Source organism: Allobosea sp. UNC402CLCol, from assembly GCF_000745475.1.
Lineage (GTDB): Bacteria > Pseudomonadota > Alphaproteobacteria > Rhizobiales > Beijerinckiaceae > Allobosea > Allobosea spartocytisi.
Genome location: NZ_JQJJ01000008.1, coordinates 57,672 through 112,747, shown reverse-complemented (window position 1 = coordinate 112,747; position 55,076 = coordinate 57,672). Strand labels below are relative to the sequence as shown.

At 66.5% G+C, this 55,076-nt stretch carries 56 protein-coding genes, 2 tRNA genes and 1 riboswitch (2 of these 59 cut by a window edge); of the genes, 27 read left to right on the top strand and 31 right to left on the bottom strand.

Annotation, left to right across the window (positions count from 1 at the left end; translation table 11 throughout):
• Nucleotides 1-393 carry the 5' portion of a phosphatase PAP2 family protein gene (locus tag GY40_RS02500; RefSeq protein WP_038358425.1) on the bottom strand. It extends 339 nt beyond the left edge of the window, so only the first 393 of its 732 coding nucleotides appear in the window; the start codon lies at nt 391-393; the stop codon falls past the left edge of the window.
• 112 nt (nt 394-505) lie between these two features.
• Here GY40_RS02500 and yidD point away from each other — a divergent pair, with 112 nt between their 5' ends.
• From yidD to GY40_RS02470, 6 genes are all read left to right on the top strand, one after another.
• Nucleotides 506-841: a membrane protein insertion efficiency factor YidD gene (gene yidD / locus GY40_RS02495; RefSeq protein ID WP_112764638.1), complete on the top strand. Its 336-nt coding sequence runs from the start codon at nt 506-508 to the stop codon at nt 839-841.
• Nucleotides 842-906: 65 nt separating this feature from the next.
• A complete protein-coding gene (gene thrS / locus GY40_RS02490; protein ID WP_038358423.1) occupies nt 907-2,904 on the top strand; it encodes a threonine--tRNA ligase in 1,998 nt (665 codons plus the stop codon).
• 178 nt (nt 2,905-3,082) lie between these two features.
• Nucleotides 3,083-4,372 (top strand): DUF2157 domain-containing protein, encoded by a 1,290-nt coding sequence (locus GY40_RS02485; protein ID WP_038358422.1) that lies wholly within the window; start codon nt 3,083-3,085, stop codon nt 4,370-4,372.
• Nucleotides 4,372-4,983 carry a GDYXXLXY domain-containing protein gene (locus GY40_RS02480; protein ID WP_038358420.1) on the top strand — a complete coding sequence of 204 codons (612 nt, stop codon included), beginning with the start codon at nt 4,372-4,374 and terminating at the stop codon, nt 4,981-4,983. The genes GY40_RS02485 and GY40_RS02480 overlap by 1 nt, the downstream gene beginning before the upstream one ends.
• A gap of 441 nt (nt 4,984-5,424) precedes the next feature.
• Nucleotides 5,425-6,660 (top strand): OpgC family protein, encoded by a 1,236-nt coding sequence (locus GY40_RS02475; protein WP_197062692.1) that lies wholly within the window; start codon nt 5,425-5,427, stop codon nt 6,658-6,660.
• Nucleotides 6,661-6,728: 68 nt separating this feature from the next.
• Nucleotides 6,729-7,412: an SGNH/GDSL hydrolase family protein gene (locus GY40_RS02470; protein ID WP_038358416.1), complete on the top strand. Its 684-nt coding sequence runs from the start codon at nt 6,729-6,731 to the stop codon at nt 7,410-7,412.
• Nucleotides 7,413-7,469: 57 nt separating this feature from the next.
• On the opposite strand, the gene GY40_RS02465 is transcribed toward GY40_RS02470, so the two are convergent.
• Nucleotides 7,470-8,414, bottom strand: a complete 945-nt coding sequence (locus GY40_RS02465) for a hypothetical protein (RefSeq protein ID WP_051987445.1) — start codon at nt 8,412-8,414, stop codon at nt 7,470-7,472.
• Nucleotides 8,415-8,517: 103 nt separating this feature from the next.
• On the opposite strand from GY40_RS02465, the gene GY40_RS02460 reads away from it, so the two are divergent.
• Nucleotides 8,518-9,087, top strand: a complete 570-nt coding sequence (locus GY40_RS02460; protein WP_038358413.1) for a nitroreductase family protein — start codon at nt 8,518-8,520, stop codon at nt 9,085-9,087.
• Between the two features lie 4 nt (nt 9,088-9,091).
• Nucleotides 9,092-9,697: a flavin reductase family protein gene (locus tag GY40_RS02455; RefSeq protein ID WP_038358411.1), complete on the top strand. Its 606-nt coding sequence runs from the start codon at nt 9,092-9,094 to the stop codon at nt 9,695-9,697.
• 65 nt (nt 9,698-9,762) lie between these two features.
• On the opposite strand, the gene GY40_RS02450 is transcribed toward GY40_RS02455, so the two are convergent.
• From GY40_RS02450 to GY40_RS02440, 3 genes are read right to left on the bottom strand one after another with little or no spacing between them, the layout of a single operon-like run.
• Nucleotides 9,763-9,975 (bottom strand): heavy-metal-associated domain-containing protein, encoded by a 213-nt coding sequence (locus GY40_RS02450; protein WP_038358409.1) that lies wholly within the window; start codon nt 9,973-9,975, stop codon nt 9,763-9,765.
• Between the two features lie 19 nt (nt 9,976-9,994).
• Nucleotides 9,995-10,873 (bottom strand): HpcH/HpaI aldolase/citrate lyase family protein, encoded by an 879-nt coding sequence (locus GY40_RS02445; RefSeq protein ID WP_038358407.1) that lies wholly within the window; start codon nt 10,871-10,873, stop codon nt 9,995-9,997.
• 5 nt (nt 10,874-10,878) lie between these two features.
• On the bottom strand, nt 10,879-11,376 hold the full coding sequence (locus GY40_RS02440) for a MaoC family dehydratase (RefSeq protein ID WP_038358405.1): 498 nt from the start codon (nt 11,374-11,376) through the stop codon (nt 10,879-10,881).
• A gap of 191 nt (nt 11,377-11,567) precedes the next feature.
• Here GY40_RS02440 and GY40_RS02435 point away from each other — a divergent pair, with 191 nt between their 5' ends.
• Both GY40_RS02435 and GY40_RS02430 read left to right on the top strand, forming a co-directional pair.
• The gene (locus tag GY40_RS02435) at nt 11,568-12,638 is read left to right on the top strand and encodes a hypothetical protein (RefSeq protein WP_051987444.1); all 1,071 of its coding nucleotides are present in this window, start codon (nt 11,568-11,570) and stop codon (nt 12,636-12,638) included.
• Nucleotides 12,635-13,849, top strand: coding sequence for a DUF2336 domain-containing protein (locus tag GY40_RS02430; protein WP_038358404.1), 1,215 nt, complete (start codon nt 12,635-12,637; stop codon nt 13,847-13,849). The genes GY40_RS02435 and GY40_RS02430 overlap by 4 nt, the downstream gene beginning before the upstream one ends.
• Before the next feature lie 7 nt (nt 13,850-13,856).
• On the opposite strand, the gene GY40_RS02425 is transcribed toward GY40_RS02430, so the two are convergent.
• From GY40_RS02425 to GY40_RS02400, 6 genes are all read right to left on the bottom strand, one after another.
• On the bottom strand, nt 13,857-14,630 hold the full coding sequence (locus tag GY40_RS02425) for an NAD kinase (protein WP_038358403.1): 774 nt from the start codon (nt 14,628-14,630) through the stop codon (nt 13,857-13,859).
• 134 nt (nt 14,631-14,764) lie between these two features.
• Nucleotides 14,765-15,748, bottom strand: coding sequence for an MBL fold metallo-hydrolase (locus GY40_RS02420; protein WP_038358402.1), 984 nt, complete (start codon nt 15,746-15,748; stop codon nt 14,765-14,767).
• 110 nt (nt 15,749-15,858) lie between these two features.
• Nucleotides 15,859-16,269, bottom strand: coding sequence for a hypothetical protein (locus GY40_RS02415; protein ID WP_038358400.1), 411 nt, complete (start codon nt 16,267-16,269; stop codon nt 15,859-15,861).
• Between the two features lie 143 nt (nt 16,270-16,412).
• Nucleotides 16,413-16,922, bottom strand: coding sequence for a hypothetical protein (locus GY40_RS27435; RefSeq protein WP_051987443.1), 510 nt, complete (start codon nt 16,920-16,922; stop codon nt 16,413-16,415).
• A 77-nt stretch (nt 16,923-16,999) separates the two neighbouring features.
• The gene (locus tag GY40_RS02405; protein ID WP_038359879.1) at nt 17,000-17,287 is read right to left on the bottom strand and encodes a hypothetical protein; all 288 of its coding nucleotides are present in this window, start codon (nt 17,285-17,287) and stop codon (nt 17,000-17,002) included.
• 166 nt (nt 17,288-17,453) lie between these two features.
• Nucleotides 17,454-17,528: transfer RNA gene (locus GY40_RS02400), tRNA-Thr, on the bottom strand.
• Nucleotides 17,529-17,866: 338 nt separating this feature from the next.
• Between GY40_RS02400 and GY40_RS02395 the strand changes: the two genes are divergently transcribed.
• Nucleotides 17,867-18,538, top strand: a complete 672-nt coding sequence (locus GY40_RS02395; RefSeq protein WP_038358398.1) for a class I SAM-dependent methyltransferase — start codon at nt 17,867-17,869, stop codon at nt 18,536-18,538.
• Between the two features lie 115 nt (nt 18,539-18,653).
• Here GY40_RS02395 and GY40_RS02390 read toward each other — a convergent pair whose 3' ends face one another.
• Nucleotides 18,654-20,264, bottom strand: coding sequence for an MFS transporter (locus GY40_RS02390; protein ID WP_038358397.1), 1,611 nt, complete (start codon nt 20,262-20,264; stop codon nt 18,654-18,656).
• A gap of 366 nt (nt 20,265-20,630) precedes the next feature.
• Here GY40_RS02390 and GY40_RS02385 point away from each other — a divergent pair, with 366 nt between their 5' ends.
• Entirely contained in the window at nt 20,631-21,161 is a 531-nt protein-coding gene (locus GY40_RS02385; protein ID WP_038358396.1) for a hypothetical protein, read from the top strand.
• A 6-nt stretch (nt 21,162-21,167) separates the two neighbouring features.
• Here GY40_RS02385 and rlmB read toward each other — a convergent pair whose 3' ends face one another.
• Nucleotides 21,168-21,974 (bottom strand): 23S rRNA (guanosine(2251)-2'-O)-methyltransferase RlmB, encoded by an 807-nt coding sequence (gene rlmB / locus GY40_RS02380; RefSeq protein ID WP_038358395.1) that lies wholly within the window; start codon nt 21,972-21,974, stop codon nt 21,168-21,170.
• Nucleotides 21,975-22,076: 102 nt separating this feature from the next.
• Here rlmB and GY40_RS02375 point away from each other — a divergent pair, with 102 nt between their 5' ends.
• Nucleotides 22,077-22,631, top strand: coding sequence for an AAA family ATPase (locus GY40_RS02375; RefSeq protein ID WP_038358394.1), 555 nt, complete (start codon nt 22,077-22,079; stop codon nt 22,629-22,631).
• Nucleotides 22,632-22,788: 157 nt separating this feature from the next.
• Nucleotides 22,789-22,873: transfer RNA gene (locus GY40_RS02370), tRNA-Tyr, on the top strand.
• Between the two features lie 434 nt (nt 22,874-23,307).
• Here GY40_RS02370 and GY40_RS02365 read toward each other — a convergent pair.
• Nucleotides 23,308-24,030, bottom strand: a complete 723-nt coding sequence (locus GY40_RS02365) for a GntR family transcriptional regulator (RefSeq protein WP_051987442.1) — start codon at nt 24,028-24,030, stop codon at nt 23,308-23,310.
• An 8-nt stretch (nt 24,031-24,038) separates the two neighbouring features.
• Nucleotides 24,039-24,866: an isocitrate lyase/PEP mutase family protein gene (locus GY40_RS02360; protein WP_038358392.1), complete on the bottom strand. Its 828-nt coding sequence runs from the start codon at nt 24,864-24,866 to the stop codon at nt 24,039-24,041.
• A gap of 108 nt (nt 24,867-24,974) precedes the next feature.
• Between GY40_RS02360 and GY40_RS02355 the strand changes: the two genes are divergently transcribed.
• The 3 genes from GY40_RS02355 to GY40_RS02345 all read left to right on the top strand — a co-directional run bounded on the left by GY40_RS02355 (nt 24,975) and on the right by GY40_RS02345 (nt 29,404).
• Nucleotides 24,975-26,381: an FAD-binding oxidoreductase gene (locus GY40_RS02355; protein WP_156115841.1), complete on the top strand. Its 1,407-nt coding sequence runs from the start codon at nt 24,975-24,977 to the stop codon at nt 26,379-26,381.
• Between the two features lie 64 nt (nt 26,382-26,445).
• Nucleotides 26,446-27,462 carry a TRAP transporter substrate-binding protein gene (locus GY40_RS02350; protein ID WP_038358390.1) on the top strand — a complete coding sequence of 339 codons (1,017 nt, stop codon included), beginning with the start codon at nt 26,446-26,448 and terminating at the stop codon, nt 27,460-27,462.
• A 58-nt stretch (nt 27,463-27,520) separates the two neighbouring features.
• Nucleotides 27,521-29,404, top strand: coding sequence for a TRAP transporter large permease (locus GY40_RS02345; RefSeq protein WP_038358389.1), 1,884 nt, complete (start codon nt 27,521-27,523; stop codon nt 29,402-29,404).
• A gap of 203 nt (nt 29,405-29,607) precedes the next feature.
• On the opposite strand, the gene GY40_RS02340 is transcribed toward GY40_RS02345, so the two are convergent.
• From GY40_RS02340 to GY40_RS02325, 4 genes are all read right to left on the bottom strand, one after another.
• Complete coding sequence (locus tag GY40_RS02340) at nt 29,608-30,816, bottom strand: ABC transporter substrate-binding protein (RefSeq protein ID WP_038358387.1); 1,209 nt, start codon at nt 30,814-30,816, stop codon at nt 29,608-29,610.
• A gap of 70 nt (nt 30,817-30,886) precedes the next feature.
• Nucleotides 30,887-31,906, bottom strand: a complete 1,020-nt coding sequence (locus GY40_RS02335; RefSeq protein ID WP_038358385.1) for an SMP-30/gluconolactonase/LRE family protein — start codon at nt 31,904-31,906, stop codon at nt 30,887-30,889.
• Nucleotides 31,907-31,916: 10 nt separating this feature from the next.
• Nucleotides 31,917-32,843, bottom strand: a complete 927-nt coding sequence (locus GY40_RS02330; RefSeq protein WP_038358383.1) for a 3,5-dioxohexanoate:acetyl-CoA acetone transferase — start codon at nt 32,841-32,843, stop codon at nt 31,917-31,919.
• A 23-nt stretch (nt 32,844-32,866) separates the two neighbouring features.
• Complete coding sequence (locus GY40_RS02325; RefSeq protein WP_038358381.1) at nt 32,867-33,649, bottom strand: cyclase family protein; 783 nt, start codon at nt 33,647-33,649, stop codon at nt 32,867-32,869.
• 132 nt (nt 33,650-33,781) lie between these two features.
• Here GY40_RS02325 and GY40_RS02320 point away from each other — a divergent pair, with 132 nt between their 5' ends.
• The 4 genes from GY40_RS02320 to GY40_RS02310 all read left to right on the top strand — a co-directional run bounded on the left by GY40_RS02320 (nt 33,782) and on the right by GY40_RS02310 (nt 36,404).
• On the top strand, nt 33,782-34,423 hold the full coding sequence (locus GY40_RS02320) for a TetR/AcrR family transcriptional regulator (RefSeq protein WP_038358379.1): 642 nt from the start codon (nt 33,782-33,784) through the stop codon (nt 34,421-34,423).
• Between the two features lie 93 nt (nt 34,424-34,516).
• Nucleotides 34,517-34,710: riboswitch (cobalamin riboswitch) on the top strand.
• Nucleotides 34,694-35,245, top strand: a complete 552-nt coding sequence (locus GY40_RS02315; RefSeq protein ID WP_051987441.1) for a GNAT family N-acetyltransferase — start codon at nt 34,694-34,696, stop codon at nt 35,243-35,245. Its footprint overlaps the riboswitch before it by 17 nt.
• Before the next feature lie 188 nt (nt 35,246-35,433).
• On the top strand, nt 35,434-35,598 hold the full coding sequence (locus GY40_RS28155) for a GTP-binding protein (protein WP_248311078.1): 165 nt from the start codon (nt 35,434-35,436) through the stop codon (nt 35,596-35,598).
• Between the two features lie 182 nt (nt 35,599-35,780).
• A complete protein-coding gene (locus GY40_RS02310; protein ID WP_248311105.1) occupies nt 35,781-36,404 on the top strand; it encodes a ZinT family metal-binding protein in 624 nt (207 codons plus the stop codon).
• A 340-nt stretch (nt 36,405-36,744) separates the two neighbouring features.
• On the opposite strand, the gene GY40_RS02305 is transcribed toward GY40_RS02310, so the two are convergent.
• The 6 genes from GY40_RS02305 to GY40_RS02280 form a co-directional block, all read right to left on the bottom strand.
• Nucleotides 36,745-38,316 carry an amidohydrolase family protein gene (locus tag GY40_RS02305; RefSeq protein ID WP_051987439.1) on the bottom strand — a complete coding sequence of 524 codons (1,572 nt, stop codon included), beginning with the start codon at nt 38,314-38,316 and terminating at the stop codon, nt 36,745-36,747.
• A 120-nt stretch (nt 38,317-38,436) separates the two neighbouring features.
• Nucleotides 38,437-39,975: an amidohydrolase family protein gene (locus GY40_RS02300; protein ID WP_038358377.1), complete on the bottom strand. Its 1,539-nt coding sequence runs from the start codon at nt 39,973-39,975 to the stop codon at nt 38,437-38,439.
• A gap of 10 nt (nt 39,976-39,985) precedes the next feature.
• Nucleotides 39,986-40,828 carry a carbon-nitrogen hydrolase family protein gene (locus GY40_RS02295; protein WP_051987438.1) on the bottom strand — a complete coding sequence of 281 codons (843 nt, stop codon included), beginning with the start codon at nt 40,826-40,828 and terminating at the stop codon, nt 39,986-39,988.
• Between the two features lie 3 nt (nt 40,829-40,831).
• On the bottom strand, nt 40,832-41,620 hold the full coding sequence (locus GY40_RS02290; protein ID WP_038358375.1) for an ABC transporter ATP-binding protein: 789 nt from the start codon (nt 41,618-41,620) through the stop codon (nt 40,832-40,834).
• Entirely contained in the window at nt 41,617-42,522 is a 906-nt protein-coding gene (locus GY40_RS02285; RefSeq protein WP_038358373.1) for an ABC transporter permease, read from the bottom strand. Before GY40_RS02285 ends, GY40_RS02290 begins: the two co-directional genes overlap by 4 nt.
• Before the next feature lie 65 nt (nt 42,523-42,587).
• Nucleotides 42,588-43,643, bottom strand: coding sequence for an ABC transporter substrate-binding protein (locus GY40_RS02280; RefSeq protein ID WP_038358371.1), 1,056 nt, complete (start codon nt 43,641-43,643; stop codon nt 42,588-42,590).
• A 476-nt stretch (nt 43,644-44,119) separates the two neighbouring features.
• Between GY40_RS02280 and GY40_RS27430 the strand changes: the two genes are divergently transcribed.
• The gene (locus GY40_RS27430; RefSeq protein ID WP_156115840.1) at nt 44,120-44,281 is read left to right on the top strand and encodes a hypothetical protein; all 162 of its coding nucleotides are present in this window, start codon (nt 44,120-44,122) and stop codon (nt 44,279-44,281) included.
• Between the two features lie 99 nt (nt 44,282-44,380).
• Nucleotides 44,381-45,919 (top strand): amidohydrolase family protein, encoded by a 1,539-nt coding sequence (locus GY40_RS02275; RefSeq protein ID WP_038358369.1) that lies wholly within the window; start codon nt 44,381-44,383, stop codon nt 45,917-45,919.
• 24 nt (nt 45,920-45,943) lie between these two features.
• Here GY40_RS02275 and GY40_RS02270 read toward each other — a convergent pair whose 3' ends face one another.
• From GY40_RS02270 to GY40_RS02250, 5 genes are all read right to left on the bottom strand, one after another.
• Nucleotides 45,944-46,750, bottom strand: a complete 807-nt coding sequence (locus tag GY40_RS02270) for an ABC transporter permease (RefSeq protein ID WP_038358368.1) — start codon at nt 46,748-46,750, stop codon at nt 45,944-45,946.
• A complete protein-coding gene (locus GY40_RS02265) occupies nt 46,747-47,652 on the bottom strand; it encodes an ABC transporter permease (RefSeq protein ID WP_081925072.1) in 906 nt (301 codons plus the stop codon). The genes GY40_RS02270 and GY40_RS02265 overlap by 4 nt, the downstream gene beginning before the upstream one ends.
• Nucleotides 47,649-48,716 (bottom strand): ABC transporter ATP-binding protein, encoded by a 1,068-nt coding sequence (locus tag GY40_RS02260; protein WP_051987598.1) that lies wholly within the window; start codon nt 48,714-48,716, stop codon nt 47,649-47,651. Before GY40_RS02260 ends, GY40_RS02265 begins: the two co-directional genes overlap by 4 nt.
• Before the next feature lie 14 nt (nt 48,717-48,730).
• On the bottom strand, nt 48,731-49,777 hold the full coding sequence (locus tag GY40_RS02255; protein ID WP_038358364.1) for an ABC transporter substrate-binding protein: 1,047 nt from the start codon (nt 49,775-49,777) through the stop codon (nt 48,731-48,733).
• A gap of 136 nt (nt 49,778-49,913) precedes the next feature.
• Nucleotides 49,914-50,729, bottom strand: coding sequence for a DeoR/GlpR family DNA-binding transcription regulator (locus GY40_RS02250; RefSeq protein ID WP_051987437.1), 816 nt, complete (start codon nt 50,727-50,729; stop codon nt 49,914-49,916).
• A gap of 117 nt (nt 50,730-50,846) precedes the next feature.
• On the opposite strand from GY40_RS02250, the gene GY40_RS02245 reads away from it, so the two are divergent.
• The 4 genes from GY40_RS02245 to GY40_RS02230 are packed head-to-tail and all read left to right on the top strand — an operon-like array spanning nt 50,847 to nt 54,604.
• Complete coding sequence (locus tag GY40_RS02245; protein WP_038358360.1) at nt 50,847-51,980, top strand: SIS domain-containing protein; 1,134 nt, start codon at nt 50,847-50,849, stop codon at nt 51,978-51,980.
• The gene (locus GY40_RS02240) at nt 51,977-53,017 is read left to right on the top strand and encodes a carbohydrate kinase family protein (RefSeq protein WP_051987436.1); all 1,041 of its coding nucleotides are present in this window, start codon (nt 51,977-51,979) and stop codon (nt 53,015-53,017) included. The genes GY40_RS02245 and GY40_RS02240 overlap by 4 nt, the downstream gene beginning before the upstream one ends.
• A gap of 13 nt (nt 53,018-53,030) precedes the next feature.
• Complete coding sequence (locus tag GY40_RS02235; protein WP_197062690.1) at nt 53,031-53,822, top strand: BtpA/SgcQ family protein; 792 nt, start codon at nt 53,031-53,033, stop codon at nt 53,820-53,822.
• A gap of 38 nt (nt 53,823-53,860) precedes the next feature.
• Entirely contained in the window at nt 53,861-54,604 is a 744-nt protein-coding gene (locus GY40_RS02230; RefSeq protein ID WP_038358358.1) for an aspartate/glutamate racemase family protein, read from the top strand.
• Nucleotides 54,605-54,676: 72 nt separating this feature from the next.
• Here GY40_RS02230 and GY40_RS02225 read toward each other — a convergent pair whose 3' ends face one another.
• Nucleotides 54,677-55,076, bottom strand: partial view of an allantoinase PuuE gene (locus GY40_RS02225; protein WP_038358356.1) — the end only. It continues 527 nt past the right edge of the window; the window shows 400 of its 927 coding nt (coding positions 528-927); its start codon lies beyond the right edge, outside the window; it ends in the stop codon at nt 54,677-54,679.

Here is a 55,076-nt window from a genome sequence, read left to right as displayed (position 1 = left end):
GCTGGTCAGGCGATGGATGCTCTTCAGCAGGATCGAAAGCTCGATCTGCGCCTCGCGGAACAGCAGCCGGACCTCGCGATGGGTGTTGTCGACATAGCTGTTGTCGATGCCGTCGAGGAAGTTGACCAGCGCCTGGCGCTGGTCGGCGATGGCGGCCTTCTCGCGCTCGGGCGTGCGGGCCTGCGAGATCTCCAGCACATGCTCGAATTCGGCCTTCGCCTCAGGCGAGTTCTGGGCCGGCGGCAGGCCGGCGATCTTGGCGATGTCGATCTTGGCGCCGTCGAGCCAGAGCAGATAGGCGCGCTGCTGAGCATCGGCGGCCGTGGCGAGGCCAAGACCGAGAAGGAGGCCGCAACCGGCCAGGGCATGGCGAAAATGTTTGGCGCGCATCATGTTATGAAATCGATCAAGGAAAGCGGTTCTGGTGGCGGATCGGCAAAACGAAGCAGACGAGCTATTTCAGCGTCTTTTTGTTAAACAAAGATGTTCGCTGTTGCACAAGGTCATCTATTGGCCGCGTAAGGCTGCACATATCGCGATTCGCGGCTATCAGCTCAGCTTTTCGATGCTGGTCGGCCGCCATTGCCGGCATTGGCCGAGCTGCTCGGCCTATACCGACGAGGCGATCCAGCGTTTCGGCCTGTGGCGCGGCGGCTGGATCGGGTTCGCGCGCATCTGCCGCTGCAACCCTTACGGCACCAGCGGCATCGATATGGTCTGCGAGGAATTGCCGCCGCGCTCGTCCTGGTATAGGCCGTGGTCCTATGGCCGCTGGCGCGGGACGAACGTGCCGGCGGCTATCGATTCCGGCGCCGATCCGGCTGCGGGCGACGGAACGTAAATCTCACATTCGTAGCCGGTCTGACTTACGGGGTTCGTATCCCCGAGTGAGCAGGAGCGCGATCGATGACGATCTCCCTGACATTTCCCGACGGCGCCAAGCGCGAGTTCCCCTCCGGCATCACCGGGGTCGAGATCGCCAAGGGCATTTCCCCCTCCCTCCTGAAGCGCACCGTCGCCATGGCGCTCGACGGCACGGTCGTCGACCTCGCCGACCCGATCGAGCGCGACGCCAGGATCGAGTTCCTGAACCGGGAAGACCCGCGTTCGCTGGAGCTGATCCGGCACGATACCGCCCACGTCCTCGCCGAAGCCGTGCAGGAGCTCTTTCCCGGCACGCAGGTGACGATCGGCCCCGTGATCGAGAACGGGTTCTTCTACGACTTCGCCCGCAACGAGCCCTTCACGCCTGAGGACTTCCCGGCGATCGAGAAGAAGATGCGCGAGATCATCGCGCGCGACAAACCCTTCACCAAGGAAGTCTGGAGCCGCGACAAGGCCAAGGATTTCTTCGCCAACAAGGGCGAGGCCTACAAGGTCGAGCTGGTCGATGCGATCCCCGCCGACCAGACGCTCAAGATGTACGCGCAGGGCGACTGGATCGATCTCTGCCGCGGCCCGCACATGACCTCGGTCGGCAAGGTCGGCAATGCCTTCAAGCTGATGAAGGTGGCCGGCGCCTATTGGCGCGGCGACTCGAACAACGCGATGCTGACGCGCATCTACGGCACCGCCTTCGCCAAGCAGGAGGAGCTCGACGCCTATCTCAAGCAGCTCGAGGAGGCGGAGAAGCGCGACCACCGCAAGCTCGGCCGGGAGATGGACCTGTTCCATTTCCAGGAGGAGGGGCCGGGCGTCGTGTTCTGGCACTCCAAGGGCTGGCGGATGTTCCAGGAGATCATCGCCTATATGCGCCGGCGCCTCGCCGCCGACTATGAAGAGGTGAATGCGCCGCAGATCCTCGACAAGTCGCTCTGGGAGACCTCGGGCCATTGGGGCTGGTACCAGGACAACATGTTCGCGGTGAAATCGGCCTCGGCCTTCGAGAATCCGGACGACAAGGAGCGCGACCACAAGGTCTTCGCGCTGAAGCCGATGAACTGCCCCGGCCATGTCCAGATCTTCAAGCATGGGCTGAAGAGCTATCGCGACCTGCCGATCCGGCTGGCCGAGTTCGGGGCGGTGCATCGCTACGAGCCGTCGGGCGCGCTGCACGGGCTGATGCGCGTGCGCGGCTTCACGCAGGACGATGCGCATATCTTCTGCACGGAGGATCAGCTCGCCGCCGAATGCCTGAAGATCAACGACCTGATCCTCTCGGTCTATGAGGATTTCGGTTTCACCGACGATCTCGTCATCAAGCTCTCGACGCGGCCCGAGAAGCGCGTCGGCTCCGATGCGGTCTGGGACCATGCCGAAGAGGTGATGGGCAAGGTGCTCGAACGGATCGCGGAGCAGTCCGGCAACCGGATCAAGACCGAGATCAATCCGGGCGAGGGCGCCTTCTACGGGCCGAAATTCGAGTATGTGCTGCGCGACGCCATCGGCCGCGACTGGCAATGCGGCACGACGCAGGTCGACTTCAACCTGCCGGAGCGGTTCGGCGCCTTCTATATCGGTGCCGATGGCGAGAAGAAGCAGCCGGTGATGGTCCACCGCGCCATTTGCGGCTCGCTGGAGCGCTTCACCGGCATCCTGATCGAGCACCATGCCGGGCATTTCCCGCTCTGGCTGGCGCCCGAACAGGTTATCGTCGCGCCGATCACCTCGGATGCCGACGGTTATGCCGAGGAGGTGACGATGGCCTTGCTGGGCGAGGGCCTGCGCGCCCGCGCCGACCTGCGCAACGAGAAGATCTCGTACAAGGTGCGCGAGCATTCGCTCGCCAAGGTCCCGGTCATCATCGCCGTGGGCAAGCGCGAGGCGGAGGAGAAGACCGTGACGCTCCGCCGCCTCGGCAGCCAGGCGCAGACGGTGATGCCATTGTCGGAGGCGATCGCCGTCTTGACGCAGGAAGCGCTGGCGCCGGATCTGGTGCGCAGGCAAAAAGCGCGGGCGGCCTGAGGCATTCTCGTCATGCTCGGGCTTGACCCGGGCATCTCGGGGCGGAAGGGCGTCTCATCCTGCACGGGATTCTCGGGTCGAAGCTTTGCTTCGCCCGAGAATGACGATCCCGGAGAAATGACGGCTTGCTATGGCCGCCTCTGGTAAAAGCCTGCGGGCTCATGGCAGATAGCAGGCAATGCTGACCGGTTCCTACCGCAAACGACTCGAAGCCGACCTGATCCGCTGGGCTCACGAAGGCTGGATCACGCCCGACGGCGCCAGTGCCATCAGGCGCGACGTCGCCCGCGAACATGCAGGCTTCCGCCTGCCGGCCCTGCTTGGGCTGTTCGGTGGGCTGCTGATCGCCTCCTCCGTCGCCGCCTTCGTCGCGGCGAACTGGGAGGCGATTCCGCGCCTCGTCAAGCTCGCCATGATCCTTGCCGGCATCGCGGTCGCCTTCGCCGTCGCCTATCGCCTGCAGAAGGCCGGCTCGACCGGCGGGGCCGATGCCGCGACGACCTGCGGCGTGCTGATCTTCGGCGCCGGGCTCGCGCTCGTCGGGCAGATGTATCATCTGCCGGCGGACTGGCCGGGCGGCGCGATGCTGGTCGCGCTCGGCGCCTTGGTCGCGGCCTTCCTGATGCGCTCGAACGGGGCGCTGGCGATCGCCTTCGTCGCGCTCTGCGCCTGGAGCGGCGGGCGCTGGGACGAAGCGGCCAGCGGGATGCATTACGGCTTCTTCGCGCTCTACCTGCCGGCGCTGTGGATCGCGCTCTCCCGCGGTAACCGGCTGGTGCACCACCTTGCCGTGCTCGCAGCGGCCTTCTGGCTCGGCATGGCGCCGGGACAGTGGCTCCTGAACTCCTTCGATTATGGCCTGCTGGCCTATGGGCTTGCGATCTCCGTCGCCTTCGTCGCCCTGGGCGCCCTTGCGCTCGACCGGGGCGGGCCGGCGCTTCTGACGGCCTGCCTGCCCTGGGGGCTGATCGGCCTCGTTATCGTGCTCAATAGCGAATTGGCCCGCATTCTCGATGCGAGTGAGGCGCGGGCGGGGCACGCCTTCCTGTTCGTGTTCTACGCCTATGCCGTGGCCGTTCCGTTGAGCATCCTGCTGGGTGCGATCGCGCGCGAGCGGCGCTTCGCCTGGCCGCTGGCGGTGGGGCTGCTGCTGGCGCTTCTGGTGCCGGTGCTGTTCTGGAGCGACCGCGTCTCCGGCATGCCCGGCAAGATCGCGGTGGCAAGCCTCGTGCTCCTGGCGGCGACGGCGCTGGTCATCGCTGGCGCGGCCGGTGGCATCCGGCGGATTCTGACGGCGGGCTCGATCCTGTTCGGCGTCGCCATCCTGATCCTGCTCTGGCAGACCATCGGCACGCTACTCGACCAATCGCTGTTCTTCCTGTTGGCCGGCGCCGCGCTGCTCGTCACAGCCTGGGGCGCGCGGCGGTTGTTCGCCAGGCTCAACGGCCCGACCGGGGAGGCCGCGTGATGCGTGCGCTCTCCGTCGATGCGATTGCCGCAAGGGTGCCGCTGCTCTGGCGGGCCGTGGCGACCGCGCTGCTGCTGGCGCTCGGGCTGCTTGCGCTGGTGCAGCAGCGGGCCAGCATCCTGAGCAGCGGAACGGAAATCCGCCTGCGCACCGTGCCGGTCGATCCGCGCGACCTGTTCCGGGGCGACTATGTGGTCCTCGCCTATCCGATTAGCGTGGTCGACACCGGCAAGGACGGCGACTACACGCGCGGCGAGACCGTCTATGTCACGCTCAGGCGTGACGGCGAGGGCTTCGCGCGTGCCGCCGGCGTATCGCGCGACCGGCCCGCGGCCAGCGGTGACACGGTTGTGATCGCCGGCCGCGTGACCTCGACGAGCGCCTGCGCGCTGAACGATGCCGGGGAGTTCGACTGCTCCGGCGACCGCCGGCGGCTGCGCATCGCCTATGGCATCGAGAGCTATTTCGTGCCGCAGGGCGAGGGCAGGGCGATCGAGACGACCGACAAGGCCCGCGTCGAGGTCGTCGCCGCCGTCTCGGCCTCGGGGCAAGCCGCGATCAAGCGGCTCCTGATCGACGGCAAGCCGGTCTATGCCGAACCGCCTTATTGAGGCGCCATAGCAGCGGACCGAAAGCCGGATCCGCCTTTCGGAAAGATCCCGCGCGACAACGCAGCCGTGATTGCTGCGATTGCGCCCGGCAGGGCGTGCGGTGACCTACGGCATCGTATTCAGTCCGATGCTGTAGGCTTTTGTTTTTGCTGCGTCTTTCTCCGAAAATCGCATTCCGCTTTTCTGGCCGATGCGCCACGCGATCCTCAAAGTTTCTCGATCGCCATGTTCCAGCCGCAGAGATGCAATTTCCTGCGGCCGCCTGCTTCACACGGGGTTGTGACATTGCGCCGCGTGACGCCCGGCATGCCGAGTTATATGAACGGCAGATGAACGGATTCTGCAGATGACGTTCATCTTCCCGTCGGTGGGATGGAACCGGCCGCCCGGAGCGGGCGTTTCCCTTCCCGACCGATAGAGCCTGCCAGAGGACTGCCTTTCGTGTCCCTAGACTCGTCATTCAAGCGCTTCATGCTGTTCGGCCGTCCAGCCGAAGGCGGAGCGCTTCGTGCGGCGGGGCGCGATACACGGATCGACATGGTGCGCGGGCTCGCGCTGCTGATCATCTTCATCAACCACATGCCGGGGAACGTGGTTTCGGCCTATATGCCGAACAATTTCGGCTTCTCCGATGCGGCCGACGCCTTCGTGCTCCTGGCCGGCGTTTCCGCGACCTTCGCCTATGGCGGGTTGATCGAAACGCGCGGCTTCTCGATCGCGGCGCTGAAGCTCGGCGGCCGGCTCTGGACGCTCTACATCGCCCATCTGGCGGTGTTCATCCTGGTCTGCGGCGTGATCGCGGTTGCGGTGACGCAGACCCAGAACCCGCTCTACATCGAGGCGATCAACATCCAGCCCTTCTTCCGCGATACGGGAGAGGCGCTGATCGGCGCGCTGACGCTGACCTACCAGCCCTCCTATCTCGACATCCTGCCGCTCTACATCGTGTTGCTGGCCCTGTTTCCGGCGATCTATTACGGCGTGCGCCTCAGCCCGGCGCTGACGCTGTTCTGCTCGCTGGCGATCTGGCAGGTGGCGCTGGCGCTCGATCTGCATTTGCCGAATTCCGGCGGCCATTGGTTCTTCAACCCCTTCGCCTGGCAGGTGATCTTCACGCTCGGCGTCATTCTCGGCCGCTCGGTGCAGCTCGGGGTCACGATGCCGCGGCTGCGCTGGCTCGATGCCGCGGCCGTCGCCTTCCTCCTCTTCGCCTGGCTGGTGAAGATCCCGACGGGCAACCCGACGGGCGTCGCCCTGCTGAACGACTGGTTCGATTCCGTTCAGCTCGGCTCCGACAAGACCAATCTCGCCTGGAGCCGGCTTTTCCATCTCGGAGCCCTGGCCTGGCTCGTCATCCGCTGGCTGCCGGCCGGCGGCATGCTCACACGCTCGGTCGTCGGGCGGGCGCTGGCCTGCTCGGGACGCAACTCGCTGCATGTCTTCTGCGTTGGTATCGTACTTGCGATCATCGGGCAGATCGTGCTGGCGGAAACGTCTTTTGCCCTGGACGTCCAGTTGCTGCTCTGCGCCGGTGGGGTTACACTCTTGACAGGGCTAGGGATTTTCCTGTCGTGGTACCGTTCGATCACGAGTCGCGATCAGCGCGCGGAGCCTGCCAAGGCTCCCGGCGTGGCATCCAGCGCACAGGCGCGGCTGCCATCTTTCTCTTCGCGCTGACCTCGCTCGCGCTGGCTGCTCCTCCCGTTTCGCCTGCCTCCGTCGATATGCGCTGCCGCGCCGGCGCGATGCAGGCGTTCCAGCCGGTGCTTCCGGCGGCCCGCAAGGCGATGCAGGAGACGGGACGGCTCACCGTCGTCGCGCTCGGCTCCTCCACCACGGCCGGCTCGGGCGCCAGCGCGGAGGACAGGAGCTACCCCTTCGTTCTGCAGACGGAACTGCGCCGGCGCCTGCCGGGAGCCGAAGTCCGCGTCCTCAACAAGGGCGTGGGCGGCCAGTCGGCCTATGACATGCTGTTGCGCATGGATACCGATGTGATCGAGGAAAAGCCCTCGATCGTGATCTGGCAGACGGTGGTCAACGACGCGATCCGCGATATCGGCACGGAAAAGCTGACCAAGATCCTACGCAAGGGCATCGCCAAGGCCCGCGCCGCCGGCATCGACATGATCCTGATGGATCTGCCTTGGCTGCCTCGGGAGGAGCGCTATCCGCAACTCGACGATTATCGGGCCGTGCTGACGAAGACGGCGGAGCAGCAGGGAGCCGCCTTGTTCCCGCGCTATGCGATGATGAAGGGCTGGTCGCGCTCGAAGCAGTTCACGGAGGAGGAACTCGTCGGCATGGATGGGCTGCATCTCGTCGATGCCGGCTATCGCTGCCTCGCCTCGCGCATCGCCGACGGCATCTTCGCGGCCGTGGGGGACATTCGAATCCGCACCGTCAGCAAGAAAGCCGAAACGGTCGACTGAGGGCGCTTTGCCTTTCGAGGGCGAAGTCGGCAGGTTCCGGCGGCAACGGCAAGCGCGCTATTTGGCCAGCACCTCGATATCGCGGTCGATGCCGGACTCGACCTTGAAATCGCGCGAATAGACCTGCCCCTCCTGCCGGGCGATCAGCACATAATCGCCCTCGGCGAGGATCACCTGCGGGAAGGCGCCGATCGCCTCGCGGATGACGTCGCCGCCCGGCGTCAGCACGCTGAAGGCGGTGCCGGCGAAGGCTTCTCCCCCTGCCGTTGCGACGAGCTTCAGCGTGACCTTGGCGGCGCGGTGATGCAGCGTCGCATCGGTGACCTTGCCGGTCTCGACGCGGACATCGGCGCGCTGGATGGCGTTGGAATCGCCATAGGTCGAGACGACGTGATAGGTGCCCTCGGGCAGGCGGATGAGGTCGCCGGCCTTGGCCTCGCCGGTCACCAGCCGTCCTTCCGAGTTACCCTGCAGGGGCACGAAGACCTGGAAGGAGAGCAACCCGGCCGGAATCGGCGCGTCGCCGATCGAGCCGGCCAGCGTCAGCGCGCCGGCGCTGATCTGGACCTGATCGTTGACGCCCTGGGAGCCGAGGCTGATCCGCTTGGTGCCGCTGGCGAAGCCGTAAGCCGCGTGGACGATGTAGTTGCCCGGCGGCAGCATGAAGTTCGGCGTGGCGTCGGCGGAGCGGGCAACGATGCGCGGGGCCGAGCCGTCCGCCGTCTCGCTCAGGATGCGCCAGTTCAGGCCGGAGCGGATCGGCTTGCGATCGCTGGCAAACTGGGCGGAGACAGCGAGGCGGGCGACGGCGGCCTGCGCGCCGGGCTGGTCCTGCACGCTCTGGGCGGCCGGCGGGGGCATGGTATCGACGGCGGGAGCCGGGACCGGAGCCTGGGCCAAGGCTACCCGGGCGAAAGCGAGAGCAGGCACGAGCAAGGCCGCGAAGCGGCCGAGCCCGCCGATCTTGCGGCGGCCAGCTTCAAGGCCATCCAATTCAAACATGCTTTTCGTCCCTAGAGCCCTTGCGGCGATGTATGAGCAGGCTCGCTTGTCCTCATCATGGCGAAGGCATAGGTCTCGACCATCGCCATAGCCCGGATGTTTCATGACCGATACGCTCTCCCTGCTCAAGCTGCGTCGCTCGGTGCCGCCGCAGTTCCTCGCCGCTCCCGGACCCGAGGGGGCCGAACTCGGCGAGCTTCTCGCCATCGCCGCGCGGGTGCCCGACCATGGCAAGCTCGTGCCCTGGCGCTTCATCGTCTTCGCGGGCGAGGCGCGCGAGAAGGCGGCCGATGTCGTCGCGCGGGTCTTCCGCGAGCGCAACCCGCAGGCCAGCGCGGATCAGGTCGAATTCGAGCGCAAGCGCCTGACCCATGCGCCGGTGATCGTCGCTGTGGTGTCGCGGGCGCGCGAGCACGCCAAGATCCCGCTCTGGGAGCAGGAATTGTCGGCCGGCGCCGTCTGCATGACCTTGCTCGTCGCCGCCTATGCCAAGGGCTATGCCGGCTCCTGGCTGACGAACTGGTTCTCGTTCGACCGCGAGGTGCTGACGGCATTCGGCCTCGCCGCCGACGAGCGCATGGCCGGTTTCGTCCATATCGGCACGCCGACGGCGCCGATCACCGATCGCGACCGGCCGGTGATGGCGGACATCATCAGCTATTACGGAGCCTGACGCGATGATCTACTCGGCGACGCGGGAGGATCTCGGCTTCGCGCATGATCCGTTCAAGGCCATCGTCGCGCCGCGGCCGATCGGCTGGATCACGGCGCTCAGCGCGAAGGGGGAGGTCAATCTCTCGCCCTACAGCTTCTTCAACGCGATCTCCTCGCGGCCGAACCTCGTGATGTTCTCCTCGGAGAACAAGAAGGACGCGGTGAGCTTCATCGAGGAAACGGGCGAGTTCACCTGCTCGCTCGTCTCGGGCGCGCTGATGCAGCAGATGAACCTGACCTCGGCGCCGCTGCCGCGCGGGCAGAGCGAATACCCTCATGCGGGGCTCGAGATGGCGCCGTCCCGCTTCGTCAAGTCGCCGCGGGTCGCGGGCACGCCGGCTGCGCTCGAATGCAGATCCGTCTCGATCCAGCAATTGCGCGACATCGACGGCAACGACGTGCCGCGCTGGATGGTGATCGGCCAGGTCCTCGGCATCTTCATCGACGACGCCTTCGTCAAGGACGGGCGCTTCGACACGGCCGGAGCCAATCCGATCGCGCGCTGCGGCTATGCCGACTATGCCGAGGTGACGAGCGTGTTCTCGCTCCAGCGGCCGGCGGGCGGGTAGGGCGGTCGTTGGGCTGCCGTCATTCTCGGGTCGAGCCCGAGCATGACGCCTCGTGGCCGCCGGCTTCAGCCCGCCAGCGGTCCCTTGACCCGGTAGTCGCCGAGCTCGGCGAGCGCGCGATTGATCGTCTCGGCGTCGAGGCCGGCGCCTTCCGGGAGCGTCAGGCGGGGTGGGTCCAGCGTCACCGTCGCGCCGGGTGAAAGCGTCGTCGCCGCGCGCTGGACGCGCGAGGCGCAACCGCCGCAATGCATGCCCGATACCTCGAAAACCTGAGTCATTGGAATCGCCTCCGGCACATCATTCAGCCAGTTTCAGAGCGCGGGCCTTCAGACGCTCCGCCCTGATGAGATGGGGACGATCCAGCATTTCGCCATCGAGCCCGATCACGCCGGCGCCTGGATTGGCGGCGAAGAGCGCGATGATCTGCTCGGCCCTGGCGAGCGCTTCGGGCGAGGGCGCGAAGACCTCGTTGATGGGGGCGACCTGAGCCGGGTGGATTGCCATCTTGCCGGTGAAGCCGTCGCGCCGTGCCGCGAGGCACTCGGCCCGCAATCCTGCATCGTCGCGGAAATTGGTGAAGACGGTATCGATCGCGTCGATCTGCGCGGCGCTGGCGCCGAACAGGGTGAGGGCGCGGGCGAGGCGGTAGGGATCGGTATAGGAGCCGTCCTGCAGCCGGTTGGTCTCGGCGCCGAGATCGGCGGAGAGGTCCTCGGCGCCCCAGGTCAGCGCCAGCAGGCGGTGCGAGGCGCGGGCATAGGTGCCGAGCCCGAAGATGCCCTTGCCGTTCTCGGTCGCGATCGGGAGGATGCCGGTCGCGCCATCGGGCAGGTCGGCCTCCGCCTCGCGCACCGCGATCCTGGCGGCGAGGTGGCCGACATCGATGCCGCCTTCCGATTTCGGCAGCATGATCGCATCCGGCGCGCCGGGCATGACCGCGTCGAGATCGGCGTCGCTCATGCCGCTGGCGAGGCCGTTGATCCGCACGATCAGCAAGGGGCGCTTCGGCAGGGCGCGGGCCGCCTGCAGGAAGTCGCGCGTGATGGTGCGAGCCTGCGGCTTGGCGTCGAGCGCGACGGAGTCCTCGAGGTCGAGGATCAGCGCGTCGGCGCCGCTCTCCAGACCCTTCTGCTGCTTCTTCGGGCTGTCACCCGGCACGAACAGGAGCGAGCGCATCCGCGTCAGACCGCGATCGTGGCGGGGGCGGGGCGCTTGCGCATGAAGGCCTGGCGGCGGCACTGCGCGACCAGCGTGCCGTCCTGCTTGTAGGCCTTGTGAAGAAACTCGACGATCCCGGCATCGGGGCGCGAGCGCGACTCGCGCTTGGCGGCGATCTCGGTGGTGCAATTCACCGTGTCGCCCTCGAAGAGCGGGGCGGGGAAGGTGACATCGGTCATGCCGAGATTGCCGATGGTGGTGCCGACGGTGGTGTCGTTCACGGAGATACCGATCATCAGCCCGAGCGTGAACAGCGAGTTCATCAGCGGCTTGCCCCATTCGGTTTCGGTCGCGCAGAAATGCGCGTCGATATGAAGGGGTTGCGGGTTCAGCGTCATGTTGGAGAACAGCATGTTGTCCATCTGCGTGACGGTCCGCGTCAGGCGGTGCTCGATGACGGCGCCGATCTGGAAGTCCTCGAAATAGATCCCGCCGCGCTTGTGACGCTCCAGTTCTGCCATCGACCTTCTCCGCATTCACAAAGCCAGCACTGAGCCGGCGCGAAAGTGGTAAAGGGCGTTCCGCGGAGAGGGAAGCGGAAAGCGGCGGCGTTAAGGAACGGCGGGCGGCCTTAACCCTTCGCTTACCATAATGGAGGCAATCTTGTGGCGCGTCCCCGCAGCCTCGCGGCGAGCCGCGCCCGAGACCTTCGATGTTCCTTTTCACCACGCCGCCGAGCCGCGAGACCCAGCCCGCCGCCAACCCGGTCGTCAGCGCCATTCGCGAGGGCGCGGATCGGACCGGCGCGGGCTTCGATTATCTGCTCAAGACGGCGCAGCGGGAATCGTCACTGACGCCGGACGCCAAGGCGAAATCATCGAGCGCGACCGGCCTGTTCCAGTTCATCGAGCAGACCTGGCTGTCGATGGTGAAGCAGGAGGGGCCGAAGCAGGGCCTGCAGACCTACGCCGACGCCATCAACGACAGCGGCGGCCGGCTGACCGTCGCCGACCCGGCGCTGCGCGAGAAGATCCTGCAATTGCGCAACGACCCCCAGGTTTCCGCCGTCATGGCGGGCGCGCTGACCCAGAAGAACCGCGACCAGCTCGCTGGCGCGCTCGGTCGCCAGCCGCAGGCGGGCGAGCTCTACATGGCCCATGTGCTGGGCGCGCGCGGTGCATCCGATCTGATCCGGGCGGCCGCGAGCGATCCGAGCCGCATTGCGGCGCGCGACTTTCCCGAGGCCGCCGCGGCCAATCGCGGCATCTTCTATGACAAGGCCGGCCGGGCACGCAGCGTCCAGGAGGTCTATGGCGTGCTGGCGGCGAGCCATGCCAGCACCCAGCTTGCAGCGGCATCGACGACGAGCGGCAACGCGACGACGGAGGAGACGCCGGTGGCCGAGATCGCGGCGGCGCTCCAGCCCGGCCGCGCGCATGGGCTGATCGGATTGTTCTCGACCGGGGGCTCGCGCGAGCCGGTCTCGAAGGCCGTCGCCAATCTCTGGACGTCGCCGCGCGCCAACGGCACCCGCACGGCCGCGCTAGACAGCGGCGAGCGTTATTTCCCACGGGTCAAGAGTGACGCGGCATCCTCGGCCGCCGTCGACGGCGCGCGCTCCGGCGACACCGGCGGTCAGGGCAGGGCGATGGCCGCGCCGCTGCCGCCCACCCGCCCGGCTGATCTTGCCTTGCCGGCGACGGGCTCCGCGCAGGCTGCGGGCAAGGCCAGGCGCGGGCCGCTCGACCTCTCGTCCTTCATGATCCAGCGGAGCGACGCATGATCGTTCGCCGCTTCCTGCTCTGGGCCCGCACGGCGCCCGCCGAGGCACGCGCCTCGGGCGCTGCCGCGCTCGCCGGCGCCTATCTGCGCTCCAGCCTCTCGCCGGAGGATCGCGCCGAGGCCGAGACGGCCCTGATCGCGCTGATCGACGATCCCTCGCCGTTGGTGCGGCGGGCCATCGCCGAGGAGATGGCGCCTTCGCCGCACACGCCGCGCAATCTCGCGCTCGGGCTGATCGCGGACCAGAGCGATGTCGCGGCCCTGATGCTGGCGCATTCCCCGGTGTTCACCGAGGCGGATCTCGTCGATGCGGCGGCCGTCGGTGACCTGCTCGCCCAGCGCGCCGTCGCCATGCGCCGTTGCCTGCCCGCGGGCGTGGCCGCAGCTCTGGCTGAGGTCGGCGGCGAGGAAGCCCTGCTGACGCTGGTCAATAACCGCACGGCCGAGATTCCCGATTTCTCCTTCGAGCGGATGATCGAGCGCTGCGGCGACAATGGCGCCCTTCGCGAGGCGCTGCTGGAGCGGCCCGACCTGCCGCCCGGCCTGCGACAGGTGATCGCTTCCAGAGTTTCCGATGCGCTGGCGCATTTCGTGTCCGGCTGCGGCTGGCTGACGCCGGAGCGCAGCGCACGGCTCGCACGCGAGGCGACCGAGCGCGTCGCGGTGGCGCTCGCTGCCGGTGGCGAGGCGACCGATGCGCCGGCGATCGTCGAGGTGCTGCGCGCGACGGGGCGGCTAACGCCCGGGCTGATGCTGCGCTCCCTCCTGAGCGGAGAGCCGGCGCTGGCCGAGGCGGCCTTCGTCGCGCTGTCCGATCTGCCGCCGGGGCGTGTCGCCGCACTGCTGCGCGACCGGCGCGGGGCCGGCCTCAAGGCGCTCTGCCGCAAGGCGGGCTTGCCGCCCGCGCTGGAACTGGCCTTCGTCGTCGCCATCCTGGCGCTCAATGCGCGCGGCTTCGACGCGGGCGCGGCGCGCTGCGGCATCGACCGGGCGCTGCTGCGCGAGGTGCTTGCCGCCTGCGAGGCGATGGAGGGGCCGGAGGCCGACGCGCTCGTGGCCTTGCTGCGTCGCATGGACGCCGAGGCCGCGCGCGACGAGGCCCGGCTGATGGCGGATTCGCTGGCCGACGACGCGGCCTTCGCCTTGCTGGTCGAGGCCGATCCGTCCTTCCTGATCGAGCTCGAAAGCGGCGATCTGCGCGACGCGGCCTGAAGGCCCCTCAGTAGCCGAACTGCTCGCGCAGGATGCGCTCGTCCAGGCTGTGGCCGGGATCGTGCAGCATGACCAGGTCGACCGTCCGGTCGATTTCGATCGAGACCGAGGAAACCTCGTCGATCTGGGTGTGGTCGGCCACCGCGCTGACCGGGCGCTTGTCTGCCTCCAGCACGTCGATCGTCACCTGGGCATAGTCGGGCAGCAGCGCCCCGCGCCAGCGGCGTGGCCGGAAGGCGGAAATCGGCGTCAGGGCCAGGAGCGGCGCGTCGAGCGGCAGGATCGGGCCGTTGGCCGAGAGGTTGTAGGCGGTCGAGCCGGCCGGCGTCGCCAGCAGCACGCCATCCGCGATGAGCTCGGCGAGGCGAACCTGCCCGTCCACCGAAATCCGGAGCTTGGCGGCCTGATAGGAACGGCGCAGCAGCGAGACCTCGTTGATCGCCTTGGCCGCGACGCGGCCGCCTTGCCGGTCGACGGCCTGCATCGACAGCGGGTGGACGACGCTGCGCTGGGCCGCATCGAGCCGGCGGCTCAGGCCGCGTTCCTTGAACTCGTTCATCAGGAAGCCGACCGAGCCCCGGTTCATGCCGTAGATCGGCGTTCCCGTGCCGAGAAAGCGGTGCAGCGTCTGCAGCATCAGGCCATCACCCCCGAGCGCGACGATGACGTCCGCCTTGGCGGGGTCGGCATTGCCATAGCGCTCCGCCAGCTTCACGAGGGCGGCCTCGGCTTCCGGAGTTTCGCTGGCGACGAAGGAAATCGCGCCGAATCGCTCGGTCATGACGGGTCCTGAAGCGGCGGGCCTTGCGGCGTCACTGCCGATCTAGCACGGGGCGGGCGAAAGGCGCGAGACAGCCGGGCGACAAAAAAGGCCGGGCGAGCCCGGCCTCCCGTCACGCGGCGATGCGGCATCGCTCAGATCGCCGGGCTCCACTGCACGGGCACCATCTCGAAGCCGTTGCCGTCCTTGGCGATGAAGCCCGTGGCCGGGAAGGGCGCGTGGTAGAAGGCAACCTGCATGCGATCGGCCGAGACCATGTCGAGCAGCTTGCGGCGGGTCGCGGCCGCTTGCGGGCCATCCATGTCGAAGACCGCCGACCAATCGGGATTGCGGACGAAGAGGGCGGGGTGGTTGGTCGTGTCGGACATGATCATCATCCGGCTGTCGCCGGAGGAGAGCGCGAAGACCGTGTGGCCGGGCGTATGGCCGGGCGCGGCGATCGGCGTGATGCCGGGCAGGATTTCCTTGCCGGGCTCGAACTGCCTGACATCCTTGGCAACGGGGCCGAAGACGCGGCGCACCCCGGCGAAGGCGCCCTTCATGGCGTCCGGCGCGGCATTCATCTTCGCATCGTCCATCCAGAAGGCCCATTCGGCCGATGGCACCATGGCTTCCGCGTTCGGAAAGACGGCGGCGCCGTTCTTGAGGCGGAAGCCGTTGATGTGGTCGCCGTGAAAATGGCTGAAGATGACGGTCGAGACATCCTTCGGGTCGAAGCCGGCGGCCCTGAAGTTCGCCATCCAGGTGCCGGAGGTCGGTGCACCGGAATCGCCGTTGCCGGTATCGATCAGCGTCAGCTTGCCGCCCTGCTGGATGGCGAGCGTGGTGAAGGTGATGTTGAGCGCGTCCTGCGGCAGGAAGGCCCCGGCCATCGCCTTCTTCACATCGCTCAGCTCCGCATTGCGCACGAAACCCTCGAGCGGGCGCTTGGCGAAGCCGTCGTTGATCGCGGTCAAGGTGATGTCGCCCACCTTGTAGCGATAGAAGCCCGGAGCCTGTCCGCTGGCAGGGGTTTGCGCCTGCGCGGGAGGCACGGCCGGGAGGCCGAGCGCCGCCGTGGCGGCAAGCGCGCCGGCGCCGGCCATGGTCTTCCGTCGCGATAACCGAATGCTCTGCATGATTTTTTCTCCCTCGGGACACGGGGGAAGGTAGCGGCCCGGCCGATGCGTTCAACCGCCACCGGCCATCCGGGGGTCAAGTTTTCGTGAAGTCTGACAATGGCGGAGGGCTAGACCTGATCCTCGGCATCGGGGCGATGCCGTGCCAGGGCCCGCAGCATCGCGGCGCAGAGGGCGAGCGATCCCATCACGCCCTGCCCGGAGCACTCAGCCACAAGCGCCTGGAAGGCGAGACTGTCCTCGGAGGCGAAGCATTGCAGGCTCCAGCTCCAGCCCGGGGCCTTCTCGCGCAGCAGGGAGACGGCGATGTTGATGTCGGCGCTCACCGCGCCGAGCGATTTCCAGAAGCTGCCCTGCTGATAGATGCCGCCGGCCGGGGTGCGCCGCGTGGCGAGCCGCGTCGGCTTGCGGCGGACCGTGAAACCCAGCGCCTCGTAGATCTCGGCGTCGAGCTCGCGATTCGGCTTGCTGGAAGCCTCGCAGCGCTCCGCCAGCGCCAGAAGATGATTCCGGTCGTCCATTCGTTCCGCGACGTCGGTTGACGGCATTCCGGCCGCCGCGTGCGGCGGCCGGAACAGGTTGCTGCGGCATCCTATCGCATGGCGGGCGGCAGCGCCAAGCTGCGTCGGCGCCGAGGCATCACGACTCCCGCCGGTTCCGCGGATCAGGGGCCGACGACGGCTCCTCGTGCCCTGCCACCGGGGACGCGGCAGGAACAGCCGATGCCGAGCGGCGCGCGCTCGTAGAGCGTGCACATCTTGACCGGGGTGCTGCAGCTTCCGCCCGTGCCGCCCGGCACAACGGCATAGGCCGGATAAGCCGGGTAGACGGGGTAAACGGGGTAATCAGGGTAGTAGTCCGGATAGGCGGGGTAGGTCGCCAGCGCGCCAATCGTCGCCGCGGCCGCGCCCAGGCCCCAATAGGGGTAGCCGCCTCCGTAGCGGTAACGCGGCCCGTAAGAGCCGCGCCAGCCAAAGCCGCCGCTCCGGAAAGCCGCGCCCGGATAGAATCCACGATGGATACCGCGCCAGCCACCCCCGCCGCGCCAGGCTCCGCCATGCCAGCCGCCGGCGCGGAAGCCATGCCCGCCGAACTGGCGCTGGGCCAGCGCCTCGGTGCTGGCAGCAAAGAGCAGCGGCGTGACCGATGCCGCGATGAGAAGCAAGCGACGCATAGGCGCCTCCCGTACACACCTCACCCCGAAAGGAACAACTGCCGGCGCCCGCCGGAGTTCCTTCGACGCCACTGCGGTCAGTCGTCCCAGAACGGGCCGACCTTGCAGCGATAGCCGACGAAGCAGGCCGGCGTGTCGCGGCTCGGCACCCAGGCCGGGTCGATGAATTCGTCGAACTGGCAGAAGCTGCGATCCCGCACGAAGCGGTCATAGGTCTGCCCGCCGGTGCCGAGGACGATGGCGCCGCGCGAGAGCACATCCTGACGGCTTGCGGCGCAAAGGCGCGAGACGGTCGAAGGTCGCGATTGAGCGGCGGCGGCGTTCACGCTCAGGGCCAGGACGAGCATGGCTGCAAGGAACTTCATCGGGGCCTCCACGAGCGGCGCGAGGGATCGGTTCGCTGCCCGGCCGCCGTCCACCAGCATTATATCACCGCCCGGCGGCGCCGGCTTGTCTTCCGCACAGATCGAACCGTGGCGGAACGCGCAGTGCGCGTGACGGGGCGGGGGCAGTGGCGATAAGAAGAAGGACTGGTGCCGGCGGAGAGGATCGAACTCCCGACCTTCGGTTTACAAAACCGCTGCACTACCGCTGTGCTACGCCGGCAAAAACTTCAAAATCCCAATGCGTACCAGTTGGTTAGTCATCTCCCGGCACACGAAAAACCTACTTGCGTGTGTCGGATTTTGTGACGACGACCTTCTTGGCTGAAGCAAGGGCCACCGTCCTTATCCAAGATGACAGTGTGAGTCCAACCTCTTTTGTGGCGGCCTCGAACAGCGATTTCTCGCTGGGGGAGACGACCAGATTGATCCGCTCTGTCCTCCAACTCGGCATACTCAAAACTTACGCAACTTTGGCTCCCGCGGCGAGGGCAAGCGGGCCGTTGCGCGACGGAGCCCGGCGGTTCGCAAGGCAGGGTTGGCTATGCTACCCCGACGAGCATGGATGCGTTCTCAGACCAGCAGGCCGTCGCGCGCTATGCCGAAGGGCCGCCGCGCCTGGTGCCCGGTTTCGATAGTCTGCAGCGTATGGTCATGCTCCTTCTCGCGGAGCATGCGTCCGACGACGCGCGGATTCTGGTTCTCGGCGCCGGCGGGGGGCTCGAGATCAAGGTTCTTGCCGAGGCACGGCCCGGCTGGCGGTTCGACGGGGTCGATCCTTCCGCCGAGATGCTGAACCTCGCGAAGGTGACCCTTGGCTCGCTGGCGGACCGGGTCTGCCTGCATCACGGGCTGATCGATCGCGCGCCGGAAGGGCCGTTCGATGCCGCGACCTGCATTCTGACCTTACATTTCGTCGAGCGCGACGAGCGCCTGCGCACGCTCGGGGAGATCCGGCGGCGCCTGAAGCCCGGCGCCCCGCTCGCGGTCGCTCATTTCAGCTTCCCGCAAGGAGCCGGCGAGCGCGAGCTGTGGCTCGCGCGCTATGCCGCCTTCGCCGTCGCTTCCGGCGTCGAGCCGGCGCAGGCCGAGAAGGCGCGCGAGGCGATCGCAGGCCGCCTGCCGATCCTTGCTCCCGAGGAGGACGAGCAGCTCTTGCGCGAGGCTGGTTTTGGCGCGGTCAGTCAGTTCTATATGGGCTTCGCGTTTCGCGGCTGGGTCGCCTACGCCTGAGCTGCAGTCACCCGCTGTTCGGCACGTCCGGCGTTGCGGAGCGTTCGGGGTCTTCCCTGCACGAAAAAGCCCCGCCCTTGCGGGCGGGGCCTGAATCGTCGCCCTCAGGCGGCGATCATTGCAGGATGTTGCGATCCTTGGTTTCCGGCAGGAAGAGCAGGCCGATCACGAAGGTGCCGAGCGCCACGATGATCGGATACCACAGGCCGGAGAAGATGTTGCCGCTGGCGGCCACGATGGCGAAGGCGGTCGGGGGCAGGAAGCCGCCGAACCAGCCATTGCCGATGTGATAGGGCAGCGACATGCCGGAGTAGCGGATGCGGGTCGGGAAGAGCTCGACCAGCAGGGCGGCGATCGGCCCGTAGACCATCGTGACGAAGAGCACGAGGATGAACAGGATGCCGACGGCCTGGAGGGCGCGGCTGCTGGAGAGCAGCTCACCGATCGAGGGCGTCTTCAGGATGCTCGGATCGCCCGCCTTCGGATAGCCGGCAGCCTGGGCGGCGGCCGTGAGTTCGGCGACTCCGCTTGGCGCGTCCTTGCCGTTGATCGTCGCCTTGAGCGGCGAACCAGCCGGTCCGGGCACCAGATCGTAGTGGATCGAGTTGGTGGCCAGCGCGCGGCGTACGACGTCGCAGGGCTTGGTGAAGGTCCGCACGCCGACGGGGTCGAACAGCGTGCCACACTCGGCCGGATCGGCCGTGAGGACGAGCTTCACGTTCTCCGTCGCATTGATCAGGTTCGGATTGGCCGTCTTCGCCAGCATGGTGAAGAGCGGGAAGTAGGTCAGTGCCGCGATCAGGCAGCCCGCGAGCAGGATGGGCTTGCGGCCGATCTTGTCCGAGAACCAGCCGAAGAAGATGAAGAACGGCGTGCCGAGCAGCAGGCCGAGCGCGATCAGCAGGTTGGCGGTCGTGCCGTCGATCTTCAGCGTCTGCGTCAGGAAGAACAGCGCGTAGAACTGGCCGGTATACCAGACGACGGCCTGGCCGGCCGTGCCGCCGAACAGCGCGATGAGGCCGATCTTGGCGTTCTGCCAGTTGCCGAAAGCTTCCGAGAGCGGCGCCTTCGACTGCGTGCCCTCTTCCTTCATCTTCACGAAGGCCGGCGATTCAGCGAGCTGGAGGCGGATCCAGATCGAGAAGCCGAGCAGGATGATCGAGAGCAGGAACGGAACGCGCCAGCCCCAGGCCGCGAAGGCCTCCGGCGACATGCTGAGGCGCAGGCCGAGAATCACGATCAGAGACAGGAAGAGGCCGACCGTCGCGGTCGTCTGAATCCACGAGGTGTAGAAGCCGCGCCGTCCCATCGGGGCGTGTTCGGCGACATAGGTTGCGGCACCACCGTATTCGCCGCCGAGCGCGAGGCCCTGCAGCAGGCGGCAGATGATGAAGGCCGTCGGCGCGAGATAGCCGATGGTCTGGAAGCTGGGCAGCAGGCCGACCACGAAGGTGGCGAGACCCATGACGGTCATCGTGACCAGGAAGGTATATTTGCGGCCGATCATGTCGCCGAGGCGGCCGAAGAACAGCGCACCGAAGGGGCGCACCGCGAAGCCCGCCGCAAAGCCGAACAGCACGAAGATGAACTTTGCCGTGTCGTTGTCGCCCGGCACGAAGGTCTGGGCGATGTTGGCGGCCAGCGAACCCGCCAGATAGAAGTCGTACCACTCGAAGACCGTGCCGGCCGACGAGGCGATGATGACCTTTCTTTCTTCCTTGGTCATCGGTCGAGGGGCGGCCCTCGAATCCGATGCTTGCGATGCCATGCTCATGGCGTTTGCCTCCCTTGGTGAATCCGCGTGCGGTCGGTTGTCCCGGCCGGTTCCTCGGGGCGCGGTCCGTCTTCGTTGGAGACGGTGTCCGCGCCGCCGGAATGGTCGAGAAACCCCGCCATTCCGGGTTGAATCAGAGGTTTGCGCGCGGAATGTCGCAGGTGCAATCAAGCACTTGGTCTTGCACCGTTCGTCTTAAGACTATCGGAGGAACGGTGCAGGGCGCCAAATCGAGGCGCGCATGGGCTGGTCAGGCACCACAGTGCGATTATACTGCGAAGGCGGAGGCTTGACGAGATGCGGATGAGGAGGCGCGCCATGGCGTTGCGTATCATCGGCCTGTCCTGCGGCCTGTTGCTGGCGGCCGGACTATCGGTCGGCGAAGCCAGCGCCGCGGGGCGAGGCGGCGGTTTCGGGGCGGCGCCAGGCCCAAAGGCGATGGGTTTCGTTCATCGCTCCGGCACGGATTCGGCGCGAATCGGGCGGCATGCCCGCATGGCCGGTCACGGCTTCCGCTACGGCTTGCATCGCCGCTGGTCCTGGGTCGGACCGGGCTATGCCGATCCATGGCTGTTCTATCCGGCGGACGACGCGACGGTCGCGGTGATCGAGCGACCCACTGAGACGGTGAAGCCGGTCGATCCGGACTCCTTCGAGAACCTGACGGCGCGGGCCGGCATCCGCCGGGAGCCGACGCCCGAGCCGACGATCTATCGGCTGGAGGGATCGCGCCTGCGGCCCGTGGCGCGGGTCATTCGTATCGGCGAGGCCGAGCCGCAGGGCGGCCGGCGGACGCGCTTCGCCCATGCCGAGACGGGCGCGCTGCTGCTGACCGTGCCGCGGCGCTGAACCGAATCAGCGGCGCCGGCTCGCCGCGTAAAGGGCGATCGCCGTCGCGTTGGAGACGTTGAGGCTGGTGATCGCGCCCGGCACCTCGAGCCGGGCGACATGGTCGCAGAGCTCGCGGCTGCGCTGGCGCAGGCCCTTGCCCTCGGCGCCCATCACCATGACGAGCGGGCGGCGCAGCGCGACGTCATCGAGCGTGACGTCGCCGTCCGAATCGAAGCCGACACGCAGGAAGCCGCGTTTTCCCAGCGTATCCAGCGCGTCGCCGAGATTGCGCACGGCGATGAGCGGGACATGTTCCAGCGCGCCGGAGGCCGATTTCGCCAGCACGCCGGTCGCGGCCGGCGAATGGCGGATGGTGACGATCACCGCGGCGGCGGCGAAGGCGGCGGCCGAGCGCAGAATCGCCCCGACATTGTGCGGATCGGTGATCTGGTCGAGCGCGAGCACGACGGCATCGTCGGGCAGACTGTCGAGATCGGGCGAGGGCAGGGGATCGCAGACGAGATAAAGGCCCTGATGCACCGAATCGGGCGTCAGCAGCCGGTCGATCTCCGAGGGGCGGACCAGCTCGGCCTCGACCGGGAGTTCGCCGATCTCCTCGCGCAGGCGGCGTAGCGCGTTCTCGGTGGCGAGCAGCCGCCGGAAGCGCCGCTGCGGGTTGCGCAGGGCTTCGACGACCGGGTGGACGCCGTAAAGCACGGCTTCGTCAATCTCGCCGGGGCGGTGCGGCGGCGGGGCGCCGGTGCGGCGGGCAGGACCGCCGGGCCGCTTGCCGCCGGGCCAGGCCTGTTTGGGACGGAAGGGCGGGGCCATCGCTTTCTCCAGAATTCTTCCGCCTGCCGTGCCACGGCACGGCGCGCTTGACCAGCGCGGAACGCACCGCGCCCTCTTCCTCGACCATGAAAGGCCTGAACAATGGCAGTTGCCAGCCATCGCTTCGTCGTCATCACCGGCGGTCCCGGCTCCGGCAAGACCACACTGATCGAGATGCTCGCGGCATCCGGACACGCCGTCATGCCGGAGGCGGGCCGGGCGGTCATCCGCGAGCAGATGGCCGCGGGCGGGAACGGGTTGCCCTGGGCCGATCGGACGCGCTTCGCCGAACTGATGCTGGCGCATGATCTGCGCAGCCATGCGGCGGCGAAGGACCAACCCGGCTTCGTCTTCTTTGACCGGGGCATTCCGGACATCGCCGGTTATCTCGGCCTGTGCGGGCTGCCGGTGCCCGAAACCGTCACGCGCGCCGCCGAGGCGTGCCGCTATCGCGAGACGGTGTTCATCGTTCCATTCTGGCCGGAGATCTTCACGCAGGATGCCGAGCGCAGGCAGGATCTGGCCGAGGCAAAGCGGACCTATGAGGTGATGGTGGCGACCTATCCGCGCTATGGCTACCGGCTGCTTGAGCTCCCGCGCGCCAGCGTTGCGGATCGCGCGGCGTTCGTGATGCGCCATCTGGCAGCGGAGGCATGAGCGAGCTTGCGCTTTCCGACAGGGAATTTGCGGCCGTGGCCTTTTTGCCGTTGACACGTCGCGGCCCGGTCACCATAAGTCCGGCCGCGCCTGCCGGTCGTCATGTGAGTGACATATCGGTGGCCCGCGGCTCTGAGAGCCGGTCATGGGCGCAGGCGGGGGAATGTCCCGAGCGGCAAAGGGGGCGGACTGTAAATCCGCTGGCTATGCCTTCGCAGGTTCGAGTCCTGCTTCCCCCACCACCTTTTTTCCTAGGCAGTTGAATTCCCTTCTTTTTTAGCGGCGTTCCCCGCACTTGATGATGAGGTGCGGGAATAGACGTTCTTTTCGGTTCCGGAATCAGGAGCGACGCGGCCTCTTCTGCGAGACGCTGTCGGTTCGCTGTCTTGGTGTAGAGCGCCGCCATGCCGCGACCGCTCCAACCGGAAATCGCGTCGAGCTGAGCGTCGGAAGCGTCATGGTTCGCGGCTCTCGTGGCGCCCGCCTTCCGCAGGCCATGAGCTCGACCGGGGACATCAGCCGCGACGCAGGCGTCGGCGAACCAGTTCCCAAATCCTTCCTTGCTCATTGCCGTGTCGTCAGCCCTCGCGCGCGGGGTCGTCAAAGCGCGATCTTTGCGCCTGACTGCCGGGTAAGGACTCGATCCGAAAATGACGGCCGGTTTTCGCAGAGCAAATCAGGTCTCTTGCGCGATCACGTTTGAATAGGCCTTGGCGGCCCGCAGGATGTGATCGCGCAGGATGCGACGGAGATCGTCCCGGCTGCCGGAGCTGAATGCCTCGACGATCTCGCGATGCTCCAGGAAGGACGTATCACGCTCCCAGGAGCGGTCGACGGACAGATGCGCACGCAGCGCCGCCACCTGCCAGGAGATGGTGGCGAAGGCATTCGCGACGAAAAGGTTGCCGCAATTGCGGAAAAAGACCGCGTGGAAATCAGTGTCGCTGCTGGCATAGGCTGTGCCGTCCTGCTCGCGATGCGCCGTTTCCATGATCGTCAGTACGGTTTTGAGTTCCGCCTCGGTATTGTCCGCGGCGCCGTCGAGGCAGAGCATGACCGCCTCGGTTTCCAGCATCAGCCGAAAGCCCGCAAGCTGCTTCACATCCTCCAGCGAGGGGTCGAAGACGAAGGCGCCGCGATTGGGCACGATGGTGACGAGGCCGAGCGCGGCAAGTCTTGCGAGCGCAGCCCGCAGCGGCGTGCGGCTGACGCCGAGCGCCAGCCCCGTCTCGTCCTCGGGTAGGGCATGGCCGAAGGGCAGCTCGGCGTTGACGATGGCGTCGCGCAGGCGCTGTTCGACCATTTCCGCGAGCGAGCGCGGATGCTCCAGCGCCGTGAGACCGGATGCGCGGTCGCTCGTTTGGGGACGGGGCTTGGTCGGGCGGCGGCTGGGATACATGGCTGGGCTCAGGCGTAGCGGCTCAGGCCGAGCACGCCTTCGTAGTCATGGATCGGCAAGAGCGCTTCGGCCCAGGCCGCCGTCGAGCCGTTCTGCTTGAGGTCCGAAGCGAAGCGCTGCATCAGCCGAGCATAGGCCAGCGTCGACGACAAGGGGAAGGCCAACAGCTTGAAGCCGATCGATTCGAAGGTCGCGGCATCCAGGGCCGGCGTGCGTCCGTCGACCGAGTTGAACATCAGCGGCGCGTCGATGCTGCGCACGGCAAGACGCATCTCCTCCTCGCTCTGCAGCATCTCGATCAGGACAAGGTCGGCGCCGGCTTTCGCATAGGCCTGGCCCCGCGCGATCGCCTCGTCGAGCCCGAGCACAAGGCGGGAGTCGGTGCGGCCGATGATCAGCATGTCCGGATCGCGGCGCGTCTTCACGGCATGGCGGATCTTTTCGGCATGCTCCTCGGTGGAAACCAGAGAAAGCCCGCTCATGGCGCCGCATTTCTTCGGCGTCACCTGGTCTTCCAGGTGCAGCGCGGCGACGCCGGCCGCCTCGTATTCCGCGATGGTCCGCGCGACATTGTTGATATTGCCGTAGCCGGTGTCGGCATCGGCAATCAGCGGCACCGAGATGCTGCCAGCGATCGCGCGGGCGCGGCTCGCCATCTCGGTCAAGGTCAGCAGGCCGAGATCTGGCGCGCCCAGCATCGCGGCGGAAAGCCCGTTCCCGGTCATGTAGACGGCCTCGAACCCGGCCTGTTCCAGAATTCGCGCCCCCAGCGCGTCATGACAGCCCGGAGCGACCACGATTCCGGGCCCGGCCAATTTCTGCCTAAGCGTCCGCATCCAATTTGTGTCCTGTGTCCTGTATACAATTGTTGCGACGATATGAAGCGCATGCTACGAGCCTGTCAACAACGGCGCTGAGCAAGCGCGTAAAGGAGGAAACAGGTCATGCTGGCGAGAGCGCAGCCGAGCGTTTCAGGCGGTCTGCCCCCCGCCCTTGCGGCGGCGCTGGAAGGGCTGCTCGGACGGCGCTTCACGACCTCCGCCGCCGACCGCGAGCATCATGGCCGCGGGGAATCCTATCATGCCGGCCTCGCTCCCGATGCGGTCTGTTATGCCGGGACGACCGAGGAGGTCGCGGCGATCGTGCAGCTCTGCGCCGTCCATCGCACTCCGATCGTGCCCTTCGGCGCTGGCACCTCGCTGGAGGGGCACGTGACGGCCGTCCGCGGCGGGGTCTGCATCGATCTCAGCCGCATGAATGCCGTGCTGTCCGTCCGGCCGGAGGATCTCGATGCGACCGTGCAGGCAGGCGTGACGCGCCAGCAGCTCAACAGCGATCTGCGCGATCTCGGCCTGTTCTTCCCGATCGATCCGGGCGGGGAAAGCACCATCGGCGGCATGGCGGCGACGCGTGCCTCGGGCACCAATGCCGTCCGCTACGGCACGATGCGCGAGAACGTCGTCTCGCTGACGGCCGTCACGGCCGAAGGCGAGATCATCCGCACCACGCGGCGCGCCCGCAAATCCTCGGCCGGCTACGACCTCACCCGCCTGCTCATCGGCTCGGAAGGCACACTGGCCATCATCACCGAGGTGACGGTGCGGCTCTACGGCATTCCCGAGGCGATCAGCGCGGCGGTCTGTTCGTTTCCCTCTGTGTCGAACGCCGTCGATCTCGTCGTCGCGGTGATCCAGAGCGGCATCCCGGTCGCCCGTGTCGAACTGCTCGACAACACCACCGTGCGGGCCGTCAACCTGTACAGCAAGCTGGCGCTGAACGAGGCGCCGACGCTTTTCTTCGAGTTCCACGGCTCGCAGGCCGGAGTCTGCGAGCAGGCGGAGACGGTGGAGGTGCTGGCGGCGGATTTCGGCGCGCTCGGCTTCGTCGCGGCGGCCGATGCCGACAGCCGCAACCGGTTGTGGAAGGCCCGGCACGACACCCATTATGCCGTTCAGGCCTTGCGCCCGAATGCCAAGCTCTGGAGCACCGATGTCTGCGTGCCGATTTCGGCGCTGGCGCCCTGCATCGCGCAGACGCAGGCGGATATCGCCGATGCTTCCTTCCCGATCAGCATGGTCGGCCATGTCGGCGACGGAAATTTCCATCTCGGTCTGCTGATCGACCCGTCGGATCCGCGGGAGTTGGCGGAAGCGGCCGCGATCAACGACCGGCTGGTGCGTCGCGCGCTGGAACTCGACGGCACCTGCACCGGCGAGCACGGGGTCGGCAGCGGCAAGATCAAGTTCATGCGGCTCGAGCACGGCCCGGCCGTCGAGATGATGCGCAAGGTCAAGCAGGCGCTCGACCCCCTCGGCATCCTGAACCCGGGCAAGGTCCTGCCCGAAGACTGAGCCTTTCTCGAAACACAACGAGCCCGGCGCCAAGCCGGCCGAACACCATCAGCGGAGGAACATCATGAGCAGCTTTACCACCCGCCGGAGCTTCGTGGCCGGCGCGGCCGTCATTGGCATCTGCGCGCCCACCATTCTGCGTGCGGCCGCGCCGATCTCGCTGCGTGTCTCGTCCGCCGCGCCGGCCGACAAGTTCGGCGCGCATTATCTCTGGTACAAGCCCTTCTCCGAGCAGATCGCCAAGCTCGCCGGCGATCGTATCAAGCTCGAATATTTCCCCAATGGCCAGCTCGGCAAGGAAGCCGACGTCGTCAACCAGGTGAAGGTCGGCTCGGTCGACATGATGCTGACCGGCGCCTCGATCTGGGCCACGGTCGTGCCCGAATTCGGCATGCTCGACCTCGGCTTCCTCTTCAACAGCTACGACCATTGCTCGAAGGCGCTCGATGCCGGCGTCGGCCAGGCCTATGACAAGATGCTGGCCGACCGCACGGGCGTGAACATCCTGGGCTGGGGCTTCCAGGTCGGCGCGCGCAGCATCTACACCAAGAAGCCGATCGCCAGCGTTGCGGATCTCAAGGGCGTCAAGCTGCGGGTGCTGCCGACCAAGGCCTTCATCGACACCTTCAACATCATCGGCGCGACACCGACGCCGATCCCGATCAACGAGCTCTACACCGCCGTGCAGACCGGCGTCGTCGACGGTTTCGAGCACGATCCGGGCACGACCATCGCCTACAAGCTCTACGAGGTCACCAATCGTGGCTTCCTCACCCGGCACATCTACACGCCGATGCTCGCCTATATCGGCAAGCGCGGGCTGGCCAAGATCCCTGCCGATCTGATGCCCGCCTTCCGCCAGGCGGCGGACGAAGCGACGCGCATCTCGCGCATGGAGGTCAAGGACGTCGAGGCAGAGGCGTTCACCGATCTCAAGGCCAAGGGCATGGTCTATACCGAAGTGCCGCCGGCCGAGATCGCCGAACTCAAGCGGCGCACGGCTGACGAGCTCTACAAGCCGTATCTCGCGCAGTACCCATCCACCGCCCCGCTCTTCGAGAAGATCCAGGCCTCGGCCTGACGGCTCTTTCCGGCAACCAAGACCGCCGGCCACCGCCGGCTCTCTGGAGGATCAGCGCATGGACGCCGTCGCAACCGCCGGCAGCGCGCTCGAATCGCGCCTGCCGCAGGACCGCTTTGCCGCGCGGGTCCTGTTCTTCATCGAGCATCTGGGCGGCGCGATCCTCGCGATCGACGTCGCCGTCGTCTTCCTTTCGGTCGTCTTCCGCTACTTCCTGCACGCGCCCTTCGACTGGGCCGAGGAGGTGGCGGCGGGGTTGATGACGACGATGGTGTTCATCGGCGCTGGCAGTGTGCTCGCGCGCTCGCAGCATATCGGCATCGAGGTGCTCGTCCTGATGCTGCCGCCGAAAGGGCGCGCGATCGCCGCGGCGGCGGCCGCCTGGATCACGCTGCTGGTCTCGGCGACGCTGCTGGTATCGAGCGCGCAGCTCTTCGAGGACACCGCCGGCCAGTTGACGCCGACCGGCCTGCCGCAATGGATCTTCCTTCTGCCGGTGCTGTTCGGTGGGTTCGTGATGGCGGCCTTCGCCGTCGCCAATGTGCTGAAGCTGCCGGCCGGGCCGCGCTGGACCGCGCTCGTCCCCTTGCTGGCCATCGGCGCGGCGATCGCCGGCTGGAACACGCTGCTGCCGCAGTTCGCGCTGGCGCCGATCCATCTCCTCACGCTGGCCGCCGTGGGCGGCCTGCTGATCGGCGTGCCGATCGCTTTCGCGCTCGCCTTCGGCGCCATGGCCTATTTCCTGGCCGATCCCTCGCTGCCCATGCTGATCTGGGCGCAACAGGTCGCCTCCGGCGCCAATCATTTCGTGCTGCTCGCCATTCCCTTCTTCGTGCTGGCCGGGCTGACGATGGAGAGCAACGGGATGTCGTCGCGCCTCATCGAGCTGCTGCTGCGGATGATGGGCCGGCTGAAAGGCGGCATGAACCTCATCGTCATCATTGCGACGGCGCTGTTCTCCGGCGTGTCGGGCTCCAAGCTCGCGGATATCGCGGCGGTCGGCGGCGTCATCATGCCGGCCATCCGCAAGACCGGTCAGGACGAGAACGAGACGGCCGGGCTGCTCGCCTGCACGGCCGTGATGGCCGAGACCATTCCCCCTTGCGTCAACCTGATCATCTTCGCCTTCGTCTCGAACATCTCGATCGGCGGGCTGTTCATGGCCGGCCTCGTTCCGGCCGGGCTGATGGCGGCTGCGCTGGCCGTCGTCGCGGTCATCTATGGCACGCGCGTCGATGTCGAGAAGGTCTTCGTCGGCGGCACCAAGCGGCCGATGCTTCCGCTGATCCTGGGCGCCGGCGTCACGCTGGCGATGATCCTGATGATCGGGCGCGGCGTCACTGCCGGCATCGCGACCTCGACGGAGATCTCCGCCTTCGCCGTGGTTTATGCCTTCCTGATCGGCGGGCTCGCCTTCCGCGAGCTGAGCTGGCGGCTGATCGTGCAGCTCTTCGTGCGGTCGGCGGCAATGACCGGCAGCATTCTCTTCATCGTCGCGGCGGCGTCGAGCCTGTCCTACGCCATCACCATCGAGCGCATCCCGGACCAGATCTCGACGCTAATGATCGGCGTCGGCCATGCGGTCGGTCCGATCGGCTTCATCCTGGTCAGCGTTGTCGTGATGGCCTTCTTCGGCATGATCCTGGAGGGGGCGCCCGCTCTCATCCTGTTCGGCCCGCTGCTGACGCCGATCGCGATCAAGCTCGGCATCAACCCGCTGCAGTTCGGCACGATCATGGTCGTCGCGATGGGGCTCGGCTTCTTCGCCCCGCCGATCGGCGTCGGCCTGTTCGCCACCGCGGCGATGACGGGCACCAAGGTCGAAAACGTCACACGCCCGATGATGAAGTACATCGCCGTGCTGATCGTTGCGCTGCTGGCCCTCGTGGTCTTCCCGGTCTTCTCGCTCTGGCTGCCGCGCTATCTGGGCATGACGGGTTGAGCCTTTGCAGCCGAAAAACGAGCCGCCCACTTTGCGTTGGCGGCTGTCGAGAAGCGTCAGAAGCAGACTTCTGGCCAATGTCCGAGAGCTGCCATTCGTGTGGATAGCGCCCTGGACCTGCTACTCAGAGCGTGAACCATCACGCCGTTCGCCTGAGATCAGACGGTGCCTGCACCATTCAGCTGCTGCAACGGTTTCTCGCCTCAGCGCTTGATCGCAGGGCAGGTGCTCTGGCTCAAGGGGCGGAACGCCTCATCACCGGGGATCGTGGCGACGAGGTCGTAGAGATCCCACTCGCTCTTCGACTCGGCAGGCTGCTTGGCACGGAAGACGTAGAAATCATGGACCATGCGGCCGTCCTCGCGCAGCTTGGCGTTGCGGACGACGTCGTCCTCGATTGGCAGTTCACGCATCTTGGCGATGACCGTCTTCGCCTCGTCTGACTTTGCGGCCGCCACCGCCTTGAGATAATGCCGCACGGAGGAGTAGATCCCGGCCTGGATCGCCGAGGGCACCGCGCCGTGCTTGGCCTTGAAGCGCTCCGAGAAGGCGCGGGTGCGGTCGTCGAGGTTCCAGTAGAAGCCCTCGGTCAGCACCGTGCCCTGCGCCGCGGCGAGGCCGACGCTCTTCACGTCCATCGCGGTCAGGAAGAAGGCGACGAGCTTCTGCTTGTCCTGACCGATGCCGAAATCGCGCGCCGTCTTGATGCCGGCGACGGTGTCGCCGCCGGCATTGGCGAGCGCGATATAGTCGGCACCCGAGCCCTGTGCCGTCAGCAGCTGCGAGGAGAGGTCGACGGCCGGAAAGGCGTGGCGGACGGAGCCGACATAGGTGCCGCCCTTGGCCGTGACCAGCGTCTTGGCATCGGCCTCGAGCTGGTGGCCGAGCGCATAGTCGGCCGTGACCAGGAACCATTTCGTGCCGGGCTTGGTCAGGTAGTTCGCGACGCCGGCGACCTGGACATAGGTGTCCCACATCCACTGGACGATATGGTCGGGCTGGCAGGCATCGCCGGTTAGGCGCGCCGTGCCGCCGGGAAACAGGCCGACCCGGTTCTTCTCCTTGAGGAGCGGCGGGATGGCGAGCTGCAACGAGGCGTTCGACATGTCGGCGAGGACGTCGACGCCTTGCCGGTCGATCCATTCGCGCGCGATGGTCGAACCGACATCCGGCTTGTTCTGATGGTCGGCCGAGACGACCTCGATCTTCATGCCGGCGCATTCCGCCTTCAGGCAATCGTCGACCGCCATTTGCGTCGCGACGATCGAACCCTTGCCGGTGATGTCGGAATAGACGCCGGACATGTCGGTCAGAACGCCGATCTTGACGGTGCCGCCGGAGATTTCGGCCTGGGCTGCGGTTGCGAGACAGAGCGCCGAGACGCCGGCGAGCGCGGAGACGATGCGTTTCATGGTTCCTCCCGAATTCTATTCTGCGAATTCTGTTCTGATTGAAGCGTGATGTGGTCGCGTGGCGCCGGACCTACCAATGCACCATCGGCAGACCGGCGACGGGTGAGCGGAAATACGGAATGCGCGAGCCCTTCAGGCTGCCGACATAGACAGTCCGCAGGACCGGCCCGCCGAAGGTGATGCTGGCGCACCAGGGCGCGATCGCGCCGCCGCAGGCGAGCATCAATTCCGGCGTCGCCTCGTCGCGGGCGAAGGCGTCGAGAAAGGCCTTGCCGGCAGTGCTGCCGCGGTCATCGTCGAGCAGGATGCGCAATTCGCCCTCCGGCGTGATCGCGAAGATCCGGTCGGTGAAGACATGGGTGCCCCAGAGATTGCCATGGGCGTCGAAGGCGATGCCGTCGATGCAGGCGCCATGATCCTCCGGCCCGAAGGTCTCGCGGTCGGTCAGGCTGCCATCGGGCAGGACGCGCAATCGCGTCACCTTCCGCGCGCAGGTCTCGGCGACGTAGAGCCATTCCTCCTTGGCATCGAGCCTGATCTCGTTGGTGAAGGCGAAGCCGTCGGCGACGATCCGCAGCCGTCCGCCGTCATAGAGGGCGACATAGCCGTCGCGGACGTTCGGGCTGATCGCCTTCATCCAGTTCTTCGTGCGGGTCGAAATCGTCAGCCAGATGCGATCCCGGCTGTCGCGCAGGACGAAATTGACCTTGCCGATCGGCGCGCCGTCGATGCTGTCGACCAGCACGCGGGTCTCGCCGTCGCGCGTCATGATCTCAAGCCGGTCGGTGCCGAAATTCGAGATCAGGATGTCGCCATTGCCGGCGAAGGCGAGGCCGTTCGGCAGCGTGCCCGAGACGAAGCGCGCCTCCTCGTCCGTCGCCTCGGCAAAGCCGCGGCTCGCGGTCTGTGTGATCAGGGTTTGCGAGCCGTCCGGCCTGATATGGACGACGCCGCCACGCGCATCGGCGCTCCAGAGCGAGCCGTCGCGCTCGGCCAGGATGCATTCCGGCCGCTGCAGGCCCTCGCCGATGTAGCGGATCGTGGTGGGATCGACGGTGAAGCCGTCGAGCGGGTTGGGGCGAGACGCCATGCCGGGCGCCTCAGAAATTCACCCGGTCGCCGCCCTTGAGGCCGAGCGTGGCACGGGCCTCCTCCGGGGTGGCGATCTCGTAGCCGAGTTCCTCGACGATGCGGCGGATCTTGGCGACCTGCTCGGCATTGGAGGTGGCGAGCTTGCCGCGACCGATGAACAGGCTGTCCTCCAGCCCGACGCGGACATTGCCGCCCATCATCGCGGCCTGCGTGCAGAAGGCCATCTGGTGGCGCCCGGCCGCCAGCACCGACCAGTGATAATCCTTGCCGAACAGCTTGTCGGCGGTGCGCTTCATGAACATCAGGTTGTCGAGATCGGCGCCGATGCCGCCGAGGATGCCGAAGATCAGCTGCAGGAAAACCGGTGGCCGGAACCAGCCGCGATCGAGGCAATGCGCGAGATTGTAGAGATGGCCGACATCGTAGCATTCATGCTCGAACTTGGTGCCGTGGCCCTCGCCAAGCATCTTGTAGATGCGCTCGATGTCGCCGAAGGTGTTGCGGAAGATGAAATCCTTGGTGCCGGCGAGATAGGGCTGCTCCCAGGGGTGCTTCCAGTCGCTGTACTTATCCGCCAGCGGATGCAGCGCGAAGTTCATCGAGCCCATGTTGAGCGAGCACATCTCGGGCGCTGCCTTGAGCGGGGCGGCAAGGCGCTCCTCGACGCTCATGTTGAGGCCGCCGCCGGTGGTGATGTTTACCACTGCGTCGGTCGCCTGCTTGATGCGCGGCAGGAACTCCATGAACACCGCCGGGTCCGGCGTCGGGCGGCCGTCCTTGGGGTCGCGGGCGTGGAGGTGGAGGATCGCGGCGCCGGCCTCGGCGGCGGCGATGGCCTGCTCCGCAATCTGGTCGGGGGTGATCGGCAGATGGTCGGACATGGTCGGCGTATGGATGCCGCCGGTGACCGCGCAGGTGATGATGACCTTGCTCATGCGCTTCTCCCTTGATTGTCGGTTCAGGCGGGCAGGATGGCGACGGCCCGCGTCCAGCCGGCAGAGCCGTTGCGGACCTTCACCGGCAGGCAACTGATCACGAAGCCGGTGGCGGGCAGGGCTTCGAGATTGTGCAGCTTCTCGATCTGGCAGTAACCGGCCTCGCGCCCGGCCTTGTGGCCCTCCCAGATGAGTGAGGCGTCGCCGGTCTCGGCGAAGCGGCGGGCGGTATGGCTGAAGGGCGCATCCCAGCTCCAGCCATCGGTGCCGACGACCTTGATGCCCTGGCGGACGAGATGCAGCGTCGCCTCGCGGCCGAAGCCGCAGCCGGTATCGATATAGTCGGTCTCGCCATAGCGGCTGCCGGCGCGGGTGTTGGCGACGACGATCTCGAGCGGGCTGAGCTTATGGCCGATACGCTCCAGCTCGGCATCGATCTCGCCGGGGGTGACGACATGGCCGTCGGGGAGGTGCCGGAAATCGAGCTTCACGCCGGGCTGCAGGAACCATTCGAGCGGGCATTCATCGATCTTGAGGGCAGGGGCGCCGCCGTCCTGCGTCGGATGGTAGTGCCAGGGGGCATCGACATGGGTGCCGTTATGGGTCGAGATCGTCGCGAGCTCGACGGCCCAGCCCATGCCCTCCGGCAGCTGTTCGGGCTTCAGGCCGGGGAATGCGGCGGCAATGTCCTTCGCGGTGCCCTCATGAGTGCGGTAATCGATCCGGACCTTCTGGAAGGGCGGATCGGCGGGCACGTCGTTTTCGAGCGGGATTGAGAGATCGACGAGGCGCCCGGTTGGCATCATGCTGTTTCCTCCTGACGTCCCGTTATGCTCTGGCGGCACAAATTTGGACGAACGTCCGACCAATAGCGTAGAACACGCTTTCTGATAAGAGCCAAATCACGCAGGGCAGGGGCGCTGCTCAGGAGGGATTCGATGGCAGCGGCTCCGACGCGCGAGCGCATTCTCGACGCAGCCGAGCGGACATTCGCCGAGCGGGGCGGTGCCGACGGCGCTTCGATGCGCGATCTCGCCGCTGCGGCCGAGGTGCGGCTGTCGCAGCTCAGCTATTATTTCGGCTCGAAGGAGGCGCTGTATCGCGCCGTCTTCGCCCGCCGGGCGGATGCGCTGGCGCTGGCGCGCGGCACGGCGCTCGACGAGGCGATGGCCGCGCCGGCGCCCGATATCCGGGCCGTGGTCGAGGCCTTCATCGGCCCTTCGGTGAGGCAGCGCTTCGCAGAGGGCGTGCAAGGCGCGGCCTTCGCGATGATGACGGCGCGAGAGGCGGTCGACCCGCGCGAATCCGTCCGCGGCGTGCTCGCCGAGCATTTCGACCCGACGGCGACGGAATTCCTGGCGGCGTTCGCGAAGCTCTACCCGCAGGCCTCGCGCGCGGCGATGGTGGATGCCTATCTGTTCATGGTCGGGGCGCTGGTCATGACGATGGCGGCGGGCGACCGCGCCGCGCGCCTCGACGACGAGCGTCAGGCGTTGTCTCCCGCCGGCCTTGCGGAGCTTCTGCTGGAGCGCCTGACCCGCTTCTGCGCCGCTGGCATCGATCGGTTGCTGGTCGAATAAGCCGGCAGTGGTTCCGATGCGCCAAGAGCGGACCTCAGCATCCCACTCGGAAGCAGGCATACGCACGGCTTCCCTATTCAAGCTCCCCAAGCTAGAAACGTTCCCGGAACAGATTCCGCCGCTGGGCGAATTAAAAAGGGAGCGCGGTTTGAAGGCCGCGGCTGCCTCTGCCCCCGCAACTGTAACCGATAAGCCGGTCCTCGATAGACCACTGACGACGCCTTGGCGTTGTTGGGAAGGTGGGGATCAGGCGTCGACCCAGCCCGACCCATGACCGATGTGCCGCTCGGCCTCCGACTCACCCGCCCGCTCGAGGAGGCCGCCGACCGCCGCGCCGAGGCTCGGCGGTTCTGCCTCGATGTCATCAAGGCGTTCTATGGCTTCGATTATCGTCAGGACTGGCATGCCGACCTCGATAGCCTGGTCGCGGATGATGAGGCATGCTGGTTCTCAGCCGCCAACCGCGGTGTCTTCTGGGTGCTGCGGGACGATTGGGACAGGATTGTCGCGACGGCGGCGCTCTACACCCTCGACCGCAAGCCCGGCCTCGGGAAGGCCTTCGCCGATCGCTATCCCGACGCTGGGGAGATCCCGCAACTGGCGCGGGTCTACGTCGCCGCCGAACGGCGCGGCCAAGGCATTGGCGGATGGCTCAGCGATCTCGCCGAGGCCGAGGCGGTCAGGCTGGGATTCCGCACACTCTATCTCCACGCCAGCGCGGAGACGCCGGCGACGCTAGCTTTCTGGCGCAGCCGTGGCTTCGCCGAGTTCGCCAATGGCGACGGGACGGCGCATTTCGATAAGCGCTTGCCCTGGGGGTGACGGAAGATTGAGGCCATCAGGGCGAAGCTGCATTCAGTCAGCTCAGAACTTGACATGTTATGCTATAACGTTGCATTTGATCTGCCCGACATCAGAACCGGCTTCGCCATGCAATTTTCCGACACACGCTTGCCCCTCACCGTGCCACTTGCGGGCGCCGTCTGTCGGACCGAAGCGATAGACTTCTGATGGGCGGCTGTGTCGCGGTTGCGCTGGCCGGACCATGCGAGTGGAAGGCAATCCTGAACCGTCACTGGCATTCCGTGTGGGGCGATCGGCGTCAGGAACTCGTCTTCATCGGCGCCGGCATGGAAGAGGCGGCGATCCGCGCGGCACTCGACGCCTGCCTCTGAGTGGCGAGACGCCGACCATCGCCTTCAAGCCCGAGCTCTGTCGCGACCTGCCTGATCCTGCCCTTGCCTGTCGGCGCGCCGAAGCCGCGTGACCAAAGCCTCCTGTTGCCCCCGAAGGACATAAGCCCATGCTGACGACGACCGTGAACCGAGCCCGCCGGCTCTTGCTGCTCAGCGCACTGATGATGGCTGGAGCCATCCTCTGCGGCCCATCCGGTCAAGCCAAATCGAAGGGCCATGACCATTTTCACGGCCACTCGCATGGTGCGAAGAGTCAGATCTACAATGGCTACTTCAAGGACGACCAGATCAAGCCACGCACGCTAGAGGACTGGGAAGGCGAGTGGCAGTCGGTCTACCCGTTCCTGAAGGACGGCACGCTCGACCCGGTCATGGCTGCAAAGGCGAAACAGGGCGACAAAAGCGCGAGTGAGTACCGCGCGTATTATGAGGCCGGCTACAAGACCGATGTCGACCGCATCGTCATCAAGGGATCGAACATCACCTTCTCCCGTGGCCAGCAATCGGCGAAGGCCGATTACGTGTCGGACGGCTATGAGGTCCTCACCTACGCAAAGGGCAATCGCGGCGTGCGCTTCGTCTTCAAGAAGGCGAGCGGCGACGACGCGGCGCCGCAGTTCATCCAGTTCAGCGACCACGACATCGCTCCCGAGGTCGCCGAGCATTTCCATCTCTATTGGGGCAATGACCGCGCGGCGCTGCTGAAGGAACTCACCAATTGGCCGACCTACTACCCCGCGGAGCTGACGGGGCAGCAGATCGTCAAGGAGATGCTCGTCCATTGAGGATGTCGCCCCATGTGCGGGAGATCCGCGCATGGCTTGATTGCAACTTATCGACAGCGCGTGCCCAGTCCCAAATGAGCGCGCCGCCGTTCTGGTACATGCCGCAGGATATTTCGAGCCGTGCCGCGTTGACCGTGCTCGGGACGATCATTCTCGGCCGGCCCGGCCCGCGCATCTTGGGTCAGAATCGCGAACCAACGCCGCAATGGCGGCGAGGTCCGCGGGTTTTCCCGAGTCATCTTTTCTACGATGACCCGGCGCCGTCTTGGCCCGCTATTGGCGGAATGCGAGCGCGAGCGACGTCCGTCTCTCTTCTTCGTGGCCGTTCGGAGGTCCATGATCAGACCGGCGAGGGCAAGTCCGCATCGCCGACCCACCGGTTCATCCCGACATCGACCGCAGCAGCCTTGGCATACATTGCCCGATAGAAAGGCAGCCAGCGCTGCGCAACCACCGAGGCCTGTTCGAGGGCTGGCTTGCGCCGCGCGAAGATTTCGCGGGCTTCCTGGCGCAGTGCCGCTTCGTCGATCGTATGGAGTCTGCCGCCCTCGCAGACGATCCGGCCCGCAACCATCGTCAGCACGACCGAGTTGCCGTTCTCGCAATAGACGAGCTGGCGTCGCAGATCGTTCAGCGGCGTGAAAGGCAGCGTGTCGAGATCGAGCATGACGAGGTCGGCCAGCCGTCCGGGGGCCAGGACGCCGAGTTCGTCCTGCAACCCCATGGCGCGGGCGCCGCCCTGAAGCAGGCAATCGAGAATCTCGCCGGCGCGGGGCCAGGCATCGTAGTCTGCACCTGCGATGTTGTGGACCAGTCCGGTCGTCTTGGCGACGGCCCACATGTTGACGGCGTCGTCGGCGATCGCCTCGTCGGTGCCCAGGCAGATCGGGATGCCGCGGTCGCGCATGCGCCGGAACGGCATGATGCCGCTGCCGAGCCGCAGATTGCTGATCGGGTTATGCGCGACCACCGAACCGGCGGCGGCGATGAGATCGAGATCGGCATCGTCCACCCAGATCGCATGGATGATGTTCAGCCGCTCCGACAAGAGTCCGAGATCGGCCGTATAGCGCACGAGCGAACGCCCGCCGAAGCGGGGCTGCGCATGGCCCAGCACGCGCTGCAGCTTGGTCTCCAGCATATGCGCATAGAAGGGCAGATCGTGGGTCCGACTCAGCGCCTCAAGTTCGTGGATATAGTCGGTCGAGACGCGTTGCGGCGCCGAGCAGGACACGGCGGCACGCAAGCGTCCGCCCTCAGTGCCATGCCAGCGGGTGATCAGGTGGTGGTACATCGCCAGCAGATCTGCATCGGCGAGGTTGCGCGGCTTCGCTAGCTCGGCGCGCCGCTCGGCCAGCAGCAGCTCGGCCAGGAAAGGCAGCTTGTCGAGTTCGGCCAGATTGGGTTCATCCAGGGCGACGGTGGCCCGCATGCCGCTGTCGGCATAGGCCTGCATCACGGCATCGATGATGTCGACCGTCGGCTCCGGCACGAGAAAGGCGTCGTCCTGCACTGCCGTTACGCCGTTTTTCAGCATCTCGGCGCAGGCGAGCTGTGTGCGCACATAGGCTTCGCGTGGCGTTGGCCGCAGTTCTTCCAGCGCCGGGCACTCATAGAGCATGAAGATCTCGAGCGGCAGGCTGTCGAGCCGGCCCTTCATATGGTTCACGGGCGAGTGGAAGTGCCCGTTGATCAGCCCAGGCATCAGCAGCTTGCCGCGGCCGTCGATGATGCGCTCGCTCTCCGCCGCGAAGCCTGCCGCATCGACGCCGATCGCGGCGATGCGGTCGCCATGGACCAGCAGGGTGGTGGCGGCGCTCATGCCGCTCTCGCTATCGGGATCGAACAGATGGACGTTCTCGAAGCGCGTGGTCGTCGCGGTGGAGAAGGCTGACGTTTCTGGAAGGCTCATGATCATTCGATGTGACAGGCCGCGGCAGGCGGCAGGAGGGGAGAGCGGCCCGAACCGGAGTTCGGGCGCGGCAAAGACGCAAAAACTGCGGGGTCGTGCCGCCCGTGGCGGATCCGGCGCCTAGTCGACGGCCGAACAGGCGTAAAAGGGCTTGGACGGCTCTTCGGGCAGGTAGCCCTGGTAGAACCGCTTCACATAAGGGAAGACGGCGCGGCCGAGATCGCGCCGCGCCTCATCCTCGGGGCTGCGCGGCTTGCCCAGCGTGTCGGCGATCTCGGCCAGGACGGCATCCCGGTCGACGTTCGTGAAGCGGCCCGCGGCGTAGACCAATTCACCCCCGATATAGACGGCGTCGACGGCATTCGACTTGGCCCGCTGCACCAGCGCGTCCAGCATCGGGATGTCGGGATCCTGATAAGGGTATGTCGTCGTCTTCCAGTTGATCAGGGCGGCGTCGAAGGCCCGGCCGGGATCGAGCCGGCCGATCGTGGCGCTGAAGGCCGTCGTCATCGCGCCGCCCTCCGTCGCCATCCGGACGATCTGCGCGCAGCTCGGAACGTCTTCGTCGTCCATCCCCGGCACCCGGTGGACGCGCAGGGCCAGCCGCAGCTCCTGCAGCATGTCGCGATCCTCGTTGATGCCGGCTTCGTCCAGGCCCATGCCGATGGTGATGCCCTTCTTCTCCCATTGATTCAGCGGCGCCAGCCCCGAGCGCAGCCTAAAATTGGACGAGCAGTTGTGGCAGATGCAGGTGCCGGTATCGGCAACGATGTCGATGTCCTCGGCATTGAGCCAGACGCCGTGACCGAGCGTCATATGCGGACCGAGCACGCCGAGATCATGGAGATGGCGCAGCGCGGTCTTGCCCGTCCGGCGGCGGGCATATTCCTTCTGATAAACGGTTTCGAGCAGATGCATGTGCATCGGTACGCCGCTCGCCCTGGACTTTTCGTGCAGCGCGAGCAGGCCGTCGTCGCTGCACCAGTGCAGATTGGCCGGGGCGAGCTGGATGCGGGTCAGCGACTGCCCCTCGTTTTCGGCCGTGAGCTGGTCGAAGAGGCGCAGGAAGTCGGGGAAGGGCATGGCCTGCGTCTTCAGATGGGCCGCCAGCCTCTCGTTCCAGGGCGAGGGCAGCCTGGCGCAAAATGCCTCATCCGCCTCGTAGACGAGACGGTTCTGCTCGCGCACGGCATAGCAATAGGAGGCGCGCATGCCGAGCGAGCGATAGGCATTCAACACCTTGGTCGCCGCGCCGTGGATTGCGTCATAGCCGCCCGGCATCCATCCCTGGATGTGCTGGACCGTGGTCACGCCCGAGGCGATCATCTCAAAGGCGGAATAGAGTGTGTCGAGCGTCAGATCGAGGCGGCGGGCGGGAATGCGGCTGGCGAACCATAGCTCCAGCGCATGATCCGGCGAGCCGAGCTGCAACGGGGTCATGCCGACATGGTGGTGGCTGTTGACGAAGCCCGGCATCATGACGTGGTCTGGGTAGCGCCGCAGCTCCGCGAGCGGTGCGAGTTGCTGCATCTCGGCCAACGAGCCGACGGCCGCGATGACGCCGTTGCGTGAGAGCACGGAGCCTTGCTCGACGATGATTGGCGTATCGCGGTCCTTGATGCCGGTCACCACATGACCGGCTTGAACGATGAGTTCCATGGTCGTCTCCTCAGGCAGGTCTTGTGATGGTCGAAGCGGCGCCGATCTCTCCGGCGCCCGGCATGAGTGGTGTGAGGCCAACGGGGACAGAGATGATGACCGGTGAGGGCGCGACGCATTCCGCGGAAGCCATGACTCGGCCGTCGCGCGCGACCGCGAGCGTCTCACCGTCATGCCGGATGCTGCGCCCCACCAGGGTCTCGATGCCGTAGCGGGCGGAAGAGAGCGCGAAGAGGTTCGCGCCCGCCGCATGGGCGCATAGCTCCTGCCGGAAGAAGTCCGGCGGGTCCTGCGGGGCAGGGCCCGCGACCATGACGGCGACGAGCTCGGCCCCGGCGGCGGCAGCTTGCGCCCAATGGCTGGGAAAGCGGCGATCGTAGCAGATCAGCGTCGCCAGCCGGAGCGGCCCGAGATGCGTGACGGCGATCGCGTCCGTGCCGGGCCGGAAATGATCTGCCTCGCCGAAGCCTTCATCGGGCTGCCTCGGCGGCAGGCACTGCTTGGTGGCGACGCGCTCGACCGTGCCGTCGGGGCGTGCAAGCAGGGCCGCATTGACGGGCCGGCCCGCTCCATCGTCCTCGGCAAGGCCAAACAGGATCGCGACCTCATGGAGGCGCGCCAAATCCGCCATGAGCTGCCCTGTCCGCCCGTTCCGGCGCTCGGCAGGAACCGGCCAGCGCAGAGGGTCCTCGGTTGCGACATAGGGCAGGAACGACAGTTCTGGCAGCAGCACCAGCCGGGCGCCCGCGGCTGCCGCTGCTGCGATGCCGACTTGCGCCTCGCGCAGCAGGGTCGAACCGTCTCTTCCGCCGGGCCCGATGGGAACGGCGGCGACCTTGATGGTCTGGCCCACGGCTCAGACCACTTCCTGCTCGGCGAAGGCACGGTCCACCTCGTCGGCGAGCAGATCGGCGAACTGGTCGCGATAGGCGTGATAGCGCGGGTCGCGGCTTTGCCGCGGCCGCGGGAGCTCGATCGGCACGATGGTCTTGACCCGCCCTGGCCGTGCCGTGAAGACCACGACCCGGTCGGCGAGCGAGATCGCCTCGTCGATCGAATGGGTGACGAGCAGGATCGAGGCACCGCTGTCGCGCCAGATCTGCAGCAGGAAATCCTGCATGCGCGCGCGCGTCTGGACGTCGAGCGCGGCGAAGGGCTCGTCCATCATCAGCACCTTCGGGCGCATCGCGAGCGCCCGTGCGCATGCTGCGCGCTGGCGCATGCCGCCCGACAATTCGTCGGGCTTCTTGTCCAGCATGTCGCCGAGCCCGACGCGCCTGAGCGTCTCGACCGCGATCTCCCGGCGGCGCTCCGGCAGGACATGTTGGATCGACAGGCCGAAGGCGACATTGTCGGCGATCGTCAGCCAGGGAAACAGCGAGGCTTCCTGGAAGATCAGGCCCCTCTCAGCCGAGGGCTCGACGATCGCCTCGCCGTCGCAGAGAAGGCGGCCTTCGCTGACCTCTTCGAGGCCGGCGATCATGTAGAGCAGGCTGGATTTGCCGCAGCCGGACGGGCCGAGCAGGACGACGAATTCGCCCGGCGCGACGTCGAAGCTGAGATCGTCGAGCGCCAGCACAGGCGCGCGGCCCTCCGGCGTCCAGCGCTTCGACACGTTTTGAACGGAGACGGCGGCGCGGGTCATCGGGAGCCTCCCTGGCCAGGTGCGACCCACCACAGCATGCGCCTCTGGATCTCGCGCAACGCGAAGTCGGAGAGGAAGCCGAGCAGGCCGATGATGCCCATGGTGAAGAAGACGAGCTTGGCGTTGAAGGTCGAGCGCGCCATGGAGGTGATCTGGCCGAGCCCGGTGCCGACGCCGACTGTCTCCGCGATGAGCACCACCATCCAGGCGCCGAACAGGTTGAGCCGCAGTGTCATGAACAGGCTCGGCAGGATCGCGGGCAGGACGACTTTCCAGAAGGTCTGGCGCCGCGTTGCGCCCATGATGCGCGCGACATGGATGTAGTTCTTCGGCACGCTCTCGATCTGCGCGCCCGTCGACAGGACGATGGCGAAGAACAGCGTAATGAAGACGAGGAAGATCGCCGGCTTGTCGCCGATGCCGAAGACAAAGATTGCGACCGGAAGCCAGGCGACGGGCGAGATCGGGGCGAGCAGCAGGATCGTCGGCAGCAGCAGTTTGCGCAAGGTCGCGAGGTAATGGATCACGGCGCCCAGCGCGACGCCGGCGACGAAGCCGAGCAGCAATCCGACGAGAACCCGCGTCGTCGTCCAGGCCATGGTGATCAGCAGAGGCAGGATGCCGCCGCCCGTCGAGACGCTGCCGATCCGGTTGGAGCGGTCGAAATATTGCAGCGTTCCAGGGATATCCTGCAGGAACAGATGCGGTGGCGGCAGCAGCAGCGGGTTGATCAGCCCCGCAGCCCAGAACCCCTCCCAGATGCCGGCGAACAGGCCGAGCGACAGAGCGGCCCAGCCCAGTTTCGCCAGGCTGCGCCGCAGCCAGGGTGAAAATCTCGCGGGGAATAGTCGGTTCCGGCCGGCGGAACCCGTGAGGCCGTCTGCCTCCAGGCGCATCGTCATGGCGTCCTTCCTGATCGTGGGAACGGGCCGGCCGGATGGTCCAATCCGGCCGGCGCGGCAGAACCTCAGGCGGATTTGAGCTTCAGCCCGTCATAGAGCGCCTTGTTCTCGGCGATCACGGCTTCGAGCAGGCTCCAGTCGAAGGCCGCCTGATCCGGCGATTTCTTGACGTAGCCGAGTTCCTTCATCGACTGGCCGCGCTCGATGATGAACTTCGTCTGGCTGCGCTGATCGACCACGATTGGCTGCTTGCTGGAGGCATCGAGAGCAGCCTCCATGCTGGTCTTGTAGTATTTGCCGACAGTGTCCTTGAGGGCGGCGGTCTTGTCGGTTTCGGCTTGGGACTGCGCGACGAAGAGAGCCTTGATCACGGCCTTGACGGCGGCCGGATTCTTCTCGATCAGCGGTGTGCGCACGGCGAGCACGCAGTCCGAGTAGCCCTTGCCGTAGACGTCCGTGCCGTCGGAAAGCACGCTCGCGCCCTTGCGGCCGATGACGCATTGCGAGGCATAGGGCTCGATATGGCAAATCGCGTCGATCGCGCCGGCGAGGAAGGCCTGGGCGAGTTCTGGCGACGTGTCGAGATATTTGATCTCGACATCCTTGAAGCTGAGGCCGGCCTTTTTCAGGAAGTCGTAAGGCAGCACTTCCAGCGTGTCGGCCTGGAACGTGCCGAAGGTCTTGCCTTTCAGGTCGGCTGCGGTCTTCAGCCCCTCCTTGCCGACGATGATGCAGCCCTCGACGCCGCCGCCGGCGACGATCTTCACCGGCGCGCCTGCATCATAAAGCGTCATGAAGTTGGAATAGGGGATCATCGAGATATCGACGAGGCCGGCGCCGAACATCGTCGTGATTTCGGTGTTGGACGGCGTGACGACGAATTCCAGGTCGACGCCGTCCGCCTGGGTCAGGTTGCGTTCCTTGGCGAGGAACATGCCCATATTGCAGAAGCCCGACCCATGGGTGGCCTTGAGGGTGACATTTGCGGCAGCGGCTGCCGTCGGCGTGAGCAGGCCCGCCAAATGGGCGGGCAAGGCGAGCGTGGCTACAGCCGAGACACCTGAACGCAGAAACGTCCTGCGCGAGAAATTCCGATAGAACAACCCGTCACGATCGCACATGTCTTTCCTCCAGCCTTCACCAAGGAAGACCGCAGGGAAACCGCACCCGAAGAGCTCACCGCAGAGCGCCCAGCGTTGCTACAGGCCATAACCCATGGCCGGAGCACCGTTGCACGGTATCCCGACGATGGGCACGCCAACCCGGAAAGAGCAAACCGCTCTGCGCTGATTTAAATGAAGCAATATCCGTGCCGGAGACGGTGCGCTGCGGCCTGCAGGCGATGGCGGGCAGAATGTCTGTTTTTCGCTGCGCAGCGGGGCCGCCCTGGACTTGGACAGCCACATTTCGGTCCTGCAAAGTTATATAGCGATTTCAATCGTATGCGTGTTCGATGCTGTGTCCGGCCCGGCCCGCCACCCTTTCCTAGGCATTTGATTTCCCTTTGTTTTTAGCGACCGCGCCCGCACCTCAGGATGAGGTGCGGGGATGGGCGTTCGATTTCGTTGCCCGGAGTAACTGTCTCCGGAGCTAGAGCATGTCGGCCAGCTTGTCGTCATCCGGGGGCGAAGAGGGCAACAGCCACGTCACCGACGTGATCCCGGATCTTCAGATAATCGGCCCAAACAAAGAGCAGTTCCGCGACCGCTCAACGGCGCGCATGGGCTGTTCGGCACGGGCAATGGCGATATCCTGCTGATCGAAAGCAAATCCAGCCAGCTGCTGCGACCGCTGCGGTTGTCATGAGAATACGCCGCTGCGACATGCGGCGATGCGGTGCGGGAGAGCGGGATCGATCATGACGGACCACATCCTCTGGGGTGCGACGCTGCTCGAAGGCTTCGACACTTCCGGTGGGCCGATCCTGCATGAAAACGCCGGCATCCTCATCCGTGACGGGTTGGTTGCCGCGCTGGGACCGCTGGATAGCCTGCGCGCGCAATCGCCGGAGGCGGTGGTGGAAGGCGGGGCCGGCTTCGCCGTTACGCCGGGTTTCGTCAATGCGCATCATCATGTCGGCCTAACGCCGCTCCAGCTCGGCTCGCCGGATCACCCGCTGGAATTGTGGTTCGCATCGCGGCTGGCATTGCGCGACGTCGCTCTCGAACTGGATACGCTCTATTCGGCCTTCGAGATGATCGAGAGCGGCGTCACGACGGTGCAGCATTTGCACAGCCGCGCACCCGGCTCGCCCGAGGCGGTGCTGGCCGCGGCGGACAAGGTGATCGGCGCCTATCGCATGATCGGGATGCGAGCCTCCTATTCGATGGCGCTGCGCGACCAAAACAGGCTGGTCTACGAGGCCGATCGCGATTTCGTCGCGCGCGTCCCGGAAGCGCTGCGCCCCGCCCTGGTCGCGTATTTCGAGCGTTTCACCCTCGCCCTGCCGGAACAGGTCACGATCTTCGACGAGCTGTTGCGTCGTCACGGGGGCGGCGATCGCATTCGCGTGCAGATCGCGCCGGCCAATCTGCACTGGCTTTCGGACGCGGCACTCGAGACGGCCGCCCACCTCGCCGAGCGCACTGGCCTGCCCGTGCATATGCATGTGCTGGAAACGCCCTATCAGAAAGCCTATGCGGTGAAGCGCAGCGGTGGCTCGGCGCTCGCCTATCTCGACCGCTTCGGCCTGCTCGGGCCGCAGTTCACGATCGGCCATGGCGTCTGGATGAGCGAAGCCGATATCGCCCTCGCAGCCGAGCGCGGTGTCTGCGTCTGTCATAATTGCTCGTCCAATTTCCGGCTGAAGAGCGGAGTGGCGCCGGTCAATCGCTTTCTTGCCGAGGCGATCCCGGTTGCGCTGGGCATCGACGAGGCGGGAATCAACGACGATCGCGACATGCTCCAGGAGATGCGGCTTGCGCTGCGCGTCCATCGCGAGCCGGGTATCGACTCGGCCCATCCCTCACCGGCACAGGTGCTGCGCATGGCGACGGAACACGGCGCGCGCACCACGCCCTTCGCCGGACAGATCGGGCGGCTTTCTCCCGGTATGGCGGCCGATTGCGTGGTGTTCGACTGGCGGGCAGTGACCTGGCCCTATCAGGACGATGCGCTCGGCTTCGTCGACGTGCTGGTGCAGCGGGCCAAGGCGCGATCGGTGCACAGCGTCATGGTCGGCGGGGAATGGATCTATCGCGACGGTCGCTTCGTGAAGGTCGACCGCGAGGCGGTGCTGGCGGAGATCGCGGAGCGTCTCTCACGCCCGAGGACTCAGGCGGAAATCGAGCGCATGGGGCTTGCGCGCGATGTCATGCCGCATGTCCGGAGCTTCTATGAAGGCTATCTCGACGGCATGGGCGACGATCCACATTATCGGACAAGCGGGCGCCGATAGCGTCGAGATGCGTCGCGGCGCGGATCAATCGTTGACGCGGTCGAGGCCGATCGTCGCCGAGATCGCCAGCAATGCCAGGATGGCGAGCAGGATCTGCACGCTCGATACCGCGGCGACCAGCGGTGAATTGGTGTTCTGGACGATCGTCAGCAATTCTACCGGCAGCGGCCGGTCGCGATAGCCATGGGTGAAAATCGTCACCGAGAGATTGTCGAAACCCTCGATGAAGGTGAAGACCGCTCCGGCCAGGATCGCAGGCATCAGCAGCGGCAGGGTGATGGTGCGGAAGCTCTGCCAGCGCGTCGCTCCGAGATTGGAGGCGGCCTGTTCCAGCAAAGGATCGAGCTTCTGCAGGCGCGCCATGACGGTGCGCACCATCACGGCCATGACGTAGACCGCGAGCGAGATCGATTGCAGCCAGATCGATGGGCCGATGCCGAAGAGCGCTCCGGCGAAGAGCACCGCGACACCCAGCACGATCCCCGGCACCATATGCGGCAGCAGCACGAAGACCGAGAGCCCAGCCGCACCGCGGAAATCGCCACGTGCGCAGGCGAGTGCCGTCGGCACGCCGAGCGCGATGCAGAGCACCGTGACGTAAACCCCGACCTTGATGCTAGTCCACATCGCGCCCATCAGCACCGGCTGATTGAACAGCCGAGCATACCAGTCGAATGTGAAACCGGCCGGCGGGAAGCTGATATAGCCGCGCGTGTCGAAGGACATGATCACCACGATCACGGCGGGCAGCAGCAGCAGCGCCAGTGAGAACAGCGCGACGCCGATGAGCGCTCCTATGCCGAGACGGTCGAGCCAGTCGGAACCCCTCATCGCTGCGATGCCCTCGTCCAGCGCGTGCCGAGATTGGTCAGCCAGGTGATGACGGCGAGTACGCTCAGGCAGCTGAGCATCAGCAGAAGCGCCGTGACCGCTCCCTTGCTCCATTCGAGCGAGTAGACGATCTGCTCGTAGATCATCGTCGCGGCGTTGAGGTAATTGCCACCGCCTAGGAGTTGCGGCACGACGAATGTCGTGTAGCTGAGCGTGAAGACCAGTGCCGCGCCCGTGCCGAGACCACCGATGCTGAGCGGCAGGATGACGTGCCGCAGCGTGCCGAGCCGGCTCGCGCCGAGATTGGCGGAGGCTTCGTCCAGCCTGCGGTCATGCCGGCTCATCACGGCGATCAACGGCAGGATCATGATCGGCAGATGGACCTGCACCATGCCGATGATCACCGCCCATTGCGTGTTGATGATCCTGAGCGGAGCCGAGATCACGCCGAGGTCGATCAAGAGGCTGTTGACCACGCCCCGCCCGCCCAGGATCACGATCCAGGAATAGGTCCGCACGATGCCGCTCGTCAGGATCGGTGCGATGGTTAGGACCAGGATGATCCGCCGCATCCAGGCATTGCCGATCAGGAAGAGATAGGCGACCGGAAAGCCGAGCAGGACGCAGAGCGCGGTGGTCGACAGCGCCAGCGTCAGCGAGCGCTGGAAGGTGATCTGGTAGAGCGGGTCCGACAGCGCCGTCGCCAGATGGCGCAATGAGAATGTCTGGGAGACGATGACGCCGCGCGAGACCGTGATGTCTGAGAAGCCGAGCGACAGCAGGATGCAGAACGGAATGACGGCCACGACCGTGAGCACGACGACCGCCGGAACGGCCGGCCAGATACCGCGCCCCGACAGCACCTCGTCGAGCAGGCGGCGAGGGAGCGCGGTCGCCGTCATGGCCGTGGATAGGCCATGCAGGCGGTGGGGTCCCGCAGGTTGATCGAGACAGCCTCGCCGGTGCTGAGCGAGGCGGCTTCCACGTCGCGCAGCGCCGCGATCCTCAACGGCCTGGTGCCGCCGGCCTCGACCTCGTATTCCATCAGCGCACCGACATGGCGGCGCGAGATGATCCGGCCGTTCCAGGCCGAGCCGCCCGCGCTGGACAGAGCGAGATTGTGCGGCCGGATGAGGAGGCTGACATCACCGTCGAGCTTCGTCGCGACGATCTGCCCGCTCGGCAGCGTGATCTGGCCGGAAGCAGCTCTCGCTTCCCAGAAGTTCGAGGCGCCGACGAAGTCGGCGACATAGGCGGTCTGCGGACGGTCGAAGATGTCTTCAGGCGTGCCGAGCTGCTCGATCCGGCCCGCGCGCATGACGGCGATCCGGTCGCTCATGGCCAACGCTTCTTCCTGATCATGCGTGACGAAGATCGCGGTGATGCCGAGACGCTTGATGAGCTGGCGCAACTCGACCTGCATGCTGCCGCGCAGCTTGGCGTCGAGTGCGTTGAACGGTTCGTCCAGCAGCAGCACGCGGGGCTCGAGCACCAAGACGCGCGCGATCGCGACGCGCTGCTGCTGCCCCCCGGAAAGCTGGCTCGGATATCGCTCCTCGAAGCCAGACAGCGAAACCGTCGCCAACGCCTTCGCGACGCGCTCCCTTATTTCTTCGACCGGCGCGCCGCGCATCTTCAGCCCATAGGCGACGTTGTTCGCCACGGTCAGATGCGGGAACAGCGCATAGCTCTGGAAGACCACGCCGACAGGGCGCCGGTTCACAGGCACGGGCACGGTGTCGCGGCCGTCGATCCGGATTTCGCCGGCATCGGGTTTGAGAAAGCCGGCGATGCAGCGCAGCAGGGTCGTCTTCCCGCAGCCGGACGAGCCCAACAGCGTCAGGATCTCGCCTTCCTGCGCTGTCAGGGAACAATCGTCGAGCACGATAAGATCCGCGAAGCGCTTGCGCACCCGGCGGATCTCGACGACGCAAGCCTGGCTGCCGGAAGCGGCCGTGGCAGGCATGATCAGGGCACGGCTCAAGCCGCGAACAGCCGGTCGAAGGCTTCGACGATCTTGCCGCGGTTCGGCGCGACCTTCGGCCAATCCACGGAGGTCATGGAGGCGATCTCCTCCGGCGTCGAAGGCAGATAGGCCGCGGCACCCGCGGGCGGCATGACGCCCTTGATTACGGTGCCGAAATAATAGGGCGGCTTCGATGCGAACTCCTGGCTGTCCTTCTCTAGTAGGATGTCCGCGAATTCATGTACGAGGTCGCTATGGGCGGTCCGCGCGAACTTGACGATCATCGTCGGCAACATGAGCGGGCCCGGGCTGGTGACCTTGGCATAGCCGAGCGGCAGGCCGCTGGAGACCGCGATCCCGGTATTGTCGTGCCAGAGCGGGCACAGGCCGATCTCGCCGCGCTCCAGCATCTGCTGCAAGAGGTTGGGATTGCGGCCGACCAGCGGCTTCAGTTCCTTCCATTTGGCGAGGCCGAAATCGGTATCGGCGTCCGGCTTGCCGAATGCGGTGGCGCCGATCGAGATGCAGGCGAGGCCGAGATTGGATTGCGGACGGCACAGCCCGATCTTGCCGGCATAGTCCGGCTTCCAGAGATCGGCCCAGGTCTTCGGCGGGTTCGCCACCATTTGCTTGTTGTAGGCGATGCCGATGCCGGCGAAGCTCACCGGCACGCCCCAATCATAGGCATAGGGCGGGAAGCGTTCGTCGAGCTTGCCTGCGTTCGGCACCTTCGAGATGTCGACCTTCTCCAGCACGCCTTCGTCGACGGCGTTGATGATCGCGGGCGAACCCATGACGGCGAAATCGTAAGGGGAGGCGCCGCGAGCGGCCTTGATCTGGGCGATGGCCTCGGCCGAAAGGCCGCCGATGATCCGAAGGCTGACACCGGGATGGCGCTTGCCGAGGATGTCGCCGGCGCGCTTCAGCGGCTCGTCCTGTGCGCTGCCATAGCCGATCATGACGAGTTCACGAGCCTGCGCCCGCAGCACGGAGGGACTGGCGATGACCGCGCCGGCAGTCGCGGTGGCTGCGAGGAAATCGCGTCTGGACACTGTCTTCATGCAAGCCTCCTGAGCGCGGCTCGTGGCGTTCCGGCCGACGACGACGGTGGATGGCGACCGCGTACTTTCACTTTGTACTTCAATGAAAGATATCGCAAGTTTAAAACTTAGCCGGACAGCGCTGAAAATCGCGCCGTCATGCCACCGCAATGCGCAGGCCTGCCGCTTCGAGTCTCTGCAGGTCCGCCGCCGGGGCGCCATTGTCCGTGATCAGCACCTCGACGGCATCGAGTGAGGCGATACGGGCGCTGCCGACATGGCCGATCTTGGCATGGTCGGCGACCATGACGACACGCCTGGCGGCGTCGATCATCGCCTTCTTCACCTCGGCCTCGTCCCAATTGCCATTGGTGAAGCCGCGCTCTGCATCGATGCCGGCGCAGCATAGAAAGGCCGTGTCGGCATTGATTTCGCGCAGAAGTGTCGTCCCGAAGGGGGAAATCAGGCTGTAGCTTTCGAGGTTGCGTCCGCCTGTCTTCACCCGCCCGCCTGTGACGATGACGGTGACGCCGGGATGGGCGCGCAGCGCGATCGCGATGTCCAGGCCGTTGGTGACGACCACCACGTCGGTCAACGTTTCGGGGAGGTTGTGCGCCAGCGCCAGCGTGGTGGTGCCGGAATCCAGGATGATGGTCTCGCCGTCGCGGACCATGCTGGCGGCAAGTGTGCCGATGCGCTGCTTTTCCTCGGAAAAGCTCTGGCTCGGCAGGTCGAGAGGCCGCTCGAAGCGGGCCGGTCGCAGCGCCATGGCGCCGCCGCGGATGCGCCGGATCAGGCGCCGCTTTTCGAGGGCGTCGAGGTCGGCGCGAATGGTCACCGCCGAAACGCCGAGCGCCTCCGCCAGTGCCGAGACCTCGATGGTGCCGCGCGTGGCCAGCATTTCGATGATGCGCTCGTGGCGCGGAAGGGAGTTGCCCCGCGGCAACTCTGCGGGCGAGGGGTGCTGACTCATATGCCTTTCGTTTCCGCTTGCGTTAGATGATATAATGAAGAATATCGAAAGTCGAATTTTCGAGAGAGGAGGCGGCTCCGCGTGCCGCTTCCGGCACTTCCAACGGGACGGACGACCATGGCCGATCTGATGCAGCAGTACAAAGCGATCAAGCGCGAATCGTCCTCGGACGCGCCGGGCGATCCGGAACGCTTCCGTCGTGTCGAACTAACCCGCAGCGAGATGATGGCGCAGGGGGATGCCATGCGCCGCACGCTCGAAACCACGCGCGAGACGGTGCAGCATATCGCAGCCGAACTCGCCGACCGCAGGCTCTCCCGCGTCGTCATCGTGGGCTGCGGCGATTCCTGGATTTCGGGCATCGGCGTGCGGCTGGCGTTCGAGCGCCTGCTCGGCGTCGTTTGCGAGCCCTATGAAGCCTTCGATCTCGAGCAATACGGCCTCGACATGATCGATGACGGAACGCTCGTGATCGGCCTGTCGTCGAGCGGCAATACGGCGCCGGTGAGCGCCAGCCTCAGGGCGACCCTTGCCAAGGGCGGCTATGCGGTGGCGCTGACGAACACGGCGGCCTCCGCGATGACGAAGGAGTTTCCCGCCGCCCTGTTGATCCAGGCGACGCGCGGGGGCTGGCCGACGCAGTCGAGCACGGCGGCGATGGCGCTCATGCTGTCGCTGGCGCTCGAAATCGCCAAGGCGCGCGGGCTCGGCGAGGGCAAGGCGGTCGGCCTGGCGGCGGACCTCGCTGCGCTGCCGGAGGTGATGGACCGAGTTTCGACCGGCTTCTACGACCGCGCGACGGCGCTGGGCAAAACGCTGGCGCGCGCCGACATGGTGCTGCTCGCGGGAGCAGGGCCGCATCTGGCGCCGGCAGCCTTCGGCGCGGCCAAGCTCAAGGAATTGGCGCCGATCCATGCGGTCGCCTTTCCGCTCGAGGAATATCATCACTACCGCACCCAGAAGGCTGGCGACCCGCTGTTCCTGATCGCACCCGATCAGGCCAGCCGCCAGCGCGCCCTGGAAACTGCGATCGTCGGGAAGGCGGTGGGTGGCTACACGATCGTGCTCGTGCCGGAAGGCGAGGCGGGCTTCGACGGCATCGCGGACCATGTCTGGAAGCTGCCGCGGGTGCGTGACGAGCTCGCACCGCTCGTCTACAGCGTGCCGCTGCATCTCTTCGGCTATCACGTGACCAAGGCGCGCGATGCGCTCGGTCTCGGGGCACCGCTGCTCGGTGGCCGGGCGGCGTGACACCGACGCTCGTCACCGCAGGCGGGCTGACCGTCGACCATGTGATCTCGGCGGACGGCACCGTCGCGCTCGACAAGGTCGGCGGCAACGGTGCCTATTCCGCCGTCGGCGCCCGTTGCTGGGTCGATGCGGTCGGGCTCGTCAGCGTCGCCGTCTCGACCTATCCCCGTGCGACGCTGACGAGGCTGCGCCAGAACGGCATCGCGCTCGATGGCGTCGTGATGACTGAGGCCGCCCTGCGCAGCGGCAACTGGTTCATTTATGACGAGCGGGGGGACCGGAGCGAGAGGCTGACCAGCCGGCCGGAAGAGCTTGCGGAAGCCGGTTTCCCGACGGATCGGCTGAGCCCCGGACAGGTGGCCGCCTGGCAGGATCATCTGCGCAGGCGTGGAGACGCCGGCGAGATTTCCTATTCCCAGTTCCGCGACATTCACCCGATGGTCGCGGCGCAGGTTCCGGAAAGCTATCTCTGGGCAAGGGGTGCGCATTGCGCGCCGGCGCGGCCGGTGGTGCTGAACGAGCTCCTGCCCCTGTTTAGCGGTCGCGGCATGGTCGTGACGCTCGATGCCGGTTGGCAACTGGCGGAGCTGACGTTCGACGAGCTTTCGCCCTTCCTCGCCGAGGTCGATGCTTTCCTGCCAAGCGAGATCGAACTCGCGGCCATCCTCCCGCAGACCGGCGTCGAGACGGCGCTGGCCCTGCTCGCTGCGCGATGCCGCGGCACCGTCGCCGTGAAGCTCGGCCCGCGCGGCTGTCTCGTCTGGGACAAGGCGCGCGGTGCCGCGGTGCCCGTTCCGGTCGTGCCGACCGATGCGATCGATCCTACGGGCGCGGGCGATTCCTTCTGTGGCGGCTTCCTTGCCGGGCTGGTTGCGACAGGCGATCCCGTGCTCGCCGCTGCGCATGGAGCCGTTTCCGCCTCGCTCATCGTCAGTCGTCACGGCGCCGACGGCGCGCTGCCGGTCGATCACGCCGTCTGTCGGGCGAAGCTCGATACGCTTGTCGGCCGCCTCGGCCGCTCCCCATTTTCAGCCTGAACGGACGCCGATCGTGACCAGCCTGCGCCTCTTCTCCGCCCGTCCCCTCGTCATCGCCGCCCTGCACCTGCCGGATTTTGGCAGGCTGCGCGACAAGAGCATGGCCTGGCTGGAGGACTATGTCGTGACCAATGCCAGGGTCTTCGCGCAGGCCGGTATCCCTTACGTCAAACTGCAGGACCAGACGCGGGAGGCAGGTGCGATGCAGCCGAGCTCGCTGGCGATGACGGCCGCGCTCGGCCGCCTCCTCAAGGCCGAGTTGCCGGGCCTCGGCCTCGGCATCATCGTCGAGGCGCATGATCCGGTCGCTTCCCTCTCGATCGCGCATGCGGCGGGCGCCGATTTCGTGCGCCTCAAGGTCTTCGTCGGGCAGGCCATGACCGCGCAGGGGCTGCGCTCAGGCATGGGCGCGCAGGCCCTGGCCTTCCGGACGGCGCTCGGGCGTGACGACATCGCGATCCTCGCCGATGTCCACGACCGGACCGCGGTGCCGATGTCGTCGGAGACCGCGGAATTCGCGGCCGAATGGGCACAGAAGACCGGGGCCGACGGGCTGATTCTCACCGGCGCGGATTGGGCGGATTCGCTCGCTCGCATCCGCAAGGCGCGCGAGACGGGAATCAAGCGGCCGATCCTGCTGGGGGGCAGCGTCACCGAGGGCAATGTCCGCGAGGCGCTCTCCATTTGCGACGGCGTCGTCGTCAGTACGGCGCTGATGCGCAAGGATGCTGCGCCGACCGACATTCTGCGTTGGGACGTCGATCGGGCGAGGCGGTTCATGGACGCGGCACGCGCTGGCGCCTAGCGCTTGCCAAGACGCCGCGACGGCGGCAAGAGGCCGGCATGCGGATCCTGCTCCTCAACCCGAACACGACCGAGGCGATCACGGGACGTCTCGTCACCGCGGCCGCGGCGGTGGCATCGCCGGGCACCGAGATCGTGCCGCTGACGGCGCCACGCGGGGTGCCCTATATTGCGAGCCGGGCGGAGGCTCAGATCGGCGGGGCCGTGGCTCTGGAGATGCTTGCCGAGCATCATCACAAGGTCGACGCGGCCATCATCGCCGCCTTCGGCGATCCCGGCCTCATGGGCGCGCGGGAGCTCTTCGACATGCCCGTCGTCGGCATGGCGGAGGCGGCCATGCTGACCGCCTGCATGCTGGGGCGCCGCTTCGCCATCGTCACCTTCGCCCGCGCGCTCGGCCCCTGGTATCGGGAATGCGTCGCGATACATGGGTTGGAAGGCCGCTGTGCCGGCATCCGGATGCTAGATGAGGGCTTCGCCGACATTGCCGGCGTGCAGGAGGAGAAGGAAGCGGTGATCGTCGAGCTTGCGCTGCGGGCGGTCACCGAGGACGAGGCCGATTGCGTCATCTTGGCCGGCGCGCCGCTGGCGGGCCTCGCGGCGAGGGTCGCAGACCGCATTCCCGTCCCCGTCGTCGACCAGATGGGCGCCGCGCTGAAGCAGGCGGAAGCGCTGGTCGCGCTGAAGCCGCGCAAGCCGACGGCAGGCACCTTCCGTCGGCCGCCGCCGAAGCCCACCGAGGGCTTGCCCGAGGCGCTGGCGGCGCGGATCGAGGGAAGGTGAGGGGTCTTTTCCCGTCATGACCGGGCCTCGCCCCGGCCATGACGGCTGCCGCGGGGCTCTGCGGCGAAAGCCTCATCGACCTGCGAGCAGATCCTCGCGCCCGATTGCGTTCAGCCAATGCCGCGCGATCTCGTCGCGGCGCGCGAACCAGACGCCCGGTTTCGATGCGGCGTGCGCCAGGAACCGCTCCAGCCCGCCGATCCGGCCCGGCTTCCCGATGATGCGCAGATGCAGCCCCACCGTCATCATGCGCGGCGCGCTCGCGCCTTCGGCATAGAGCCGGTCGAAGGCGTCGATGCAGTAACGGGCGAAATCGTCGCCGAAGACGAAGCCGCCGCCGCGGGTGAAGCGCATGTCGTTGGTGTCGAAGGAGTAAGGCAGGATGAGATGGTCTTGGCCTGCGACATCGACGAGATAGGGCAGGTCGTCGTTATAGGCATTGGAATCGTAGAAGAAGCCGCCTTGCTCGATG

Coding starts and splice junctions, on each gene's coding strand:
- GY40_RS02440 (WP_038358405.1), bottom strand. CDS start 11,376: ATGGCAGAACTGGAGCGTCACAAGCGCGGCGGGATCTATTTCGAGGAC.
- GY40_RS02250 (WP_051987437.1), bottom strand. CDS start 50,729: ATGAGTCAGCACCCCTCGCCCGCAGAGTTGCCGCGGGGCAACTCCCTT.
- GY40_RS02315 (WP_051987441.1), top strand. CDS start 34,694: ATGACCGATGTGCCGCTCGGCCTCCGACTCACCCGCCCGCTCGAGGAG.
- GY40_RS02435 (WP_051987444.1), top strand. CDS start 11,568: ATGTTCCTTTTCACCACGCCGCCGAGCCGCGAGACCCAGCCCGCCGCC.
- GY40_RS02395 (WP_038358398.1), top strand. CDS start 17,867: ATGGATGCGTTCTCAGACCAGCAGGCCGTCGCGCGCTATGCCGAAGGG.
- GY40_RS02460 (WP_038358413.1), top strand. CDS start 8,518: ATGACCGATACGCTCTCCCTGCTCAAGCTGCGTCGCTCGGTGCCGCCG.
- GY40_RS02280 (WP_038358371.1), bottom strand. CDS start 43,643: ATGTGCGATCGTGACGGGTTGTTCTATCGGAATTTCTCGCGCAGGACG.
- GY40_RS02325 (WP_038358381.1), bottom strand. CDS start 33,649: ATGATGCCAACCGGGCGCCTCGTCGATCTCTCAATCCCGCTCGAAAAC.
- GY40_RS02365 (WP_051987442.1), bottom strand. CDS start 24,030: ATGTATCCCAGCCGCCGCCCGACCAAGCCCCGTCCCCAAACGAGCGAC.
- GY40_RS02330 (WP_038358383.1), bottom strand. CDS start 32,843: ATGAGCAAGGTCATCATCACCTGCGCGGTCACCGGCGGCATCCATACG.
- GY40_RS28155 (WP_248311078.1), top strand. CDS start 35,434: ATGGGCGGCTGTGTCGCGGTTGCGCTGGCCGGACCATGCGAGTGGAAG.
- GY40_RS02355 (WP_156115841.1), top strand. CDS start 24,975: ATGCTGGCGAGAGCGCAGCCGAGCGTTTCAGGCGGTCTGCCCCCCGCC.
- GY40_RS02385 (WP_038358396.1), top strand. CDS start 20,631: ATGGCGTTGCGTATCATCGGCCTGTCCTGCGGCCTGTTGCTGGCGGCC.
- GY40_RS02230 (WP_038358358.1), top strand. CDS start 53,861: ATGCGGATCCTGCTCCTCAACCCGAACACGACCGAGGCGATCACGGGA.
- rlmB (WP_038358395.1), bottom strand. CDS start 21,974: ATGGCCCCGCCCTTCCGTCCCAAACAGGCCTGGCCCGGCGGCAAGCGG.
- GY40_RS02345 (WP_038358389.1), top strand. CDS start 27,521: ATGGACGCCGTCGCAACCGCCGGCAGCGCGCTCGAATCGCGCCTGCCG.
- GY40_RS02470 (WP_038358416.1), top strand. CDS start 6,729: ATGCAGGCGTTCCAGCCGGTGCTTCCGGCGGCCCGCAAGGCGATGCAG.
- GY40_RS02300 (WP_038358377.1), bottom strand. CDS start 39,975: ATGGAACTCATCGTTCAAGCCGGTCATGTGGTGACCGGCATCAAGGAC.
- GY40_RS02390 (WP_038358397.1), bottom strand. CDS start 20,264: ATGACCAAGGAAGAAAGAAAGGTCATCATCGCCTCGTCGGCCGGCACG.
- GY40_RS02255 (WP_038358364.1), bottom strand. CDS start 49,777: ATGAAGACAGTGTCCAGACGCGATTTCCTCGCAGCCACCGCGACTGCC.
- GY40_RS02270 (WP_038358368.1), bottom strand. CDS start 46,750: ATGAGGGGTTCCGACTGGCTCGACCGTCTCGGCATAGGAGCGCTCATC.
- GY40_RS02360 (WP_038358392.1), bottom strand. CDS start 24,866: ATGCGGACGCTTAGGCAGAAATTGGCCGGGCCCGGAATCGTGGTCGCT.
- GY40_RS02275 (WP_038358369.1), top strand. CDS start 44,381: ATGACGGACCACATCCTCTGGGGTGCGACGCTGCTCGAAGGCTTCGAC.
- GY40_RS02350 (WP_038358390.1), top strand. CDS start 26,446: ATGAGCAGCTTTACCACCCGCCGGAGCTTCGTGGCCGGCGCGGCCGTC.
- GY40_RS02430 (WP_038358404.1), top strand. CDS start 12,635: ATGATCGTTCGCCGCTTCCTGCTCTGGGCCCGCACGGCGCCCGCCGAG.
- GY40_RS02465 (WP_051987445.1), bottom strand. CDS start 8,414: ATGTTTGAATTGGATGGCCTTGAAGCTGGCCGCCGCAAGATCGGCGGG.
- GY40_RS02335 (WP_038358385.1), bottom strand. CDS start 31,906: ATGGCGTCTCGCCCCAACCCGCTCGACGGCTTCACCGTCGATCCCACC.
- GY40_RS02310 (WP_248311105.1), top strand. CDS start 35,781: ATGATGGCTGGAGCCATCCTCTGCGGCCCATCCGGTCAAGCCAAATCG.
- GY40_RS02285 (WP_038358373.1), bottom strand. CDS start 42,522: ATGACGATGCGCCTGGAGGCAGACGGCCTCACGGGTTCCGCCGGCCGG.
- GY40_RS02485 (WP_038358422.1), top strand. CDS start 3,083: ATGCTGACCGGTTCCTACCGCAAACGACTCGAAGCCGACCTGATCCGC.
- GY40_RS02425 (WP_038358403.1), bottom strand. CDS start 14,630: ATGACCGAGCGATTCGGCGCGATTTCCTTCGTCGCCAGCGAAACTCCG.
- GY40_RS02420 (WP_038358402.1), bottom strand. CDS start 15,748: ATGCAGAGCATTCGGTTATCGCGACGGAAGACCATGGCCGGCGCCGGC.
- GY40_RS02375 (WP_038358394.1), top strand. CDS start 22,077: ATGGCAGTTGCCAGCCATCGCTTCGTCGTCATCACCGGCGGTCCCGGC.
- GY40_RS02445 (WP_038358407.1), bottom strand. CDS start 10,873: ATGCGCTCGCTCCTGTTCGTGCCGGGTGACAGCCCGAAGAAGCAGCAG.
- GY40_RS02265 (WP_081925072.1), bottom strand. CDS start 47,652: ATGACGGCGACCGCGCTCCCTCGCCGCCTGCTCGACGAGGTGCTGTCG.
- GY40_RS02340 (WP_038358387.1), bottom strand. CDS start 30,816: ATGAAACGCATCGTCTCCGCGCTCGCCGGCGTCTCGGCGCTCTGTCTC.
- GY40_RS02260 (WP_051987598.1), bottom strand. CDS start 48,716: ATGCCTGCCACGGCCGCTTCCGGCAGCCAGGCTTGCGTCGTCGAGATC.
- GY40_RS02405 (WP_038359879.1), bottom strand. CDS start 17,287: ATGAAGTTCCTTGCAGCCATGCTCGTCCTGGCCCTGAGCGTGAACGCC.
- GY40_RS02480 (WP_038358420.1), top strand. CDS start 4,372: ATGCGTGCGCTCTCCGTCGATGCGATTGCCGCAAGGGTGCCGCTGCTC.
- GY40_RS02455 (WP_038358411.1), top strand. CDS start 9,092: ATGATCTACTCGGCGACGCGGGAGGATCTCGGCTTCGCGCATGATCCG.
- GY40_RS02305 (WP_051987439.1), bottom strand. CDS start 38,316: ATGAGCCTTCCAGAAACGTCAGCCTTCTCCACCGCGACGACCACGCGC.
- thrS (WP_038358423.1), top strand. CDS start 907: ATGACGATCTCCCTGACATTTCCCGACGGCGCCAAGCGCGAGTTCCCC.
- GY40_RS27430 (WP_156115840.1), top strand. CDS start 44,120: ATGTCGGCCAGCTTGTCGTCATCCGGGGGCGAAGAGGGCAACAGCCAC.
- GY40_RS02415 (WP_038358400.1), bottom strand. CDS start 16,269: ATGGACGACCGGAATCATCTTCTGGCGCTGGCGGAGCGCTGCGAGGCT.
- GY40_RS02245 (WP_038358360.1), top strand. CDS start 50,847: ATGGCCGATCTGATGCAGCAGTACAAAGCGATCAAGCGCGAATCGTCC.
- GY40_RS02290 (WP_038358375.1), bottom strand. CDS start 41,620: ATGACCCGCGCCGCCGTCTCCGTTCAAAACGTGTCGAAGCGCTGGACG.
- GY40_RS02450 (WP_038358409.1), bottom strand. CDS start 9,975: ATGACTCAGGTTTTCGAGGTATCGGGCATGCATTGCGGCGGTTGCGCC.
- GY40_RS02320 (WP_038358379.1), top strand. CDS start 33,782: ATGGCAGCGGCTCCGACGCGCGAGCGCATTCTCGACGCAGCCGAGCGG.
- GY40_RS27435 (WP_051987443.1), bottom strand. CDS start 16,922: ATGCGTCGCTTGCTTCTCATCGCGGCATCGGTCACGCCGCTGCTCTTT.